Annotated in this window: 43 protein-coding genes (1 of these 43 cut by a window edge); 20 read left to right on the top strand and 23 right to left on the bottom strand. The window is 61.6% G+C overall.

Annotated elements, in window-relative coordinates; all coding sequences use genetic code 11:
- Positions 1 to 1,621 carry the 5' portion of a type II secretion system ATPase GspE gene (gene gspE / locus QCBJ_RS02035; protein WP_015884872.1) on the bottom strand. The gene continues 110 nt to the left of window position 1, outside the view, so 1,621 of the gene's 1,731 nt are visible here — the first part of the coding sequence; it begins with the start codon at positions 1,619 to 1,621; its stop codon lies off the left edge, out of view.
- A gap of 155 nt (positions 1,622 to 1,776) precedes the next feature.
- Positions 1,777 to 2,001, bottom strand: coding sequence for a hypothetical protein (locus QCBJ_RS02030; RefSeq protein WP_102060024.1), 225 nt, complete (start codon positions 1,999 to 2,001; stop codon positions 1,777 to 1,779).
- A 507-nt stretch (positions 2,002 to 2,508) separates the two neighbouring features.
- On the opposite strand from QCBJ_RS02030, the gene QCBJ_RS02025 reads away from it, so the two are divergent.
- A complete protein-coding gene (locus QCBJ_RS02025; RefSeq protein WP_102060023.1) occupies positions 2,509 to 5,259 on the top strand; it encodes a glycoside hydrolase family 3 protein in 2,751 nt (916 codons plus the stop codon).
- A gap of 71 nt (positions 5,260 to 5,330) precedes the next feature.
- Here the strand turns inward: QCBJ_RS02025 and QCBJ_RS02020 are convergent, their stop codons facing one another.
- A complete protein-coding gene (locus QCBJ_RS02020; protein ID WP_093541253.1) occupies positions 5,331 to 5,951 on the bottom strand; it encodes a TetR/AcrR family transcriptional regulator in 621 nt (206 codons plus the stop codon).
- 62 nt (positions 5,952 to 6,013) lie between these two features.
- Entirely contained in the window at positions 6,014 to 7,054 is a 1,041-nt protein-coding gene (locus tag QCBJ_RS02015) for a LacI family DNA-binding transcriptional regulator (protein ID WP_102060022.1), read from the bottom strand.
- 210 nt (positions 7,055 to 7,264) lie between these two features.
- Between QCBJ_RS02015 and QCBJ_RS02010 the strand changes: the two genes are divergently transcribed.
- The 3 genes from QCBJ_RS02010 to QCBJ_RS02000 are packed head-to-tail and all read left to right on the top strand — an operon-like array spanning position 7,265 to position 11,708.
- Positions 7,265 to 9,457, top strand: a complete 2,193-nt coding sequence (locus tag QCBJ_RS02010; protein WP_102060021.1) for a TonB-dependent receptor — start codon at positions 7,265 to 7,267, stop codon at positions 9,455 to 9,457.
- Positions 9,458 to 9,459: 2 nt separating this feature from the next.
- On the top strand, positions 9,460 to 10,791 hold the full coding sequence (locus QCBJ_RS02005; RefSeq protein ID WP_102060020.1) for an LLM class flavin-dependent oxidoreductase: 1,332 nt from the start codon (positions 9,460 to 9,462) through the stop codon (positions 10,789 to 10,791).
- Positions 10,788 to 11,708 carry a sulfonate ABC transporter substrate-binding protein gene (locus QCBJ_RS02000; protein WP_102060019.1) on the top strand — a complete coding sequence of 307 codons (921 nt, stop codon included), beginning with the start codon at positions 10,788 to 10,790 and terminating at the stop codon, positions 11,706 to 11,708. Before QCBJ_RS02005 ends, QCBJ_RS02000 begins: the two co-directional genes overlap by 4 nt.
- 434 nt (positions 11,709 to 12,142) lie before the next feature.
- On the opposite strand, the gene fecE is transcribed toward QCBJ_RS02000, so the two are convergent.
- From fecE to QCBJ_RS01970, 6 genes are all read right to left on the bottom strand, one after another.
- On the bottom strand, positions 12,143 to 12,934 hold the full coding sequence (fecE, locus tag QCBJ_RS01995; RefSeq protein WP_046035362.1) for a Fe(3+) dicitrate ABC transporter ATP-binding protein FecE: 792 nt from the start codon (positions 12,932 to 12,934) through the stop codon (positions 12,143 to 12,145).
- Between the two features lie 4 nt (positions 12,935 to 12,938).
- The gene (locus QCBJ_RS01990) at positions 12,939 to 13,907 is read right to left on the bottom strand and encodes an iron chelate uptake ABC transporter family permease subunit (RefSeq protein ID WP_015884881.1); all 969 of its coding nucleotides are present in this window, start codon (positions 13,905 to 13,907) and stop codon (positions 12,939 to 12,941) included.
- Complete coding sequence (fecC, locus tag QCBJ_RS01985) at positions 13,904 to 14,893, bottom strand: iron-dicitrate ABC transporter permease FecC (protein ID WP_177410640.1); 990 nt, start codon at positions 14,891 to 14,893, stop codon at positions 13,904 to 13,906. The genes QCBJ_RS01990 and fecC overlap by 4 nt, the downstream gene beginning before the upstream one ends.
- Before the next feature lie 2 nt (positions 14,894 to 14,895).
- Positions 14,896 to 15,816, bottom strand: coding sequence for a Fe(3+) dicitrate ABC transporter substrate-binding protein FecB (locus tag QCBJ_RS01980; RefSeq protein ID WP_102060018.1), 921 nt, complete (start codon positions 15,814 to 15,816; stop codon positions 14,896 to 14,898).
- Between the two features lie 488 nt (positions 15,817 to 16,304).
- Entirely contained in the window at positions 16,305 to 18,710 is a 2,406-nt protein-coding gene (locus tag QCBJ_RS01975; protein ID WP_102060017.1) for a TonB-dependent receptor, read from the bottom strand.
- Positions 18,711 to 18,801: 91 nt separating this feature from the next.
- Positions 18,802 to 19,284, bottom strand: coding sequence for an Lrp/AsnC family transcriptional regulator (locus QCBJ_RS01970; protein ID WP_102060016.1), 483 nt, complete (start codon positions 19,282 to 19,284; stop codon positions 18,802 to 18,804).
- Between the two features lie 121 nt (positions 19,285 to 19,405).
- On the opposite strand from QCBJ_RS01970, the gene QCBJ_RS01965 reads away from it, so the two are divergent.
- Positions 19,406 to 20,806 carry an L-lactate permease gene (locus tag QCBJ_RS01965; protein ID WP_102060015.1) on the top strand — a complete coding sequence of 467 codons (1,401 nt, stop codon included), beginning with the start codon at positions 19,406 to 19,408 and terminating at the stop codon, positions 20,804 to 20,806.
- A gap of 6 nt (positions 20,807 to 20,812) precedes the next feature.
- Here QCBJ_RS01965 and QCBJ_RS01960 read toward each other — a convergent pair whose 3' ends face one another.
- The 8 genes from QCBJ_RS01960 to QCBJ_RS01925 form a co-directional block, all read right to left on the bottom strand.
- Complete coding sequence (locus QCBJ_RS01960; protein ID WP_102060014.1) at positions 20,813 to 22,423, bottom strand: gamma-glutamyltransferase family protein; 1,611 nt, start codon at positions 22,421 to 22,423, stop codon at positions 20,813 to 20,815.
- Positions 22,424 to 22,460: 37 nt separating this feature from the next.
- On the bottom strand, positions 22,461 to 23,240 hold the full coding sequence (locus tag QCBJ_RS01955; protein ID WP_015884888.1) for an amino acid ABC transporter ATP-binding protein: 780 nt from the start codon (positions 23,238 to 23,240) through the stop codon (positions 22,461 to 22,463).
- A 2-nt stretch (positions 23,241 to 23,242) separates the two neighbouring features.
- Positions 23,243 to 24,019 (bottom strand): amino acid ABC transporter permease, encoded by a 777-nt coding sequence (locus tag QCBJ_RS01950; protein WP_102060013.1) that lies wholly within the window; start codon positions 24,017 to 24,019, stop codon positions 23,243 to 23,245.
- Positions 24,020 to 24,031: 12 nt separating this feature from the next.
- Entirely contained in the window at positions 24,032 to 24,838 is an 807-nt protein-coding gene (locus tag QCBJ_RS01945; protein WP_102060012.1) for an ABC transporter substrate-binding protein, read from the bottom strand.
- Between the two features lie 64 nt (positions 24,839 to 24,902).
- On the bottom strand, positions 24,903 to 25,571 hold the full coding sequence (locus tag QCBJ_RS01940; protein WP_015884891.1) for a GntR family transcriptional regulator: 669 nt from the start codon (positions 25,569 to 25,571) through the stop codon (positions 24,903 to 24,905).
- A gap of 279 nt (positions 25,572 to 25,850) precedes the next feature.
- Positions 25,851 to 26,291 (bottom strand): hypothetical protein, encoded by a 441-nt coding sequence (locus QCBJ_RS01935; RefSeq protein ID WP_043205621.1) that lies wholly within the window; start codon positions 26,289 to 26,291, stop codon positions 25,851 to 25,853.
- A 57-nt stretch (positions 26,292 to 26,348) separates the two neighbouring features.
- Positions 26,349 to 27,632, bottom strand: coding sequence for an ATP-binding protein (locus QCBJ_RS01930; RefSeq protein ID WP_046035356.1), 1,284 nt, complete (start codon positions 27,630 to 27,632; stop codon positions 26,349 to 26,351).
- On the bottom strand, positions 27,629 to 28,312 hold the full coding sequence (locus tag QCBJ_RS01925) for a response regulator transcription factor (RefSeq protein ID WP_043205622.1): 684 nt from the start codon (positions 28,310 to 28,312) through the stop codon (positions 27,629 to 27,631). The genes QCBJ_RS01930 and QCBJ_RS01925 overlap by 4 nt, the downstream gene beginning before the upstream one ends.
- A gap of 188 nt (positions 28,313 to 28,500) precedes the next feature.
- On the opposite strand from QCBJ_RS01925, the gene bamA reads away from it, so the two are divergent.
- The 10 genes from bamA to QCBJ_RS01875 all read left to right on the top strand — a co-directional run bounded on the left by bamA (position 28,501) and on the right by QCBJ_RS01875 (position 41,860).
- The gene (gene bamA / locus QCBJ_RS01920) at positions 28,501 to 30,867 is read left to right on the top strand and encodes an outer membrane protein assembly factor BamA (RefSeq protein WP_015884895.1); all 2,367 of its coding nucleotides are present in this window, start codon (positions 28,501 to 28,503) and stop codon (positions 30,865 to 30,867) included.
- Between the two features lie 260 nt (positions 30,868 to 31,127).
- Positions 31,128 to 32,120 carry a transporter gene (locus QCBJ_RS01915; protein ID WP_043205623.1) on the top strand — a complete coding sequence of 331 codons (993 nt, stop codon included), beginning with the start codon at positions 31,128 to 31,130 and terminating at the stop codon, positions 32,118 to 32,120.
- Between the two features lie 15 nt (positions 32,121 to 32,135).
- Positions 32,136 to 33,317 (top strand): MFS transporter, encoded by a 1,182-nt coding sequence (locus QCBJ_RS01910; RefSeq protein WP_043205625.1) that lies wholly within the window; start codon positions 32,136 to 32,138, stop codon positions 33,315 to 33,317.
- A gap of 35 nt (positions 33,318 to 33,352) precedes the next feature.
- Positions 33,353 to 34,798, top strand: a complete 1,446-nt coding sequence (locus QCBJ_RS01905; protein WP_046035354.1) for a carotenoid oxygenase family protein — start codon at positions 33,353 to 33,355, stop codon at positions 34,796 to 34,798.
- A gap of 226 nt (positions 34,799 to 35,024) precedes the next feature.
- A complete protein-coding gene (locus QCBJ_RS01900; RefSeq protein ID WP_102060011.1) occupies positions 35,025 to 35,876 on the top strand; it encodes a fumarylacetoacetate hydrolase family protein in 852 nt (283 codons plus the stop codon).
- A gap of 3 nt (positions 35,877 to 35,879) precedes the next feature.
- Complete coding sequence (locus QCBJ_RS01895) at positions 35,880 to 36,701, top strand: IclR family transcriptional regulator (RefSeq protein WP_015884900.1); 822 nt, start codon at positions 35,880 to 35,882, stop codon at positions 36,699 to 36,701.
- Between the two features lie 21 nt (positions 36,702 to 36,722).
- The gene (locus tag QCBJ_RS01890; protein ID WP_102060010.1) at positions 36,723 to 38,369 is read left to right on the top strand and encodes a bifunctional 3-(3-hydroxy-phenyl)propionate/3-hydroxycinnamic acid hydroxylase; all 1,647 of its coding nucleotides are present in this window, start codon (positions 36,723 to 36,725) and stop codon (positions 38,367 to 38,369) included.
- Positions 38,370 to 38,391: 22 nt separating this feature from the next.
- A complete protein-coding gene (locus tag QCBJ_RS01885) occupies positions 38,392 to 39,240 on the top strand; it encodes a VOC family protein (protein ID WP_043205627.1) in 849 nt (282 codons plus the stop codon).
- Between the two features lie 70 nt (positions 39,241 to 39,310).
- A complete protein-coding gene (locus QCBJ_RS01880; RefSeq protein WP_046035350.1) occupies positions 39,311 to 40,789 on the top strand; it encodes an aldehyde dehydrogenase family protein in 1,479 nt (492 codons plus the stop codon).
- A gap of 72 nt (positions 40,790 to 40,861) precedes the next feature.
- Positions 40,862 to 41,860: a helix-turn-helix domain-containing protein gene (locus QCBJ_RS01875; RefSeq protein WP_046035349.1), complete on the top strand. Its 999-nt coding sequence runs from the start codon at positions 40,862 to 40,864 to the stop codon at positions 41,858 to 41,860.
- 149 nt (positions 41,861 to 42,009) lie between these two features.
- Here QCBJ_RS01875 and QCBJ_RS01870 read toward each other — a convergent pair whose 3' ends face one another.
- Positions 42,010 to 42,492 (bottom strand): Lrp/AsnC family transcriptional regulator, encoded by a 483-nt coding sequence (locus tag QCBJ_RS01870; RefSeq protein WP_064053347.1) that lies wholly within the window; start codon positions 42,490 to 42,492, stop codon positions 42,010 to 42,012.
- A 185-nt stretch (positions 42,493 to 42,677) separates the two neighbouring features.
- Here QCBJ_RS01870 and QCBJ_RS01865 point away from each other — a divergent pair, with 185 nt between their 5' ends.
- Both QCBJ_RS01865 and QCBJ_RS01860 read left to right on the top strand, forming a co-directional pair.
- Positions 42,678 to 43,718, top strand: coding sequence for a zinc-dependent alcohol dehydrogenase family protein (locus tag QCBJ_RS01865; protein ID WP_043205628.1), 1,041 nt, complete (start codon positions 42,678 to 42,680; stop codon positions 43,716 to 43,718).
- Between the two features lie 265 nt (positions 43,719 to 43,983).
- Complete coding sequence (locus tag QCBJ_RS01860; protein WP_256581442.1) at positions 43,984 to 45,516, top strand: diguanylate cyclase; 1,533 nt, start codon at positions 43,984 to 43,986, stop codon at positions 45,514 to 45,516.
- 99 nt (positions 45,517 to 45,615) lie between these two features.
- Here the strand turns inward: QCBJ_RS01860 and QCBJ_RS01855 are convergent, their stop codons facing one another.
- The 4 genes from QCBJ_RS01855 to QCBJ_RS01840 all read right to left on the bottom strand — a co-directional run bounded on the left by QCBJ_RS01855 (position 45,616) and on the right by QCBJ_RS01840 (position 52,115).
- Positions 45,616 to 46,317 (bottom strand): VacJ family lipoprotein, encoded by a 702-nt coding sequence (locus QCBJ_RS01855; protein ID WP_102060008.1) that lies wholly within the window; start codon positions 46,315 to 46,317, stop codon positions 45,616 to 45,618.
- Between the two features lie 85 nt (positions 46,318 to 46,402).
- Positions 46,403 to 47,797 carry an efflux transporter outer membrane subunit gene (locus tag QCBJ_RS01850; protein ID WP_102060007.1) on the bottom strand — a complete coding sequence of 465 codons (1,395 nt, stop codon included), beginning with the start codon at positions 47,795 to 47,797 and terminating at the stop codon, positions 46,403 to 46,405.
- A complete protein-coding gene (locus QCBJ_RS01845) occupies positions 47,794 to 50,928 on the bottom strand; it encodes an efflux RND transporter permease subunit (protein WP_015884910.1) in 3,135 nt (1,044 codons plus the stop codon). The genes QCBJ_RS01850 and QCBJ_RS01845 overlap by 4 nt, the downstream gene beginning before the upstream one ends.
- A 2-nt stretch (positions 50,929 to 50,930) precedes the next feature.
- On the bottom strand, positions 50,931 to 52,115 hold the full coding sequence (locus QCBJ_RS01840; RefSeq protein WP_102060006.1) for an efflux RND transporter periplasmic adaptor subunit: 1,185 nt from the start codon (positions 52,113 to 52,115) through the stop codon (positions 50,931 to 50,933).
- 144 nt (positions 52,116 to 52,259) lie between these two features.
- Here QCBJ_RS01840 and baeS point away from each other — a divergent pair, with 144 nt between their 5' ends.
- The 3 genes from baeS to QCBJ_RS01815 all read left to right on the top strand — a co-directional run bounded on the left by baeS (position 52,260) and on the right by QCBJ_RS01815 (position 57,603).
- A complete protein-coding gene (gene baeS / locus QCBJ_RS01835; RefSeq protein WP_102060005.1) occupies positions 52,260 to 53,645 on the top strand; it encodes a sensor histidine kinase efflux regulator BaeS in 1,386 nt (461 codons plus the stop codon).
- Between the two features lie 3 nt (positions 53,646 to 53,648).
- Positions 53,649 to 54,332 carry a response regulator gene (locus QCBJ_RS01830; protein ID WP_015884913.1) on the top strand — a complete coding sequence of 228 codons (684 nt, stop codon included), beginning with the start codon at positions 53,649 to 53,651 and terminating at the stop codon, positions 54,330 to 54,332.
- Positions 54,333 to 55,977: 1,645 nt separating this feature from the next.
- The gene (locus tag QCBJ_RS01815; protein WP_043206296.1) at positions 55,978 to 57,603 is read left to right on the top strand and encodes a methyl-accepting chemotaxis protein; all 1,626 of its coding nucleotides are present in this window, start codon (positions 55,978 to 55,980) and stop codon (positions 57,601 to 57,603) included.
- Positions 57,604 to 57,671 lie beyond the last annotated feature (68 nt).

The following is a 57,671-nucleotide window of genomic DNA, read 5'->3' as shown; positions in this document are numbered from 1 at the left end:
CGGCCTGTTCGAGGGTGGCGGCGTCGGCCTGGCGCATCAGCAGGCTGCGCAGTTCGTCGTTCATCACCAGCAGTTCGGTGATCGCGCTGCGGCCGTGGTAGCCACCGCCCGGCGCATCGGCGCGCGGGCGATAAAGCAGGATCGGGCGCTGCTCGGTAAACCGATCCAGGCCATGTTCGGCGATCAACTCGGCGGGGGCTTCGAAGGCTTCGCGGGTGGCCGGGTCGAGGCGCCGCACCAGGCGTTGGGCGAGGATGCCATTGACGGTCGAGGCGATCAGGTAGCTTTCCACGCCCATGTCCAGCAGACGGGTGATACTCGCCGCCGCGCTGTTGGTGTGCAGGGTCGAGAGCACCAGGTGGCCGGTGAGGGAAGACTGGATGGCGATACGGCAGGTTTCCAGGTCGCGGATTTCACCGATCATGATCACGTCCGGGTCCTGGCGCACGATGGAGCGCAGCGCGCCGGCAAAGTCCAGGCCGATGGCCGGCTTGACCTGGATCTGGTTGATGCCTTCGAGCTGGTATTCCACCGGGTCTTCGACGGTGATGATCTTGCGCTCAGCGGTGTTGAGCCGCGACAGCGCAGTGTAGAGCGTGGTGGTCTTGCCCGAGCCGGTGGGCCCGGTGACGAGCAGGATGCCGTGGGGCCGTTCAAGCACTTCCAGGAAAGTTTCCAGGCGCTGGCCGTCGAACCCCAGGCTCTGGAAATCGAACTGCACGGTCTGGCGGTCGAGCAAACGCATGACCACTGACTCGCCAAAACTGGTGGGCACCGTGGACACCCGCAAGTCCAGCTCCTTGCCCTGGATGCGCAGCATGATGCGCCCGTCCTGGGGCAGGCGCCGCTCGGCGATGTCCAGGCGCGCCATGATCTTCACCCGCGAAATCACCGCCGCCGACGAACTGGACGGCGGCGCTTCGGCCTCGTGCAGCACGCCGTCGATGCGGTAGCGCACCTTGAGCTGGTTTTCGAACGGTTCGATATGAATGTCCGACGCGCGATGTTCCACCGCACGCTGCAGGATCAGGTTGACCAGGCGAATCACTGGCGCTTCGGAGGCCATGTCCTTGAGGTGTTCGATGTCTTCCAGCGCACCGCCCTGCTCGTCGAGATTTTCGATCAGCGTGCCCATGGCCGAACGGCCCTGGCCGTAGTAGCGCTCGATCAGGGTTTCGACTTCATTGCGCGGGCCCACGGCCAGCCACACCGGCACGCCGCAAGCATAGGCCAGGGCCTGGAACGGGTACACCAGCGATGGGTTGGCGGCCAGCACGCGCAGGCCGCCCTGGCTCCAGCCCACGGGCACCACTTGGTAGTGACGCATGAAGCGCTCGGTCAGTGAGGGCAAGGGGTCCAGCAAGGGTGGCGCGGCATCGGCCAGCAGCAGCGGCGCGCCGAGCAGGTCGGCCCAGGCGCGGGCCAGTTCGACTTCGGAGACCAGTCCCAGGCGGGTCAGCAGACCGAGCAATTCGGGGTCATCCGACTCTTGGGACAGGCGTCGGGCGCGCTCCAGGTCAACGGTTTTCAAGCCAGCGTGCTGCATCAGCCACGCGCAGACCTGTTCGGTGTGCGGGATGTGCAATTGGCAGGCATCGAGGGGCGTTGAGGCGCTGGGCATGGGTAACTATCTGAGGGGCGATGTTCTAAAGGGCTATGGGAAACCCTTGTGGGAGGGGGCTTGCTCCCGATAGGGGTGGACCAGCTGCCGCATGCGCCGGCTGATACACCGCTATCGGGGGCAAGCCCCCTCCCACAGGGGACCGCGTTTCCCCGTTAGTTCGAGGTCTTCGGCGCGGCCTGGCTGCTGTTCAGCGGCCGCCCGCCTTTGGTGGTTTCGGTCTTCTGCTTCTTGGCAGCCTTGGCATCGTGGCTCTGGGTCAGCACGGTGGAATCAGCGGCGCCTGACTTGGCATCCGCGTCGGTGGCATCAGCCGCCATCGCCGCGCCACTTAGCGCAACGGCCAGCGCAAAACCAGCACCCAAAAGGGAAATCTTCATCAACTTTCTCCAGATCAAAAACAGCAGATAGCCCAAGTGGCGCCTTGAACTCAATCAAGACCCTACACCAAAGCGTTGTGTATGACAGCTTGTGTAAACATGGCACTTTAGAACTACCGAGCAATGCCACTAGTTCGCCATGCACGATGATTTTTCTTAAACCAATCGACTGGTAGGTTTAGCCTTAGTTCCTGAGCGTAAGAAATTATTTCTTATTTCACGCAAAAATTAGCTTTCGTTTGACTTATAACCGCAAGAATTGCCTTAATTATGCCGTTTTCGCGGTTCAAAATGCCATCTCGTGATATCGCTTAGACACTACTTACAATAACAACTCATATAATTATTACACTTATAAAACTGCGGATTTCGCCAAATAGTTGCAATTAGCCATCGGTTAAAAATTGCGCTCACGGGCAACTATTGCCCAGAAAAAAGTGACGAGCGTGCATTGCAACACGCACTTCTCGGCGCGCCATGTTTACTGAACAGTTGTCGGAGAGACCCATGAATAAACGCAAAATGATCGGTGCGCAGTCGGCATTCGCCCTGCTGGCACTGGCCGTGTCCCAGGTGCACGCGGCCACGAGCCCGGCCCTGGATGAAGGCCGGGTAAGCCGTGCAGAAAAGGCCGCGGATAAGACCCTGGCGAAGATGACCATGGAAGAAAAACTCGCCTACATCGGCGGCACCGGTGGCTGGGACGTCAAGCCACTGACTCAGTACGGCATCCCGCAGATTCACGGCGCCGATGGCGGCGTGGGCGTGCGTTACACCAGCGAGGGCAACGCGCAGGGCGTGGTGTACCCGTCCGGGCCGAACCTGGCCGCCAGCTGGAACCCGCGCCGCGCCATCGACCTCGGCCGTGCCCTGGGCTATGACACCGCCAGCGGTGGTTATCAGTTCGTCACCGGGCCAGGCGTGAACCTGTACCGCATGCCGTACAGCGGCCGTGCGTTCGAGTATTTGTCCGGCGAAGACCCGTTCCTCGGCGCCAGCCTCGCGCCGGCGGTAATCAACGGTATTCAATCGCGCGGTGTGTGGGCCAACGCCAAGCATTTCGCTGCCAACGACCAGGAAAGCAACCGCTTCCACCTCGATGAAATCATCAGCGAACGCGTCCTGCGCGAGATGACCCTGCCGCCGTTCGAGTCCGCGTCGAAGAACAGCAAAGTCGCAATGATGATGTGCGCGTTCCAGAAGGTGAACGGCGAGTTCGCCTGCCAGAACAAACACCTGATGCGCGACATCCTCAAGACCGAATGGGGCTACCCAGGCTTCGTGCAGAGCGACTACAACGCGGTGGTCAACGGGTTGCTGGCGGCGCAGGCCGGTACCGACCTGGACATGATGGGCTACCAGATGAACAGCACCATCCTCAAGCCTTACCTGGACAGCGGCGAGCTGAGCAGCGCGACCATCGATGACAAGGTGCGGCGCATCCTCAAGCAGATCTACCTGTACAAATTCGACAGCAAGGCGCCGTTGACCAGCCACAACATGAACAGCGCCACCAGCAACCGTGTGGCCCTGAACGCCGCCCGTGAAGGCATCGTGCTGCTGAAGAACCAGAACAGCCTGCTGCCACTGGACGCGAAGAAGGTCAAGCGCATCGCCGTGGTCGGCACCCTGGCCAAGTACGCGCCGCCTACCGGTTTCGGTAGCGCCAACGTGATGGCCGCCAACTACATCAGTGAGCTGAGCGGTCTGCAGCAACTGGCGCCGGGCGCCAAGGTTGAGTTTATCGACGGGCTGTCCCTGGACCCGGCCACTTCGACCTGGACCCATGCCGACAGCAATGGCAACAGCGCCAAAGGCTTGAAGACCGAGTTCTTCAACAACACCAACTGGTCCGGTGACCCGGCGGCCAGCCGTACCGACACACATGTCGACCTCGACTGGTCCACCGACAGCCTGCCGGTGAACGGCGATACCGCCGCCACCTCGATCCGCTACAGCGGCCAGATCACCCCGACCGTCAGCGGCGAGCAGGTGTTCAAGATCCGCGCCGACGGCGCCGTGCGTCTCTACGTCAACGGTAAGAAAGTCCTCGACAACGGCGACGGCAAACCGCTGCCGAACAACAGCATTCCGCCGACCATCCCGGTGTTTGCCAAGGTCAACCTGGAAGCCGGCAAACCCGTCGATATCAAGCTGGAATACTCGCGTCGCAACGGCTACCTCTCGACCATGGGCGGCCTGGTCGGCGTACAGATGAGCTGGGCTTCGCTGGTGGCACCGCAAGACCTGGCGCAGTACGACGCGGTCCTGGTGGCAGCCGGTAACAGCAATGAATACGAAGGCGAAGGCTTCGACCACAGCTTCGACCTGCCGGAATACCAGAACCTGCTGATCCAGAGCATCGCCAAGGTCAACCCGAACACCGTGGTCACGCTGCACGGCGGTACCGGGCTGAAGATGAGCGACTGGATCGACCAGGTACCGGCCGCGCTGCATGCGTTCTACCCTGGGCAAAACGGCGGCCAGGCCCTGGCGGAGATTCTGCTGGGCAAGGTCAACCCGTCGGCCAAGCTGCCGATCAGTATCGAACGCAACATCGAAGACAACCCGATCTACGCGACCTTCCCGAAATTCGACAACCAGGAAACCCTGGCCGAGATGAGCTACAAGGACGACCTGTTCCTGGGCTATCGCGGCTACGAGAAGAAAGGCATCAAGCCGCTCTATCCGTTCGGTTATGGCTTGTCGTACACCACCTTCGGCTACAGCAACATCAGCGTGACCCCTGGGGTGGCGGTGGCGGGTGCGCCGATCAAGGTGTCGTTCGACCTGTCCAACACCGGCAAGGTCGCGGGCGCCGAAGTGGCCGAGTTGTACGTGGGCCAGAACAACCCGAAAGTCGAGCGCGCCATCAAGGAGCTCAAGGGCTACAAGAAGGTGTTCCTGAAGCCGGGCGAAAGCAAGCGCGTGACCATCGAACTCAACGATCGCTCGCTGGCCTACTACGACGTGGCGAGCAAGCAGTGGGTGGTGGATGCGGACAGCTTCAACCTGTCGGTGGGCGCGTCGTCCCAGGATATTCGCCTGAACGCCAAGCTGGTCAACCCGTTCCGCCAGGAACTGTCGACCACCACCAGCAACCCGCTGCCGCGCTCGGCACTCAACTCGACGCTGCGTGAATCGACGGTGAAGACTGGCGGCGTGCTGCATCAAAATGAAGGGGATAGCGGCACCAGCGACGGTGATGGCTATGACATGAGCGATGACAGCAGCCAGGGCAGTGCTGCCGGCAACTGATCCCGACTCAGTCTAGTGTGGGAGGGGCGGTGCGACGATTCGGCTGGCTCCCTCCCACATTTTGGGCCGCGTTATTTTTGGACTCTGATGGCCGTTTCGACCCGTGCGATGTAGCTGTCGAACCGCGCCACCAGGTCCACTTGCGCGGGAAAGCGCAACCACTGGATCTGCAGGCCATCCATCATGGCCAGGATTTCTTCCACCAGCCCGGCGATGTCCACATCGCTGCGCACCTCCCCCGCCGCCACCAGGTCGGCAAACTGCCCCTGCAAGCGCCGCTGGATGCCCGCGTAACGTTCCTGGAACCACGCCCAGGCCGGCTGGGTGTCGAGCAGACTTTCGGCATTCAAGATGGTAAACGCCCGCACGACCCCAGGCGCGGTCGCGTTCGAACGGTTGATCGCACGCAGGCTGCCAAGCAACCCGGTCAGGGTTTTTTCAGCGCGCACTTCATCGGCAATCCGCTGATTGACCTCATCGCGGCGTTGCAGCACGCCCATCAGTAATGAAATTTTGCTGGGGAAGTGGTGCAGCACACCGGCAACGGAAATACCGACGATGGCCGCCACTTTTGCCACCGAGGCGCCGCTGTAGCCCTCCAGGGAAAACACCTGCAAGGCTGCGTCCAGCAGCTCTTCACGGCGCTTTTCACCTTTTGGGGCGCGACGGGTCTTGGGGACGGGTTCGGTCATAGGGACATCCTTGTGGGCAGGCTTTCACCGTATCCAAATTGCCCCCGAGCCGCAAATAAAGCTCAGGCGCTTTCCCGTTCGATCAAGCGGCACTCCAGCAAGTTCAAGCGCTGTACCTCATCACTCACCGCCAGCACGCCCAGGCTTTCCAGCACCCGCGTCGCGGCCAGCACACCCATCTCCAGCGCAGGCGGCTTGATGGTGCTGAGGCTCGGCAGCAGCATTTCGGCAAACGGATAATCACCAAACCCGAGCACGGCGCAGTCCTGCGGGATCTTCAACCCGGCGCGCTGGCTGGCCAGCAAACCACCGGCGGCCAGGTTGTCATTGGCGAAGAAGATCGCATCGGGCGGGTTGGCGTGGCTCATCAGGGTTTCCATCGCTTGCTTGCCTGCTTCGAACGGGGCGCGGTCGGCGTCCGGGGCGAAGACCCAGGGTTGTACACCCAGTTCGGTCAGGGTCGCGGCGAAGCCGTCACGCCGCTCCAGTGCACTGAAGTCGCCCGCCGCGCTGTTCTGCACGAAGGCAATGCGTCGGTAGCCCTTACCGTGCAGGTAGTGCGCGGCACTGACACCGACGTCGTAGTGGGAAAAACCGATCTGCAGCGGCGCGCGTTCGGGCACGTAGTCCCAGGTTTCGACCACCGGGATATCCACGTCCGCGATCATCTTTTCAGTGCCTGCGCTGTGGAAGCGGCTGGTCAGCACCAGCGCTGCCGGCGACCAGCCGAGGAACGCGCGCACCGCGCTTTCTTCCTGTTCGGCGCTGAAGTAACTGGACGCCAGCAGCAATTGATAGCCATGGCGACTGAGGGTGTCGCTGAACCCCTGGATAGTATTGGCAAAGATCGGCCCCGAGATGTTCGGGATCACCATCGCCACGATCCGCCCGCGCGCCGAGGCCAAGCCGCCGGCCACCAGGTTGGGCACATACCCCAGCTCGGCGACCACCTGGGCAATGCGCTCGCGACGCTCGGACGAGACGTGCTCCGGCTGGTTGAAATAGCGCGACACGGTGATCGCCGACACCCCGGCCTGGCGGGCCACGGTGTTCAAGGTGACGCGCCCGGCGCCACGGCGCTTGCGCGGTTTATCTTCGCTCACGGGACAATCCTGCTAACAACCAAAAAGAATATAGGAATAATTTTTAAGTCTTTGACGCTCTAAACCCGAGCTACCAATAATGCCGATGTTAGCGCTAACAACGCGCGCTGTCTGCTACTCGCTCAAGCGAATGCCCACGACAGTTTTCACAGGCGCTGACGGTCGCAAGAACCGCAGCGGACCCGGGCATTCTTTTCGAGCAAACACAGCATGCACAACGTCACAAAACACACTCATTTGTTACTGCTCGCGGGTTTGACCGCCCTCCCCGTGCCCGGCGCCTTTGCCGCTGACGAGCAGGAACCCACGCTCAAATCGGTAACCGTCACCGCCACCCGCCGCGAAGAATCCCTGCAGAAAGTCCCGGTAGCGGTGTCCGTGCTCGACGGCGAACAACTGGAGCGGGACAACCGCAACGGCGTGGCGAGCATCGCCCAGCAGGTGCCGTCGCTGAACTTCCGCACCGGCGCGTCGAACAAGGACACCTCGCTCTTCGTGCGCGGCGTGGGCACCATTTCCACTTCCCCCGGCGTCGAGCCGACGGTGGCCACGGTGATCGACGGCGTGGTCTACGCCCGCCCCGGCCAGGCCACCCTCGACCTGCTGGACCTGGAGCGCATCGAAGTGCTGCGCGGCCCGCAAGGCACGTTGTTCGGCAAGAACGCCTCGGCCGGTGTGCTGAATATCACCAGCAAGGCGCCCACCGCCGAGACCCACGGCTATATCGATCAGTCGTACTACAGCGGCAATGAAAGCCGCACCCGCTTCGGCATCGGCGGCAGCCTGGTACCTGACGTGCTCAAGGGCTCGATCAGTACGTTGTTTGGAAGCTACGACGGCAACGTGAACAACCCGCACAACGGCCAGGAGGTCAACGGCTACAACCACAAAGGCATTCGCGGCAAGCTGGAGTTCACCCCCAACGATGACGTGAAGCTGACCCTGATCGCCGACTACATGCAGTCCCACGACGACGCGCCGAATGGCGTGGTCAGCAAGTCCCTGAGCCCGGCGTTCAGCAACGCCCTGAGCCCGGTGCGGGCATCCAGCGACAACCGCGACATCAACACCGATACCCGCAGCCATGTGGAAGACAGCAACAAGGGTGTATCCGCCCAGCTGGACTGGAACCTCGGCGACTACACCCTGACCTCGATCACCGCCTGGCGCGGCTGGGACAACACCCAATACCAGGACGGCGACCGCCTCGGTACCGTGACCGCTGCCTTCCCCGGCACCGCCGACAAGGGCGAACTGGACTTCAACCAGTACTCCCAGGAACTGCGCCTGGCCTCGCCCAAGGGCGAATTCCTGGAGTACGTCGGAGGCCTGTTCTACATGCACGGCAAGGACGAAGAAACCTACCAGCGCACACTGACCACCACGACACGCACCGACCGTGGCATCGCCGACTACAGCACCACCAACGACAGCTACGCGGTCTTCGGCGAAACCACACTGAACTTCACCTCGCGTTTTCGGGGTATCGCCGGCCTGCGTTACACTCACGATGACCTGAAATACGCTCACCGCCGCGCCTCCACCTCGGCCACGACGGTCAGCGGGATTCAACCGGCCACCTCCAGTTCCGGCTCGGTGGACGAAGACGGCTGGTCCGGACGCCTCGGCGTGCAGTACGACCTGACTGACAGCGTCACCAGCTACCTCACCTACTCACGCGGCTACAAAGGCCCGGCCTACAACGTGTTCTTCAACATGCAGCCGCGTGACACCGACGCGCTCAAGCCGGAGACCTCCAATACCTGGGAAGCCGGGATCAAGGCCAACGCCTGGAACAACCGCCTGACCACCAACCTGGCGGTGTTCCACAGCGACTACGACAACTACCAGGCCAACTTCTTCGACACCGTCGCCGGCCAAGTGGTGACCCGCTTGATCAACGCCGGCAGCGTCAGCACCGAAGGCGTCGAGCTGGATTACGCCTTGCAGGCCACCCAGCAACTCAAGCTCTCCGGCGCCCTGGCCTACACCCGTGCGCGCATCGACGAATTCGCCTGCCCCGCGGGTGCCGCCGCGACCTGCAACGTGAATGGCAAGCCGCTGCCCTTCAGCCCGGACTGGAAAAGCTACGTGCGCGCCGACTACACGATCCCGCTGGATAACGGCCTGGACATCGAACTGGGCACCGACTACAGCTGGCAGAGTGAAGTGCAGTACGACATCAGCCAGAATGTCGACACCCAACAAGGTGCCTATGGCATCTGGAACGCCAGCGTGGCCCTGGCCGACTACAGCAGGGGCTGGCGCGTCGCATTCCTGGCCAAGAACCTCGCGGACAAGTCCTACTCGCCGCTGCTGGCCAGCGGCGGCAATTATATCTACCGCGCCGTACCCCGTGACGATGAGCGTTACTTCGGCGTGCAACTGCGCAAGGATTTCTAAGCATGAGCCGTCAACTGAAACTCGGCGCCTTTCTCATGGCCACCGGGCACCACGTCGCCGCCTGGCGCCACCCGGACGTGCCGGCAGATGCCGGGCTGGATTTCGCCCAGTACAAACACCTGGCACGCGTGGCCGAAGCAGCGAAGTTCGATGCGCTGTTCGTGGCCGACAGCATTGCCGCGCCTACGGGTGAGGTCGCCAGCCAGATGGCGCGCTCGGACCATTTCGAACCGCTGACCTTACTGTCGGCGCTCAGCGCAGTGACCGATCACATCGGCCTGATTGCCACGGCGACCACCACTTACAACGAGCCCTACCATGTGGCACGCAAGTTCGCCTCGCTGGATCACCTGTCCGGCGGGCGCGCGGGCTGGAACCTGGTGACCTCGGATGCCGCCGCCGAAGCGCAGAATTTCGGCCGCGATGAACACCTCGGCCACGCCGAGCGCTACAGCCGCGCGCGGGAATTTCATCAGGTGGTGACGGGGTTGTGGGACAGCTGGGAAGACGACGCCTTCACGCGGGACAAGGCCAGCGGCACCTACTACGACCCGGCGAAGCTGCACGTGCTGGATCACGTCGGCGAACACTTCCGCGTCAAAGGCCCTCTGAACGTGGCACGCTCGCCCCAGGGCCAGCCGGTGATCGTGCAGGCGGGTTCGTCGGAAACCGGCCGTGAACTGGCGGCGCAAACCGCCGAGGTGGTGTTTACCGCGCAGACGTCGTTGGCGAGTGCCCAGGCGTTTTATGCCGATCTCAAGGCGCGTCTGAGCCGGTATGGGCGCGAACCGGATTCGCTGAAAATCATGCCGGGGGTGTTTGTGGTGGTCGGTCAGACCGAGGCTGAAGCCCAGGCGAAATTCGAGGCGTTCCAGGCGTTGGTTGAGCCGGAAGTCGGCGTGGCTTTGCTGGGGCGCATGCTGGGTAATTTTGACTTGTCGGGCTACCCGCTGGACGGTCCCTTGCCCGCGTTACCGCTGACCGACAGCGGGCAACGCAGCCGCCAGCAACTGCTGAGTGATTTGGCCAGCCGTGAGCAACTGACGCTCGCACAATTGGGTCGGCGGATTGCCGGTGGGCGCGGGCATTACAGCCTGATCGGCACGCCCGCACAGATTGCCGATGCGCTGCAAAACTGGTTCGAAAATGGCGCGGCCGATGGTTTCAATATCCTGGTGCCGCACCTGCCGGGCGGGCTGGAAGATGTCGCCCAGTGGGTGGTGCCCGAGCTGCAACGGCGCGGCCTGTTCCGGACTGAATACACCGGTTCCACCTTGCGTGAAAACCTCGGTTTGGCGCGCCCCGAAAACCGCTTTAAAAAGGACGACGCATGAAGATTCCGGCCCTGTTACTGGCCCTGCTGGCCGTCACTCAAACGGCCTTGGCGGCCGACCCCGCCGCACTGCGCATCGGCTACCAGAAAGGCTCTATCGCCCTGGTGCTCGCCAAGGAACATGGCCTGCTGGAAAAGCGCTTCCCGCAGACGCAAGTGAAGTGGATCGAATTCCCCGCCGGCCCACAGATGCTCGAAGCGCTGAATGTGGGTGCGCTGGATGTCGGCGCCACCGGCGACATCCCTCCCCTGTTCGCCCAGGCTGCCGGGGCCGACCTGGTCTACATCGGCGCCGAACCGCCCAAGCCCAGCGCCGAAACCATCCTGGTGCGTAACGACAGCCCGCTGCATTCGGTGGCGGACCTCAAGGGCAAGAAAGTCGCCTTCCAGAAAGGCTCCAGTTCCCACAACCTGATCCTGCGCGCCCTGAACAAAGCCGGCCTGAGCTACACGGACATCCAGCCGGTGTACCTGCCGCCGGCCGATGCGCGTGCGGCGTTCGAACAAGGCAGCGTGGATGCCTGGGCCATCTGGGAACCCTATTCGTCCCTGGCCCTGAGCCAGAGCCCCAGCCAGGTGCTGGCCAATGGTGAAGGCCTCGGTTTATCCGGGCCGGTGTATACCGCGCGGCGTGAATATGCGAAGGCCAACGGTGCGTTCATCCACGACCTTCTCGGAGCACTCACCGCCGCCGAAGCGCTCACTCGCAGCCAGCGTGAAGACAGCTTGAAAGTCCTGACCGACTTCATGGGCCTGCCCGCCGCCGTGGTTGCGCGCTATATGGACAACCGCCCGCCTTCGCCGATTTTGCCGATTGACGACAAGATCATCCAGGCGCAGCAGGCGACGGCGGACCTGTTCTACCAGAACCGGTTGTTACCCAAGGCCATCGATGTGAAGCAGGCCGTTGCTCAGTAGGCGCCGACTTGCCGGCGATGGCGGGGATCAACCAGTCCCCTAACCACGATGCGAAGCGAGCCGTTCTTGATCTTGATCTCACTTTTGATCTTAGGCGCCCCGTCAAACACGCTGGCCGGAATTCGACAGGGATTTGGGGGGGGGTAAACCGGCAGGGATGCCGGTTCAGCCGCCCCGCGCCATGGATGGCGCGTGGCGGCGGCCCCCCAAATACCTGGCGGATTACGGGCACACCGAGCCTGGGCGAGGTGCCGAGTGTTGGGGCGAAGGCCTTTTGGTTACTTTTGGGCCTTTCCAAAAGTGACCCGCCGTAAGGGCGGAACCCATAGTGGCTGTGACCTAAATAACGGATATGTACCCGGTCAGACCCAACATCCAGCTCGGCTGTCAGGCCGCCTTCGCGGGCAAGCCCCCTCCCACACTTTTTGATCGCGTCAGGCGTGATGGCGGGTGCTTTTCTCAACCACGCACATCGGCGTGCCGGACACCGGCTCATTGATGATCTGCACCTGCACCTCAAACACCCGCCGCATCAATTCGGCGCTGATCACCTCCCCCGGCGCACCGTCAGCCACCAGCTTGCCGCCGTGCATCACCGCCAGGTGGTCGGCATAACGGCACGCCTGGTTGATGTCGTGCAGCACAGTAATCACGGTCTTGCCTTCTGCCGCCAGTTCGCCCATCAGGTCGAGCAGTTCGACCTGGTGGCTGATGTCGAGGTAAGTGGTAGGTTCATCGAGCAACACCACCGGCGCGTTCTGCGCCAGCACCATCGCCAGCCAGGCGCGTTGGCGCTGGCCGCCGGACAAATCTGCCAGGGCGCGGTCGGCCAGGGTATCCAGTTCCAGGCGTTGCATGGCCTGGGTGACATGGGATTGGTCGTTGCCGCTCAGGCGCCCCCACAATGAGTTGTGCGGGCTGCGACCATACGCGACCAGTTGGCGCACGCTGACACCTTCCGGCACCGGCAATACCTGGGGCAAAAACGCGATCTGCCGCGCCAATTGGCGGGCGGACAGGCCGGCGTAGGCCTGGCCATCCAGGGTCAATTCGCCCTGGGTCGGCGTGAGGATGCGCGCGAACGCCTTGAGCAAGGTGGATTTGCCGCAGCCATTGGGGCCGATCAATGCAGTGACCTTTCCGGCGGGCGGCGCGAAGGACAACCCCTGCACGATGCGCGTGGCACCGTAGCCGATATCAAGCTGTTGCGCGTGAAGAATACTCATGTCATCAGCCCTTGAACCGTGCCAGCAACCAAAGAAAATACGGCGCGCCAATCACCGCCGTGAGCACCCCGGCGGGGATTTCGCTGGGCGCTATCAACGTACGCCCCAGGGTGTCGGCCAGCACCAGCAGCAGCGCACCGATCAGCATCGCCGCCGGCAGCAGGTACTGGTGATGCCCGCCTACCAGGCGCCGCGCCATGTGCGGTGCGACCAGGCCGATAAAGCCAATCGGCCCGATCACGCCCACGCCCAGGCTGGTCAGCAGCACCGCGCAGGCCATCGCCAGCCAGCGTGTGCGGCTCAGTGCGGTGCCGAGGCTGTGGGCGGCTTCATCGCCCAGCGCAATCAGGTTCAGCGGCTTGGCCAGGCACAGGCCCACAGGGATCAACACCAGGAACGGCAGCACCAGCGCCACGTGGTGCCAATTGCGGCTCCACAGGCTACCGGTCAACGCGAGCAAAGCGGTGTTGATATCCAGCGGGTGGGACAGGATCAGAAACTCGGTGACGCTGGACAACGTCACCGCAATCGCCACCCCGGACAGCGCAAAACGCACGCCGGAAAAACTCACCCCGGTGTTGTACAGCGCCAGCAGCAACGCGCCACCGGCACCGCCCAGGCAGGCCACCAGCGGCAGCCAGGCAATCGGCAAATGCGGCCAACTGATGATCGCCACGGTCAGCGCCAAACCGGCGCCCTGGGTCACACCGAGGATTTCCGGCGAGGCCAGCGGGTTGCGGATCACGCCCTGCACAATCGCCCCGGCCAGACCGAAGGCCGCACCGGCGAGGATCGCGATCAGGCTGCGCGGCAGGCGGTGGTTCCACACTTCGAAGTCGAGCGCGTCGTGGGCCAGCAGGCGCTCCACCACGGTGCCCGGCGCGAGCCACTGGGTGCCGGCGCTGAGGCTGACCAACGTCGCCAGCAGCAATAGGCCGAGCAGCAGCCAGAGGCGCGAACGTGGGCGGATCATAGGGCGCGCCTGGCAAGAAAGAGGAAGAACGGTGCGCCGATCAGCGCGGTGACCACACCGGCCGGGGTCTCCACCGGAAACGCCACGGCGCGGCTGAGCAGGTCGGCCCCCAGCACAATCACAGCGCCTAATGCCGCGCTCAGCGGGATCAGCCAGCGGTAGTCATTGCCGAGGAACTGGCGAAGGATATTCGGTGCGATCAGCCCGACAAAGCCGATCGGCCCCACCGCGCAGACGCTCGCGCCCACCAGCAGCAAACTGGCAACAAACACCTGCAGGCGCAGGCTGGCAATGCCCACGCCCAGCGAGCGTGCGGCGTCTTCGCCGAGGTTGATCAGGTTCAGGCGCGGCGCACACCAGAGGGCCCACACGCCGCCGATCAAGGTGCACGGCCAGAGCAATTGCACTTGCGCGGCGCCGACATTCGCCAGGGAACCGGCCAGCCAGTTGAGCACGCTTTGCGCCTGGGCTTCGACCAGGATCACCGTAAGCCGGGTCAAGGCCGCGCACAGCGCCGCCACGGCTACGCCGGCCAATACCAAACGCCCCTGGGCGGTGGTCGGCGACCAGGCGCCACCCAGGCTGAACACCGTGACCCAGGCCAGCGCGCCGCCCAGGCAAGTCATCAACAACGCACCGCCGGCGAAGGGCAGCGCGACCAACCCGGTGGAAAACAACGCCAACCCCAACGCCGCCCCCGCCGTCACGCCAAACAGGGACGGCGAAGCCAGGCGGTTACGCGTAATGCCTTGCATCAACGCGCCGGCCAAGCCCAGGCAGGCACCGACCAACGCCGCGCACACCGCACGGGGCACGCGCAATTGGGCGACGATGTAGGCCATATTGCCGCCCACGCTGCCTTGATGGACCAGGCCATTCCACGCATCCGTCGACGTCAGCGTGAACGGTGACCAGCTGTACAGCGAAAACCAGAACAACCCGGCGCCCAACAGCAGGATGCCCACGGCGGCGAAACTGCGTTGCACGGTTATTGGCTCAATACGGCTTTGCCGCCTTTAAGGATCGCCAACGTGTCTTCGGCGATCTGCTCCGACGCCAGTACGCCACGGTTGCGCGCCCAGCTGTCGCCATCCACTTCGGCGACATGCTGGTTACGCACGGCGCCGAGCACTTGCCACAGCGGCTGCTTGCTCCAGCTGTCAACGATGCTCGGGCGACGGTAATGGCCGACCAGCAACCAGCCCGGGTCGAGGGCAAGCAGTTGCTCCAGGCTGACGAACTCGGTGGGCGCGGCGTTGGCACGTACCGACGGGACTTTCAGGCCAATGGCTTGCAGCACGCTGCCGGCGTAGGAGTCCGGGCCGTGTACGGAGAAGCTGTCTTCCCGCGCCACACCGAACAGCACGCTGGCGCCGGCGGGGATCTGTTGGGCGATGTTGTTCAGGTTTTCACGGTTTTGCGCGATGCGCGCGGTCATCTGCGGGCTTTTGCCCAGGGCCTTGCCGATCAGCTCGGCGGACTTGAGGCTGCCTTCATAATCCTCGCCACGCGACGGCAGCAACAGGGTCGGTGCAATGCTCGACAGGTCGTTGTACAGCGCCTGATGGCGGTTGAGGTCGGCGACGATCAGGTCCGGCTTGAGACGCGCGATTTCCTCGATGCTCGGCTGCGAGCGCAGGCCCACGGACGTCCACTGGCCGATGGCCTGGCGCACACGGGGCAACACACGGTTGGCGTCGCCATCGTCGGCGGCGCCGACGGGGGTCACGTCAACCGCGGCGAGGCTGTCGAGAAACGAGAACTCCAACACCACCACGCGCTTGGGTGCGTCCGGCAGATGCACGGCGTGCTGGCCGTCGTTGAGGTCGATGGGGGCGGCGCTCAGCAGGCTTGAAGAGAACGCCAGGACGCAGGCGGCAAGGGTGGGGATGGAGCGCAGCAATCGCATGACAAGAACCTCGGCGTTAAAACACCCCGGCTAGACAGGCTGGGGAAAACGGCGGGTACTATTCCATATCAGCGCGGCGTGATCAAAAAACATTCTCATTTATACCCGCTCTACCCTGTGGACGCGGGGTTGTTGGGGTGAGTGGCCTGCGTGGTGAACGGGCTTGTTGTGGTGACTGGGCTGTTGTGGTGAGCGGGCTTGTTGTGGTGAGCGGGCTTGCCCCGCGCTGGGTGGCGAAGCCGCCCCAAAACCTGGCGCCGCGTTCTACCTGACACGAAGTGGTGTTCTTGTTGGGGCTGCTGCGCAGCCCAGCGCGGGGCAAGCCCGCTCACCACAACAGCTTGCTCACCCCAGCAACCCTGCTCACCTCAACAAGCTTGCTCACCCCAGCAACCCTGCTCACCACAACAGCCTGCTCACCTCAACAAGCCTGCTCACCCCAGCAACCACCTTGACCACAGAAGCCAGTCCGCGCAGCAACCCTCATGCTAGAAGTCGACGGTGGCCGAGAGCAGGTAGGTACGCGGCGTCGACAAGGTCAACCCCGGCTCGCTGTCATCCGAGGCGCCGGCCGAACTCCAGTAGCGTTTATCGGCGACGTTCTCCACGTTCGCCCGCAGGGTGATGTGTTTGTCGTCCACCTTGAACGCATAGCGCGCGCCTACGTCGATACGGTTCCAGGCGTCGATTTCCTTGTCGTTGGACTGATCCAGGTACTGCGAGCTGGAGTAGAGGCCACGGCTGGTCAGGGTCAGCCCTTCCAAGGTCGGTACGTCCCACTCGGCGCCCAGGTTGACGTTGTACTTGGGCGTCGCCGGTGCACGGTTGCCGTCATAGGTACCGTTGGTGGTTTTCTGCAGTTCGCTGTCGATGTACATCACGCCGCCGAGCAGGCGCACGCCCTTGAGCGGTTCGCCGAACACACTCAGCTCCGCCCCGGTGTTCTGGCGCTTGCCGTTGGGGCCGAACAGGTTCGTGGTGCTATTGGTTTCATAGGCAGGCTGCTTGATACGGAACATCGCAGCGGTGACGGCGAAGGCACCGGCGTCGTATTTGGCACCCACTTCCACCTGGCGGCTGACAAATGGCGGGAAGATTTCATCGTCATTATTCGACGTCGACGGCGCGACCTTGCCCTGGCTCAGGCCTTCCATGTAGTTGGCATACAACGACAGCTTGTCGGTGGCCTTGAACAGCAAGCCGCCGGACGGCGAAACTTTCTCTTCATCGTAGCCGGTGAGGCCTTTGACCCCATTGTTCCAGTCATCCACCTTGACTCGCTGCCAGCGCGCGCCGAGGGTCAGCAACAGGCGGTCGTCGAAGAAGCCCAGGGTGTCGGACAGTGCTACGCCGCTGAATTTGTTTTCGGTGTAGACCTTCGCATCCTGGCGCGTTGCCGTGGAGGGCGTCAGCGTTTGCACCGGGTTATAGAGATTGCTGCGCCCGTTCGCATAGCGTGCGCCGCCGTTTTCAAAGTCCATATAGAAGTAGCTGGCGGCCAGGTTGACCTCATGACTCACCGACCCGGTCTGGAACCAGTTACGCACGCCGGCGGTGTAGGTGCGCACGTTTTCATCGCGGGTGAAATCCCGTGGCGACACCACGAAATCACCGGCCGCGTTGGTCACCGACACCGCATGGCGCAGGAAGTCGTGGTTACTTTTGCGCGCGCCCACACCGCCGTAGAGCATCACGTTATCGCTGAGGTCGTACTCAGCGTTGACGGTGCCGAAGGTGTCGTTGGTGCTGGCCTTGCTCCAGGACTGCGCATAGTTGCGGCGCACATCGTTGGCACTGGGGACCGGCGCCGCGGCCGCGACCTGCACACGCTCCTGCGGGGCATCGGTGTCACGCTCGGTGTGGCCGATATCGGTGGAAAGGCGCAGGCGCTCGCCACGAAAATCCAGGCCCAGCACGGCCATTTCACGGTCGACGCTCTGGTGATCCCATTCGGTGTCGCCGGACTGTTTAACGCCGTTGAAGCGGATGCCGAACTTGTTGTCTTCGCCAAAGCGCCGCCCTATATCCACCGCACCGCCCGCCTGACTATCAGAGGCCCAGTTGCCGGTAAACGAGTTGATGTCTTTGTCGGTGGCGCGCTTGGGCACCACGTTGATCCCGCCGCCCACGCTGCCGCGCGGCGAGATGCCATTGATCAGTTGGGTGGGGCCTTTGAAGATGTCGACACGGTCGGCCATTTCCATATCGATGGTGTAGGTCGGCAACACGCCATAGAGCCCGTTGTAAGCCACATCACTGTTGAACAGGCTGAAGCCGCGAATGGTGAACTGCTCATAGCGCCCGCCCGCCGGGTTGGTGGCGCGTACCGACGGGTCGCTGGCGATCAGGTCGCCAAGGGTGCGCGCTTGCTGGTTCTTCACCGCGTCCTGGGTGTAGGTGGTCATGCTGAACGGGGTTTCCATGAAATCCCGCGTGCCCAGCAGGCCCTGTGAGCCACGCCGCGCCACCTGGCCACCGGCGTAGGTGTCGCCGTCGTACAGGCCGGTGGTGCCGAGAATCGAGGTCGGCGCCAGTTCCAGGCTGCTGCCATCCGGTGCCGGTACCAGCATGTAGGCCTGCTCACCCATGGCTTGCAGTTGCAGCCCTGAGCCTTGCAGCAAGCGGGCAAAGCCCTCCTCCACGCCGAACTCGCCGGACAAACCGCTGCTGCTGCGACCGCTGACCAGGGCCGGGTCCACCGACAGGTTAACCCCCGACAACCCGGCAAAACGCGTCAGTGCCGCACTCAGGCTGCCGGCAGGCACTTGGTAGCTGCGGCGGCTGGCGGTGTCTTCGGCGTAGCTGACGGCGGCGAATAACGGGCTGGCACTGAGGCTCAGCATCAGGCTCAGTTTCAGCAACGGGCGCAAGCGCAAGGGTCGGACTGCGGGCATTGGAGGAAGCTCTCGATAATGTTCACTTACCTGGAATGACAGGCGAAGTGAAAAAAAGGGACAGCTGCCGCCAAACTTTTTCAAAAAAACTTCAACTGATCGGTACTTCCAATCCCACCTTGACCCGATCCAACGCCACCAGCGTCTTGAACCACTTCACGTTGGGGTTCTCGGCAAACAAACGCGCGGCGAGTGCCTGGTACTCCTGCATGCTGGCGACATTGAGCACCAGCACGAAATCCACCTCGCCGGTGACGTAGTAGCACTGCTGCACCTGGGGCACGGAGAAACTGGCTTTGGTTGCCGTCAGCGCGTCGATGCTGGTGCGCTCGACGGAGACCTCGGCCAGGATGGTGATCGGTTTGCCGGCCTTGACCGGATCGATCACCGCCACGTTCGCGCTGATCACTCCGCCCTCCTCCATGCGCTTGATACGGCGTTGCACGGCGGCGGTGGAGAGGTTGACCTTCTCGGCCAGGGCGCGCAGGGGCAAGCCATTGTCACGTTGCACAAGCGCCAGGATCGACCAGTCGAAACCGTCCAGGTCCAGCAGGGAAGCAGCAGGTTTGGCCATCGGGGGCGCGCGCTCGTCAGGGTGAGAAATTTTATCGAAAACAGCCTCGAATCAGAGACCAATGACGACCGGGACCTCAATACTATCGCAACTCCTCTGGCATGCAGAAAGGGAGTGTCTCATGGCGTTGTTGATCCACCTGTCACCGGTGTTGCTGGTGATGTCGATGCTGATGGTGTTGCGTCGCCCACCAGTTCAGGCAGCGATTGCCGGTGCCGCACTGGTGGCGGTGTTATGGCTGTTCGAGGGGTTGCTGCCGAGTGCCGCGATGGCGGCCTTCAAGGACACGGCGGTGTTGTTCGCCAGCACCGCGTTGGTGATTGTGCCGGGGCTGGCGTTCGTGATTCTGATCGAGCGCATGGGGGTCAACCAGGCGCTGAGCGAATGGGTACAGGCATTGGGCTTGAAGCGCGCCGAGTTGGTGGTGTTCATCGTGCTGGGGCTGGCGCCGTTACTGGAGGCAATGACTGGATTCGGCGTTTCATTGATCGCCACGGTGCCGTTGTTGCTGAGTCTGTTCGAACGCCGCATCGCGCTGCGCGTGGCGTTGACCGGCATGGCGATCATGCCGTGGGGCACCCTGGGCCTGGCGACGGTGATCGGCGCGTCACTGGCACATGTGGATGCAGCCGCGCTGGCGTCGACCTCAGCGCTGACAAGTGCGCCGGTCTTCATCGTGCTGGCGGCCCTGGCGTCGTACTGTTGTGGGGTGGGTATCAGCCGCGCCTTGGTGGGATTGGGCCTGCTGTTTCTGGGCGTGCTCTACGCGTCGAGCCGTTGGCTGGGCCCGGAAGTGGCCGGCGTGAGCGCGGGATTGAGCGTGGCCGCTACGACCTTGCTGCTGGCGTTGCATCGACGCCAGGGCGCGACGGCGCTGGCCTGGCCGCGAAAAGCCTGGCCCTACCTGGCGCTGATCATTTGCATCGTGCTGCTCAAGGGCCTCAATGCCCTCACCCACCTGGAAGACGCCTGGGTGGTGCGCGGCCAGCACGTCGCCTGGAAACCGCTGGCGTCTCCCGGCATTGCTTTGTTGCTCGTGCTGGTGTGGGTGCACAGGCGGGGCGGCGGGGCCTTGCTCGGCACGCTCGGCACACGTGCACGGCGGCCATTGCTGACGATTTTATTCTTCCTGGCCATGTCGCAGATGATGGTCAAGGCCGGCTTTCTCGACGGCCTTGTCCAGGTGCTGATTGGGCTGCCGGATAGCGCCGCAGCGCCGTTGGTGGCGTTACTCGGCGGGTTGTCGGGCTACATGACCGGCTCCAACGTCGGCGGCAACGCGATCTTCATGCCGGCCGTGGCGCTACTGCCCGAGTCGTCACGCGGGCTGTTGGCGGCCGTGCAAAACAGCGCGGCCGGGCATGCCGCGCTGGGTTCGCTGTCGATCGTGATGCTGGTGCTCGGGCTGGCCAAGACCAGCGCCGAGGAAGAAGGCCAGTTGGTGCGCTTCGGCTTCGCCCTGGCCTGCGTGAACACCGCGCTGGTAGCGCTGGCGGGCTGGGTGTTGCTTAGCGTGTACTGACGCGCCTTACCATACCGCAATATGCGAATCCGCCCTTGGCTCGGTGCCGCCGCACAGCACCCCGCTGACCGGGTCGCGCAGGATGATCTGCCCGCGCCCGTAGTCGGTGAGGTCGCTGGCGATCTGCACCTGGTGCCCGCGCCGCACCAGGGCATTGGCCAGGTCGCGGGAGGCGCCCTGTTCGATGCCGACCTTCATGTCGCCCAGCCATTGCCAGCGCGGTGCGTCGAGGGCCGCTTGCGGGTTGAGGCCGAAGTCCACCAGGTTCATCACCATCTGCACATGGCCCTGGGGCTGCATATAGCCGCCCATTACGCCGAACGGGCCGAGGGCCTGGCCGTCCTGGGTGAGGAAGCCGGGGATGATGGTGTGGAAGGTTTTCTTGCCCGGCGCCAGGCAGTTGGCGTGGGTCGGGTCGAGGCTGAATTCCTGCCCCCGGTTCTGCAGCGCGATGCCACTGTCGGGCAGCACCACGCCGGAGCCGAAACCGTGGTAGTTGCTCTGGATGAACGAGACCATATTGCCTTCGGCGTCGGCCGTGGCCAGGTACACCGTGCCGCTGGCGTGAGGGTCGCCGGGCTTGGGTGGCAGGGCCTGTTCGCCGATGTGCGCACGGCGACGGGTGCTGTAGTCATCGCTGAGCAAATCGGCGACGGCCACGCGCATGTGCAACGGGTCGGTGATGTAGTGCAGGCCGTCGCTGTAGGCGAGCTTCATCGCCTCCAACTGGCGATGCCAGGTTTGCTGGCTGTCGCGGTGATCGAAGCTGAAGCCTTCGAGGATTTTCAGCGCCATCAGCGCCACCAGGCCCTGGCCGCTGGGCGGGATTTCCCAGACGTCCACACCTCGGTAGTTGATGTGGATCGGCTCGACCCATTGGGCGCGGTAATCCTTGAGGTCGCTGGCGCGCAGGTAGCCGCCGCTCGCCTTGGAATGGGCGTCGAGGCGCTCGGCCAGCGCGCCGCGATACAGGCTTTCGCAGCGGGTGGCGGCGAGTTCTTCCAGGGTGCGGGCCTGGGCCGGGTTGCGGAAAATCTCCCCGGCCCGTGGCGCGCGACCATCAATCAAGAAGGTGTCGAACCAGGCCTCCAGCACCGCGTCACGATGGGGGCTGAATTCGTTCAAGGAGATCTGCCATTGATGGGCAACCACCGGCGACAACGGGAAACCGTCGCGCGCCAGGCTGATGGCCGGTTGCAACAACTCGGCAAACGGCAACTTACCGAAGCGTTGCGACAGCTCGGCCCAGGCCGAGGGGCAGCCGGGCACGGTGACGGGGGTCCAGCCGTACAGCGGCATCTGGTCATGCCCGGCGGCCTTGACCGCGTCGATACTCAAGGCCGTCGGCGCATGGCCGTTGCCGTTCAAACCGTGCAGCCGGCCCTTGCACCAGACCAGCGCAAACGCGTCGCCGCCGAGGCCGCAGCCGGTGGGCTCCACCACCGTCAGCGCAGCCGCCGTGGCAATGGCGGCGTCGATGGCGTTGCCGCCCTTTTGCATGATTTCGATCCCGGCCTGGGCGGCCAGGGGTTGGGACGCGGCAACCATGCCGCGCCGGGCAAACACACTTTGGCGTTGCGAGGGATAGGGGTACTCGTGAGCGGAGAATTTCAACATGGCAAAGGCTCTTCAACACAAGGGTTTATTAGCGGGCTCATAACACGCGGCTGAGAAACGCCCGGGTACGGGGGTGGCTGGGGTGGCTGAAGATCTGTTCCGGCGGCCCTTGCTCGATCAGTTCGCCCTGATCGAGCACCACCACGCGGTCAGCGACTTCGCGGGCGAACCCCATTTCGTGGGTCACCACCACCATCGTCATACCCTCCTCGGCCAGTTCCTTCATCACTTGCAGGACCTCGCCAACGGTTTCCGGGTCGAGGGCGCTGGTGGGTTCGTCGAACAACATGGCTTGGGGCTTCATCGCCAGGGCGCGGGCAATCGCCACCCGTTGCTGCTGGCCGCCGGAGAGCATCGAGGGGTAATGACTGGCCTTGTCCGCCAGGCCGACCCGCGCCAACAGTCCACGGGCTTGCTCCAACGCTTCGGCACGGGGGGTGCCGAGCACCTGGATCGGTGCTTCGATGATGTTTTCCAACGCGGTCATGTGCGGGAACAGGTTGAAACGCTGGAACACCATGCCGATGTCGCGGCGCTGGCGGGCGATGTTGCGCTCCGAATCGCGCACCAGGCTGCCGTCGCTGCGCTCGCGATAGCCCATGGCACGGCCGTTGACGCGGATGCGCCCGCCCTGGATGTCTTCGAGCAAGTTAATGCAGCGGATAAAGGTGGTCTTGCCCGAGCCCGAGGCGCCGATCAGCACCACCACTTCACCGCGCCGCACTTGCAGGGAGATGCCCTTGAGGATCTGCAGCGTGCCGAACGATTTGTGGATATCCAGCGCCTCGATGATCAGTTCTTCACTTTGGTGCGCCATGGTTAACGTCCCCTCAGCAGTTTCAGGGTGCTGCGCCCGAACATGCGGCTGGCTGCCGGTGGTGGCGCAGAAGGCCGGTCAGACTGGCTGAACCGCGTTTCGAGCCAACGTTGGAAAAAGCCCCACAAGGTGGTCAGCGTCAGGAAGTAGAGGGCGACCACCAGGTACAACTCGAACACACGGAAGGTCGCCGAGGTGATCATCTGGGTACTGAGCAGCAACTCCTGTACCCCAATCACGCTGACCAGGGTGGTGTTCTTGAGCATCACGTTGAACTCGTTGCCCAGCGGCGGCACGATCACCCGGAACGCCTGGGGCAGCACGATGCGCCGCATCAGCTTGGCGAACCCCATGCCCAGGGAACGGCCGGCTTCGTACTGGCCCTTGTCCACCGCGCCGATGCCGGCCCGGATGATCTCGGCCATGTAGGCACCTTCATTCAGGCCCAGGGCGATAATCGCCGCCTGGATATTGCCGGGGACGATCAGGCCGAACAGTTCGATGTCCTCGAAGCGGAAAATCCCGCCGGCCGCCAGCGCGGTGTACAGGAACACGATCTGCACCAACAACGGTGTGCCGCGCATCAGCCATACATAAAAACGCACCGGCAGGTGCAGCAACGGGTTCTTCGACAGGCGCAACAGCGCCGCCGCCAGCCCCAGCACGCAGCCCAGCAGCATCGCCAGCACACTGATCAGGCAAGTCAGCCACAGCCCGGTGAGGTACACCCCGCTGGGCTGCAACAGGTATTGCCAGAACACATCCCAATTGAAGTTCATCAGCGTGGCGCCTCAGTCGAGTGTGTCGCTGCTGACATGCCATTTGTTCAGCAATTGCGCGTAGCTGCCATCGCTGCGCATGTCGCTGATCACCTGTTGCACGGCGGCCGTCAGTTGCGGGTCGTCCTTGCGTATGCCCAACCCGGTGAGGATTCGGCTGAACGCCGACACGCCCTCCTGGAACAGGTCCGGGGCCATTGCCGCGTAGTAGCCGGCGGTTTCCACGGTGGTGCCGTAGGCGTCGACCTGACTGATGCGCAGGGCCTGGAAGGCGTCGGTGTCGGTGTTGTACACCACCAGTTTCATCGGCGGCTTGCCGGCCTTGGCCAGGCTGTCGTTCTGGGTGTCCAGCAAGGTCTTGATGGTGGAGCCGTTGAGTACCGCGACCTTGTGCCCGGACAGGTCGTCCAATGCCTTGATGCCCTTGGGATTGCCCTTGGGTACCACCACCGACTGGCTGGAATACATGTAGTTGACGATGTCGATCACCTGGCGCCGCTCGGGCTTGTCGAACAGCTGGTCGACGATCATGTCGCACTGCTGGGCGAGCAACGCCGGCACCAGGCCGGAGAACGGAATCACCCGCCACTGCACCTGTTTGTCGCCCAGGCGCTTGGCGATCTCCAGGCCCAGGTCGACGGTGAGTCCCCGCGGTTTCTGCGCTTCATCGAAGGACACCAGGGGCGGTGAATCCATCCCCGAGCAGTAGGTGAGTTTGTCGACACTCTTCAGGCGCTCCGGTACCTGGGGCGCAGCGAAGGCCCATTGGCTACAGAGGCCGAGGGAGACAGCCACCAGCAAGGCGCGGCGTTTATGCATGACCAGACACTCCAGTTCGTTGAATAACGGGGGCAGGAATCAACGTCAAAACACGACAGCTTTCTTATTGTTCGTTTTGCAGGAATTGGATCAGCGCCGGCACCGTACCCTCGATGTGTTCACGCACCACGGCTTCGGCGCGCGCGGCATCACCGGCACGAATCGCGTCGAGGATCACCGCGTGCTCCTCGCGGGCACTGAGGGGTTTTTCGCCGTGTTGCAGCCACAGGCGCATGGGGGCCTCGACCAGCGAGTACAGCGCGCAAATCTGCTTCATCAGGCGCGGGCGGCCGCTGAGGCTACACAGGTATTCGTGGAAGGCGCGGTGGCGGCTGACCCACGCGGCGCCTTCATCGCGGTAGTCGTCCATCGCGTCGAGCATGCGCTCGAGGGCCGCCAGTTGGCGCTCGCCGATACGCCCCACCGCAACGCGCACCGCCAAGCCCTCAAGGGCGCTGCGCATCTCGAACACCTCGTGCAGCTCGTCAATATCCAGCCCGCTGACAATGGCGCCACGGTTGGGCCGCAGGGTCACCAGGCCTTGGGCATCCAGGCGGCGGAAGGCTTCGCGCACGGGCATGCGGCTCATGCCGATCTCACCGGCGATGTCTTCGGCGATCAGCCGATCACCCTTGCGGTAGCGGCCGCTACAAATGGCATCCAACAGGAAGTTGTAGGCCTCCTCCTCCGCCGTGAGGGGCTGACGTTCAACATAAGCGGGGGCAAATTGCATCGACGGCACCTTTTGAATTTTTGTATCCAATTATCCATGAATACAAAAAAGCAGAATACGTGCCACATTACGCAAAGATCGGCCAAGTGATTGATTTAGATGGAACAGCGCGGAAGTGACGACAGCGGGCTCGCAATGACGCCGTAGGCGTGTGCTACCAAACAGCTCAGAAACTGCCCCGTGGGTGGGCGCACGTAACAGGTGGCGGGCCACGCCGGGGCACCTATCGAAACACCGCCCTTGGCCCGCAGATCCGGAGTCAAGGCAAACCAGCCATTTTCAACCCGGTTCGGCCGAGTAGATGACGGTTTGCGCACTGCTTTCAGCGACGGGGGGGCGTGTGAAGTAGGTGTCACCTTCGTCGGTGAGGATCTCGTAGTCGACTTTGCGGGTGTTGCTTGCGTGCTTGATGATTTTCAGCACGCGTTGGAATTTCACGCTCTGCGTGCCGTTCTGGTTGGGCCCGGTCAGCACGCTGACGCTTTGGAACCAGCCGCTGTGCTGCTTGTTGCCCAGCAGCGCACAGGTCATGGCCTCGAACCGCTCAAGCCGCGTAAACCCCCACAGCGTCTGCTCCTCGACCGCCGCGCCAGGGGTGGCGGCACCGGTAAACACGAAGAGATTGATCGCTGGGTTGTCTTCGCAAAAAAAATCATACGGGACCAGGCCGTCGACCATCTTCCTGCCGGGCACAAAGCCCTTTTTATGCACCTGAAACATTGCCACCTCCGCTCGATCACTGGCGAGCAGTCTAATGAGGGGCGACGTACAGGGCGGTCAAGCCAGTGTAATGTCGTGTAAAGATCGCGCGCTGTGGAGGTTGATCTCCACGGTCAGCCCGCCCCCTGACTCGTTGCGCGCCTCGATATGGCCGCCATGCATCTGCACCGCCCTCGCGGCAATGGCCAGGCCCAGGCCAAAGCCGACAGTGGCATCGCCCACACCGCGTTCGAACGGCTGGAAGATCGTGCGCAGTCGGCCGGGCGCCACCCCTGGCCCATGGTCGCTGATACGCACGCTCAAGCGATTAGCTTCGCGATTGACCTGCGCCGACACCTGCACGGTCGTTCCCGGACGGGTATAGCGTACGGCGTTGCGAATCACGTTTTCAAAACAGCGGTACAGCAACTCGCCGCTGACACAGGCGATAAACGGCGGGCAAGCCTGCAAGTGAACGCGACAGTCCTTGATACCCGCTTCGAATTGCGCATCGTCGACAATCATCGTCAGCAATTCAACGATATCCACGGGTTCGCGCTCGATGCTTTCAGGGCGGCCCTGCAGGCGGGCCAGGGTCAGCAACGCCTCGATCAGCGTGTCCATGCGTTCGGACTCGCGCTCGATGCGCTCGAGCATTTCCAGGCGTGCGGCGTCCTGGCGCAACAGGCCGATGGCCGCTTGCATGCGCGTCAACGGTGAGCGCAGTTCATGGGAGATGTCGTGCAGCAGATGGTGCTGGGCTTGCACCAACACCTTCAACTGGTTGGCCATGCGGTCGCAGTCTTCGGCCAGGTCGACGATTTCATCGCGGCGCTTGCCCATGGAGGGCTTGACCCGGGTTTCGAAGCGCCCCTGGGCCACATCGCTCATCGCCCGGCGCAGGTGCGCCAACGGCCAGGCCAGGTAGTACGCCATGTACCCGCTGAACAGCGCACTCATCAACGTGCCGATGATCAGCGGGACCTGTTGCCAGGGCCTGCCGCCGTCATCACCGGGGGCGTGGCTTGAGCGCAGTGAAAGCGCCAGGCCTTCCTTGCTGGTCACCGCGCGTTCAAAGGCCGGCGCCGCAACCGCAGACCCCGCCAGTAACTGGCCGGTGCGGTCATAGATGCCGATGACCTCGTCTGGCGGACGCTCCCATACCGCCAGGAACTGGCCAGCGGCGTCGACACCAAATTGCTCCAGCAGCTTTTGCTCACTCGCGAGGATGGCGCCCACATGTGGGTCTCCCGGGCGGAAGCGGCTCAGTTCCAGCACACCGACCCCCACCAGGAACGTCAAGGTGGTTGCCAGCCAGAACGCCAGGAACAGTTTCCAGAACAGCAGGCTGGGCTTGGTCATTCGGCAATCAACAGGTAGCCGAGGCCACGCACGCTCTGGATCCAGGCCTTGGCGTCCGGGCGCGGCCCCAGCTTTTGCCGGATGCTGCTGATATGCACGTCGATACGCCGGTCATAGCGGGTCAGCGGGCAACCCAGGGCATTGAGCGACAGATCCTTTTTGCTCACCACTTGGCCGGCGCTGCGGGCCAGTTCTTCGAGCAGGCTGAACTCGGTGCTGGTCACGCCCAGTTCCGCACCGTTCCACAAGGCCTGGCGCTTGCCGGGCCATAACACCAGCGAGCCGGTCTTGATCACCTCGGTGGTTGGCTGGCCCACCGCCTGCACCCTGCGCATGATGGCTCGCAGGCGCGCCACCAACTCGCCTGGGGAGCTGGGTTTGGGCACGTAGTCATCAGCACCGAGTTCCAGGCCGGTGATGCGGTCGATGTTGTCGCCACGGGCGGTGAGCAACACCACCGGGACTTGGCTGACGGCACGGATACGCCGCAGTACCTCGATGCCCGAACGCTGGGGCAGCATCACATCCAGCACCACGATGCTGTAGCGACCCGACAGCGCCTCAGCCTCACCCGCCTCGCCCGTATGCACGGCCGTGGCCGCGAACCCTTCGCACTCCAGGTACTGGCGCAGCATTTCAGTCAATTCCTGGTCGTCGTCGACTAACAGTACGGAGATCATGACGGGCTCGTCCGAGGGGTGGGCGCGCATTATCAGCCTTGCAGCCGGGATTCGGGCCAACCTTTACCTAACTTGACATTCAGTTAACCGCACCAAACGCCGTGCACTCTTATGCTGGCTCTTCACCGGTCGGCGAGTGAACCAAGCGCGCCGGCGCTGCTTGTCGATGTGTTCTGGAAAAGATCTTGATGAATTTTTCGCGCCTGCTCTGCTCGGTTGCGCTGCTGCTCAATGCCTCACTGGCACTCGCCCAAGGCTTCAAAATCTCGGATATTCGAATCAATGGCCTGCAACGGGTCTCGGCGGGCAGCGTGTTCGGTGCATTGCCGCTGAACGTCGGCGACGAAGCCGATGACCGGCGCCTGGTGGATTCCACCCGGGCGTTGTTCAAGACCGGTTACTTCCAGGACATCCAGTTGAGCCGCGAAGGCGACGTGCTGATTATCAATGTAGTCGAGCGCCCTTCGGTTGCCAGTATCGAGTTCGAGGGCAACAAGGCGATCGCCACCGATGACCTGATGAAAGGCATGAAGCAATCAGGCCTGGCCGAAGGCGAGATATTCCAGCGCGCCACCCTGGAGGGCGTACGCAATGAACTGCAGCGCCAGTACGTGGCCCAGGGTCGCTATTCGGCATCGGTCGACACCGAGGTCGTGCCCCAACCGCGCAACCGCGTGGGCCTGAAGATCAAGATCGACGAAGGCGAAGTGGCATCGATCCAGCACATCAATGTGGTCGGCAATACGGTATTCGCCGACGACGCCTTGCTCGACTCATTCACGCTCAAGACCAGCAACTGGCTGTCCTTTTTCCGGAACGACGATAAATACGCGCGGGAGAAACTCTCCGGCGACCTTGAACGCCTGCGCTCCTTTTACCTGGACCGCGGCTACATCAACATGGATATCACCTCGACGCAGGTCTCCATGACCCCGGACAAAAAGCACGTGTACATCACCGTGAATATCCAGGAAGGCCAGAAATACACGGTGCGCGACGTCAAGTTGAGTGGCGAGCTGAAAGTCCCGCAGGACCAAGTCCAGGCGTTGCTACTGGTGCAAAAGGGCCAAGTGTTTTCGCGCAAATTGATGACCACCACTTCGGACCTGATCACCCGCCGCCTGGGCAACGACGGTTACACGTTCGCCAACGTCAACGGCACGCCGCAGGTGCATGAAGCGGACCACACGGTCGACATCACCTTCAGCGTCGAGCCTGGCAAGCGGGCTTACGTCAACCGCATCAACTTCCGGGGCAATACCAAGACCGACGATCAGGTGCTGCGTCGCGAAATGCGCCAGATGGAGGGCGGCTGGGCCTCGACCTACCTGATCGACCAGTCCAAGGTACGCCTGGAGCGCCTGGGGTACTTCAAGGAAGTGAACGTCGAGACGCCAGCGGTGACCGGGCTGGATGACCAGCTGGATGTGAATTACGCCGTAGAAGAACAAGCGTCCGGCTCGATCACGGCCAGCGTCGGCTTCGCCCAGAGTTCGGGGCTGATCCTCGGCGGGTCGATTACCCAGAACAACTTCCTCGGCACAGGCAACTCCGCCAGCCTGGGGCTGACCCGGTCGTCCTACCAGAGCAAGTACAACATCGGTTTCACCGATCCCTACTTCACCCGTGATGGCGTGAGCCTGGGTTACAACGCGTTCTACAACAAGACCGACTACAACAAATACTACGATGACGGCGTGTCCTATTACGCCATCAACAGTTATGGCCTGGGGGCCAGCCTCGGCTACCCGATCAATGAGACGTCGCGCCTGAGTGTCGGCCTGACCGCCCAACACGACAGTATCGAACCGGGCACCTACAGCGCCGACGAGATCTACGACTTCATCGAGCGCGAAGGCAAACAGTTCACCAACTTCAAAGCCAACCTGGGCTGGTCGGAATCGACCTTGAACAAAGGCGTGCTGGCAACGCGTGGGCACTCGCAAAACCTCAACCTGACGGTGACGGTGCCCGGCAGCGACCTGAGTTTCTACAAGCTCGACTACACGGGACAAACCTTCCTGCCGGTCAGCAACAACACCACCCTGCGCTTGCATACCAAGCTCGGTTACGGCAACGGCTACGGTTCCACCGACGGCTTACCCTTCTATGAAAGCTATACGGCCGGTGGCGAAGGCACGGTGCGCGGTTTTGAAAGCGGCACGCTCGGCCCACGCAGCACCCCGGCGACCGGGACTTATGCCAGCGCCGGCCAGGCCTACTATTCGGACCGGGATACGGAGGCGCTGGGCGGCAATATCCTGATTACCGGCGGCGCGGAGTACTTGTTCCCAGTGCCGTTCATCAAGGACAACAAATCCGTGCGCACGTCGCTGTTCTGGGATGTGGGCTCGGTGTATTCGGACAAGTGCTACCTGAGCACTACCCAAGGCTGCGGCGGTGTGGACCTGAGCCAGATGGCCAGTTCGGTGGGGGTGGGAGTGACCTGGTACAGCCCGCTGGGGCCATTGAGCGTCAACCTGGCTTATCCGATTCGCACACCTGAGAATGCCGACAAGCAGGTCTTCCAGTTTTCCATGGGGCAGACGTTTTAACAGGGCCTGATCGATTTTTTCCACAGTGAGTGGCGACGCACAGTAGGTGTGTGTGCCGCGTCATCTACTGGGACGTTGAACAGACCACGTTCACGGCATCGCGCCTCTCAACCCGTTGAGAGGGCAAATCAACCGGCGTGACATGACGCTCTCAGTCAACTCTGACCGCTGTGTACAAGTAACAGCAACGCTCGGGAATTAAAGTTGAAGTGCCAGGGGAAGCAACCCCAGCTCACAACTCCAATAATAGAGCGACGTCAATGAGACTGACACCATCCTTGCCAGCGTGCCTGGCCCTCAGTTGCGTATCACTTGCCGCCTTTGCTGCCGAGGGCCCTCCACCGCCCTCCGTCAGCCAACCCAGCGGCATCAACCTGGGCGGCACCAGCTTCTACGACGGGTTCGCCGGCCCACCGGGGCTGACGCATCAGACCTATTTGAAGTTCAGTACGTCCAGCAGCATTCGTGACAATGGCGGCAAGGACAACGGCAACTTCGATAACCCGAAGATCAATGTCATTACCCTGATCAACCAGTTCAGCTATTACTCACCGGACACCATCGGCGGCGGCGCGCACCTGGGCTGGAGCCTGTTGGTACCGGTGGTTTCCCTGGACGGCGACTTCGGCGACAACGGCGTCAAACTCAAGGACAACGGGGTCGGCCTGGGTGACGTCACTGTCGGCCCGCAGATCCAGTTCGATCCGCTCGTCAACGCCGAAGGCCGACCGGTGTTCGTGCAACGCGTGGCCTTCGATACGATCCTGCCCACAGGCAAGTACGACAAACACAAGGACTTGAACCCCGGCTCCCATTACTTTTCCTTCAACCCCTACTGGGCCGCGACCTTGATGCCGGCACCACGCTGGGAAGTGAGCTGGCGCCTGAATTACCTGTACAACTTCAAGAACGACGATCCCGCGAGCAGCTCGGCACAGTTCTTTGAAGGGCGCCCCGTGCGCGACACCCAATCAGGGCAGTCGGCCTGGGCCAACTTCACCGCCTCCTACGAGGTGTACCCGAAGGTCTCGGTCGGGATCAACGGGTATTACTTCCGGCAGATTTCCGATGACCAGGTCAACGGCGACCGCCTGAGCAACTCTCGCGAGAAAGTCCTTGGCATTGGCCCCGGCCTGTTCTGGAAGATCACTGAGGACAAGGCGTTCTGGCTCAATACCTATAAAGAAACCGGGGTAGAGAACCGCAGCAAGACCGATTACGCCGTGCAAGTTCGCTACGTCCATAAGTTCTGACTGAGGTGATGTGTGATGAATGCGCTCGACTCCATCGACAGCAAGCAATCACTGGGCGCTATTTGCCTGATGATGGTCATTTCCCTGGGAACGCTGCAGATCCAGCCGATTCTGGGCGGCGCGCTGATTGATCAACTGGGGGTGCCGCTCAATGCCATCGGCGTGATCTTCGCCGCCGAACTGATCGCAATGGCCATCGCCTGCGGCGTATGTGCCCTGCTCATGGCCCGTGTCGACCGCCGCCGCTTTGCACGGGTAGCCTTGTTGATACTGGCCGTCGGCAACCTGGCCAGCACCCAGCTTCACAGCCAGACGTGGCTGGTGATCTTGCGGATCATCTGCGGCGCCAGCGGTGGCGCGGTCATGGCGGTGGTGTATGCGACCGCGGCACTGCGCCGGTCCAAAGATGCAACGTTTGCAGTGATCAATATCGGCAACTTGTTATGGGGCATGCTGCTGGTCACCTCAATGCCTCTGCTGCTGCAGGTATTTGGCGTGCGCGGTGCCTTTGGCCTGCTGGCCATCACCAGCCTGCTTGCCGCATTGGGTTGCGGGAGAATCCCCCGGTATTACCCGGACGCCCAACGCATCGCCCATGGCGCCGCCCGACCGTTCGGGCTGACCTCGCTGCTGCTGATCGCGCTGTTTGCGCTGCTGTTCTTCGGGCATTCCGCCCTGTGGGTGTACCAGGAACGAATCGGTAAAAGCCTGGGCCTGGAACCTCAACAGATCGGGGCTATCCTCGGTGGCAGCATCTTGGCGGGCGCCCTGGGTGCGGGCCTCTCCGGTCTGATCGGACGGCGGCTTGGCCTACTGTTCCCGCAACTGTTGAGCTTCGGTGCTGCATTAGTGGCAACCCTGATCATGGTGTACGGCGACAGTACCGTTGCATTTGCCACCACGGCGTGCCTGATCCATATGGTGTGGTTCTTCAGCTTGCCGTACCTGCTTTCCATGGCCGCCGAACTGGATCCCTCCGGTCGCCTGGCAGGCCTGGGCAACGCCGCGATATTCATCGGGCAAGGGCTTGGCCCCTTTGGCGCCGCGCTGGTCGTCGGCGAGGGGCATTTCCGGGCGGTCGGCTGGCTGGCCGCCTGCGCTTATGGGCTGGCCTTGATTATCTCGTGCCTGGTGGTGGCCCGCTTCCGTCGCGGCGTCAAGCCTCGCGGGCAGGCCCTGTCAGCCCAATCCGCCTGAACGACGTCAACCCAACCGATCAATGAGATAACCCGATGAATACGCCATTCCCCCACACCCCGGAGTTTACCGGGGCGCTGTATGCCCCCAGTCGCGTTGAGGGCGACGTGTATGACCTTGAGATCGAAGGCACCCTTCCCGAGGCGATCCGGGGTGCCTTTTACCAGGTGTCACCCGACCCGCAGTACCCGCCCATGCTCGGCAGCGATATTTTCTTCAATGGCGATGCCTTGGTCAGCGGCTTTTATTTTGCCGACGGCAAGGTTTCGCTGCGCCGCCGCTATGTGCTGACCGATCGCCTGGTCGCCCAGCGTCGCGAAGGGCGTTCGCTCAATGGTGTGTACCGCAATGTCTACACCAACGACCCGCTGGCAGCCAAAAACAACACCACCGCCAACACGTCTGTGATCCCGCACAACAACGTCCTGCTGGCTCTCAAGGAGGACGCCATGCCCTGGGCGCTGGACCCGCTGACCTTGGAGACCCTCGGCGAGTGGAATTTCGACGGGCAGATCGACGCCGCGACGTTCACTGCCCACCCCAAGCTCGACCCCGTCACGGGAAACCTGCTGGCCTTCAGTTACGAAGCCAAAGGCGACGGCACACCCGACATGGCCTATTTCGAGATATCGCCGGAGGGGAAGCTGCTGCATGAAATCTGGTTCCAGGCGCCCTACGCCGCGATGGTCCACGACTTCGCGGTCACGGAAAGGTATGTGGTGTTCCCACTGATCCCGTTGACGGTGGACGTCGAGCGCATGAAAAAAGGCGGCCAGCATTTTCAGTGGCAGCCCGAATTGCCCCAGCTATTTGCCGTGGTGCCCCGTGACGGCCATGCGCGCGACGTACGTTGGTTCAAAGGGCCCAAGGACGGCTTCCAGGGCCATACCCTGAATGCGTTCGACGAAGACGGCAAAATCTATGTGGACATGCCGGTCACCGGCGGCAACATCTTCTACTTCTTCCCCCAGGCGGACGGTTTCGTACCGCCGCCAGAGACCCTGGCCGCCAGCCTGATGCGCTGGATATTCGACCTGAACAGTGCGCAGGATGAACTGCAACCCCAGGCGCTGACGGACTATCCCTGCGAGTTTCCCCGCTGCGATGATCGCTACATCGGTCGCAAGTATGAACATGGGTTCCTCCTCGCCTTCGATCCAGAACGCCCGTACAACCCGTCGAACGGGCCGATGCCGTTCCAGTTTTTCAACCTGCTGGTTCACCTCAACCTCACGACCGGTGTCACCGATGCCTGGTTTCCCGGCGACAGTGGCTGTTTCCAGGAACCCATTTTCATTCCGCGCTCAGCGCACGCCGCAGAAGGCGATGGCTATGTGGTCTGCCTGCTCAACCTGATTGCCGAAGGCCGCAACGAACTGGTGGTGCTGGACGCCACCGACATGGCCGCCGGCCCTCTCGCACGCATCAAAATCCCGTTCCGCATGCGCATGTCCCTGCACGGCTGCTGGGCACCGCGCTAAATCGCGCCAGCCCACCTCTCCTCCAAGCGACACGCCCGTGGCCATCCACTTGCTGGAAGGGCGCGGGCTGCCCGGTTGCCGGGCTGAATCCGATGATCGAACAGAAAATTAGCATTTATTTCATATTGCAGGATTTATGCATAAATCCCACTTTACAGGATAAATGTGCAGGACTAGATTGACCCCATTGCCGCCATCTCCCGCTTCCTTTTCGAGAGGACATTTCATGAAACTTGCAAGCTTCAGTGTTCACGGTCGCACGACCTACGGTGTGGTCGACGGTGATCAACTGATTGACCTGGAATCGGTCAAACCCACCTTTGGCCCCGACCTCAAGCATGCCATCGCCGCCAATCGCCTGGTGGAACTGACCCCCGCCGTGCTCGCGCCACTACCCCGAGTGCCAGTGGCCGACGTCACCTTCCTGCCGGTGATCGCCAATCCCGGCAAAGTGCTGTGCATCGGCATCAACTACGCCACCCACGTGCGTGAGACCGGGCGTGACATGCCGACCTATCCGATGATTTTCACGCGCTTCGCCGACAGCCAGGTCGCGCACCTGCAGCCGATTATCCGTCCGAAGGTGTCGCACAAACTGGATTTCGAAGGCGAGCTCGCAGTGGTCATCGGCAAAACCGCAAGGCACGTCAACGCAGCAGACGCGCTGGACTACGTGGCCGGTTATGCCTGCTACAACGATGGCAGCGTGCGCGACTGGCAGAAGCACACCCTTCAGTTTGTGCCTGGCAAGAATTTCCCTCACACCGGCGGATTCGGCCCCTGGCTGGTGACCCGCGATGAAATCAGCGACCCGCACAACCTGGAACTGACCACGCGCCTGAACGGCGAAGTGATGCAACACACCCGCACCAGCGACATGATTTTCGACGTGCGCCAGTTGATCGAGTACTGCTCCACGTTTACCGAACTGGCACCCGGCGACGTGATTGTCAGCGGCACCACCGGTGGCGTCGGGGCCTTCCGCGAACCGCCGGTTTGGATGAAGCCCGGCGACAGCGTCGAAGTCGAGATATCCGGCATCGGCCTCCTGCGCAACAGCATCGCCGACGAGCAGTGAGTCATGAATCTACTGTCTGAATCAGAACGCCCGTCGGACCTGGATGCCGACAGCAAAGGTTCCAGCCTGGAACGCATGCTGCGGGTGCTGGATCTGTTCACCGAGGCCAGCCCGATCTGGGCGGTGGACGAAATGGGCGCCGCGCTGGGTTACACCCGCTCGACCATCTACCGCTACGTACGCGAACTGGCCGAGGCGAGCCTGTTGTTTCAGGTCGAAGCCGGACGCTATGCACTGGGCGCACGGATCATCACCTGGGACCGTCAGCTGCGCCTGAGCGACCCTCTGGTGCGCGCGGCACAGTCGCTGGAACAGGCTCTGCCACGCTGGAGCGAGCAACAGGTATGGCTGATCTGCCGGCTGTTCAAGGACCAGGTGGTGTGTATCCACCAGCATGGCGAGTTGTTCAGTGAGGTCAGCTACTCCCGGGGTTCGCCCAGGCCGTTGTTCCTCGGCGCGACATCGAAAGCGATCCTCGCCAACATGACCTCGCGCCAGCACCGCCAGCTGTTCCTGGAAAACCCGGATGAAGTGCGCGCCAGCCACTTGGGCCAGACCTGGGAACAGTTCCGTCGCGCGCTGCAGCAACTGCGTCGCCAGGGCTATGTCGCCAGTGCGGCGGAAATCGATCCCGGCGTCTACGGCCTGGCGGCACCGATTTTCGACAGCGACGGCAAGGTGCTGGGCAGCATCAGTTGCGTACGCCCGATCGAGGAGCGCGACAACGCCCAGGAAGCGCAACAAGGGGAACAGATGCTGGCCCTCGCGCAGACACTCTCGCAACGCATGGCGGCCCTGACTCACCGCCCCGCGCAGCCGGACTGAAACCTTTGGAAGGGAATAACAATGACAACCCTCAACAGCTTCAGCACTCAAGTCCTGATCATCGGCGCCGGCCCCACCGGACTGACCTTGGCCAACCTGCTTGGCCAGGCCCAGGTGGATACCCTGATAATCGACCGCAAAGCCGGCACCGTGACCGAGCCCCGCGCGGTCTCCATCGACGATGAATCCCTGCGCACCATGCAGGCGATCGGGCTGGACGACGCCGTGCTACGCGATGTGGTGCCCGGCTACGGCGTGCATTACTTCACCCGCGCGGGCGGGCGTTGCTTTGGCAAGGTCGAGCCCACCGGTAAGGTGTATGGGTTTCCCAAACGCAATGCCTTTCGCCAGCCGCTGTTCGAACACACGCTGAAGACCGGTCTTGAGCGCTTTGCGAGCGTGACTGCACGCTTCAATCATGAGCTGCTGGAGTTCACTCAAGACGCGCACGGCGTGCGTGCCTTGATCAAGGACGCCGATGGCCAACTGCTCGACGTCAAGGCCAACTACCTGGTCGCCTGCGACGGCGGCCGCAGCCCGGTGCGCAAGCTACTGGGGATCGAGATGGTCGGGTCGAGCTTCTCCTCGCGCTGGCTGGTGGTCGATACCGACCAGGACGACGACCCGTTCTGGCAGACCCGCGTGTACTGCGATGCCCGGCGCCCGGTGGTGGAAGTGCCCGGCCCGCACCGTACGCGGCGTTTCGAATTCATGCTCCGGCCGGACGAAACCGAGGAGCAAGTGCTCAGCCCGCAAAGCCTGCACACGCTGCTGCGTCCGTTCAAGGGCGATGCCCCGGTGTCGATCGTGCGCAAGACGGTCTACACCTTTCACGCCCGCGTGGCCGAGCGCTGGCAGGTGGGCCGCGTATTGCTCGCCGGCGATGCCGCGCACCTGACCCCGCCCTACGCTGGGCAAGGGATGAACAGTGGCGTTCGCGATGCACACAATCTGGGCTGGAAGTTGATCGGTGTACTCAACGGCAAATTGGCCGCGACCGCCTTGCAGTCCTACGAAAGCGAGCGGCGCGGGCATGCCTGGGCCTTGATCAAGTTGGCGCTGAACCTGGGCGTGGTCATGGCGCCGGCTACCGTGCTGCGTGCTCGCCTGATCAGTGCGGCATTCGCGTTGGTCGGCCTGGTGCCGTCGCTGCGCGACTATTTCCTACAGATGCGCTTCAAGCCAAAACCACGCTTTACCCAAGGCCTGGTGCTGCCCGAAGGCAAGGCCGGAAAGCTGGCCTGTGGGCAAATGTTTCCTCAGCCGCTGCTGACCGATGCCCAAGGCCACGTCCAGTTGCTGGACGCAAGCATCGGTGCCGGCTTTGCCCTGATTCAATATGGCGACCCTGCTCGCCAGCGCCTGGACGAACTGCGCCACGGTCTTTGGGATCACCTGGAGGCCAAGCGCATCCTGATCCTGCCTGCACACTTCCAGGCCCTGCCATCGCTGCCTGGCTGCACCGTACTTCAAGACCATGAGGATGCGCTCAAGGAGCTGCTCGGCGACAGCCACACGTTTGTGCTGCTGCGCCCCGATCGCTATGTCGCCGCCCTCTTCGACCGGACCACCCAGGACCAGGCTGCCGCCGCCTTGCAGGCGCTGTTCGGCATCCCCCCGACAAGCGCCTGCGCGGATCAGCCGGCCATGGCCCCCGTCTACCCCTGAACCTTCAGCCCCAGAGGTGTTTATGCAAACCTTGCAGACTTCTACCCCCGCACGCCTGTGCTACTTACACCTGGCGAGCAAAGCGCCCCACCAGCAAGTTGACTTCTATCGGCGCCTGCTGGACATGGAGGGCCTGGCGCAGGCAGACGGCAGCTGGCTGCTCCAAGGGCCGCAACGGGCCATGCTGATCTCCCCCGCAGATCACAGCGGCCTGCTCGCGGCCGCCTACGACCTAGGCAGCCAAGCGCGCTTGAGCGAACTGCGCACGCACCTGGTGGGCAAGGGTTGTAGCGTCGAAGCGCTCGACTCGCCGCTGCTGGAAGCCGGCGCCTTTCAAATCCGTGACCCCCAGGGCCGGCAGACCGTGTTTGGCGTGTCTCGTGGCGCCGTCACCACCGACCGCAAGGGCATGCCGGGTCGCCTGCAGCATGTGGTGTTCCAGACCACGGAGCTGGAAGCGATGATCGACTTCTACGTCAACACGGTAGGGTTCACGGTCTCGGACAATGTCGTCGATGAGCAGAGCGGCCAGCTCACGACCTGCTTCCTGCGTTCAGACGACGAGCACCACTCGCTGGCGTTTTTCCGCGGTTCGAAAAACGAATGGGATCATCACTGTTACGAAACCAACGAGTGGAATGACATTCGTGACTGGGGCGACCGCTTCGCCAAGGAGCGGATTACGTTGTTCTTTGGCCCGGGTCGCCACGGTCCGGGCAATAACCTGTTCTTCATGGTGGTCGATGCCGATCGCAATCGCCTGGAGTTCTCGGCGGAGCTGGAAATCACCGAAGCCAGCCGCGCGCCAGGCGTCTGGCCCCAAGAGGAATACACCCTCAACTCCTGGGGACGCGCCTGGATCCGCAGCTGAAAAGACACATTCCAAAGGGTCTGCCCTCATCTACCCTCAATCAACGCGGCTACCTGCCCAAGGTAAAACAATGACAATTCCAACCTTCGCGACCTACGCCATCAGCGGCGACCAATACATCAACGGCACCTGGCGCACAGGTCGTTCGGCACGACGCCTTGATGACCGTAACCCGTTCAACGGCGAATGCTTGCTGGAGATGCCCCTGGCCTCGGTGGCCGACCTGGAGGACGCGTACCAGGCTGCCCAGCGCGCACAGATCGACTGGGCAGCACTGCACCCGACACAGCGCGGTGCGCAGCTGGAAAAACTCGCCCAGGTCATCCAGGACCGCAGCGAAGAAATCATTGATTGGCTGATCCGTGAGTCCGGCAGTACCCGTATCAAGGCGGGGATGGAATGGCAGTTCACCCTCAACCTGGTTCGCGAGTGCGCAACGCTGCCAATGCAGGTTGAGGGGCGGATCCTGAGCAGCTACAAGCCTGGCGAACAGAGCTTCGTGTTTCGCGAGCCGCTGGGAGTGGTCGGTGTCATCAGCCCCTGGAACTTCCCGCTGTACCTGAGCATGCGCTCGGTGGTACCGGCCCTGGCGCTGGGCAATACCGTGGTGCTCAAGCCCGCCAGTGACACGGCGGTCACCGGCGGCCTGCTGATTGCCCATTTGTTCGAAGAAGCCGGGTTCCCCGCAGGTTCACTGAATGTGGTGGTCGGCGCGGGCTCGGAGATTGGCGATGCATTCGTCGAACACCCGATACCCAGCCTGATCTCCTTCACCGGCTCCACCGACGTGGGCCGCAACGTCGGACGCATCGCCACCGGTGGCAAGCACATCAAGCGCGTGGCGCTGGAACTGGGCGGCAACGCACCGCTGGTGGTCTTGGACGATGCGGACATCGAGATCGCGGCGCATGCCGCCGTGGTCGGGCGATTCCTGCATCAGGGTCAGATATGCATGAGCGTCAACCGCGTCATTGTCGATCGTTCGCTGTATGCCGACTTCGCCGCGCTGGTGGTCGAGCGCGTGCGCAACCTCAAGACCGGTGACCCGGCCAAGGCCGATACGGTGATCGGGCCGGTGGTGAACCAGAGCCAGCTCGATGGCCTGCTGGGGAAGATCGACGCTGCCGAGCGTGCCGGCCTCAAGCAACTGTGCGGCGGCCAGGCGCAGGGGCTGGTGCTGCCCGCCCATGTCTTCGGCGATGTAGGCCCCGACCAGGCATTGGCCCGCGATGAAACCTTCGGCCCGTTATTGCCATTGATGATTGCACACAATCAGGCCCACGCCCTGGAATTGGCCAACGCAAGCGAATACGGTCTATCCAGTGCCGTGTTCACCCGGGACATGGCACGCGGCCTCGGTTTTGCGCGTGGCATCGTGGCGGGCATGACCCATATCAACGACATCACCGTCGATGACCAGCCCAATGCACCGTTCGGTGGCGAGAAGAACTCCGGCCTCGGGCGGTTTAACGGGCACTATGCCCTGGATGAATTTACCCGGGCCCATTGGGTCACCTGGCAAGCCGGGAGCCATCGCTACCCGTTCTGATCGCATGTCAGAATTGGGCAAGGCGCCCTCCTTGCCCCTTCAGCCATAACAAAAAGACAGAAGGCGAAACCTATGAATAACCTAGCCTGTGTGTCCACCGAACAGGTCGTTCGCTCTGACCGGCTGATGAAGTGGAAAGAGTTCATGAGCGACCACCTGGGCCGCACGCCGGAGTATATAAAGCGCCTGGAAGCCACTCACATCGACCCGTTGCACAACGGTAACTTCCAGGGGCGGCTGGAATACGGCGACCTGGGCCAACTGCGTTTCTGCCGCATGACCGCCAGTGCCCATCGCTATTCACGCCACTTGAGCAAAGCGCTCGATGTCGTCGACACGCCGCGCATGTTGATCCTGCAAGTCGCCGGTGTCAGTCACTTCGAGCAAGGCCAGCAAAGCAGTACCGTCGCACCGGACGACATGCTCCTGGTCGATTGTGGCAAGCCCTTCAGCGTCACCAGTACCCAGGGTTGCGAACACTTTATCCTGCTGTTCCAGGGCGCCGCCGGGCAACTGACGCAGACCGGCGACATGCATTTGAGTGGCCGCAACGGGCTGGGGCGCATGCTGATGCACCTGATCAGCGACGCTTACCATCAATACCCCTTGCTCAACAGCCAGTCGGCCGGGCTAATCGGCGACAGCATCGCCGGGTTGCTGAACAATGCCTTGAAGAACAAGCAAGATGAAAAGCAACTGGACCACGACTTCCGTTTCTTCAAACAGAATCGCCTCAAGGCCTATATCGAGCGCCACCTGGCCGACCGCGACCTCAGCATCGAGCGCATCGCCAATGCCGAACAGTGCTCGGTGCGCAGCTTGCACCGGGCCTTTCAGGATGAATTGGGCTGCAGCGTCAGCGAGTATATCTGGCAGCGTCGGTTGTCCCGTTGCGCCGAGGACCTGCGTAACCGTGAACAGGCGCATCGCTCACTCACCGAGATTGCCTATGCCTGGGGCTATGGCAGCAGTTCACATTTCAGCCGGCACTTCAAATCGACATTCGGTATGTCACCACGACTGTTCCGGGAAACGGCCAGCGACAACCGCGCTCAATCGTCAGCTTTTTGAGCAAGAAGCCCCTCAATTGCGGCGCTAAGGGATCATCGCCCAGGCCATCGTCGATGCGGTCGTCCAGGCGATAAAGGCCCTGCCGAGAGCCAAGTAGGCAGTGCCCGGACCGGGCCCGGCAAACGGGCCGCCGCCCTGATTCAAGGTCCTCAGATACTCAGGAGCTCGGCCACTGGAAAACGATGGGTGGTCTTCATTTCTCGCAGTGACAGGTTCGAGCGGATACTCAATACGCCCGGGAGCTTTCTCAGCACCTTTTCAACGAATCTGCTGTAGCTGTCCAAATCGCTTGCGACGACTTGAAGTAAAAAATCCGCCTCGCCGGTTGTATTGTGACAACTGAGCACCTGCGGCGCCGACGCTATGATTTTCTCAAACTTTTCCGTGGCTTCTTCACTGTGATCACTGCAGGAGATCTGCACGAAAGCCATCACCCCCAGGCCCAGTTTCCTGCGATTCAGGATGGCTTGATACCCCTCGATCACGCCGCACTCCTCCAGGCGTTTCTGTTTACGCCAACACGATGCTTCGCTGAGGGAAAGTTGCTCCGCCAACTTGACGTTCGAGAGTCGCCCATCTCGCTGCAGTCGCTCCGAGATTGCAATATCCACCTTATCCAGACGCTCAAGCATGGTTGATCCTTTCAATTATGTGCCGGCTCACGAAGATTAATTTCATTCAGCGCCCACTATCAACTGCAATCTGAAAAGCAATTTCAAGGCATTCGCACATAATGGATCAGCACTGATTCGAGCCGCCCGGCACTGGAAACCCATCGAATACAGCGTCGTGTCTATCCCAAGCAGAGGTGACTTTCATGAAAGCAGTTGTCTATGAAGCCTTTTCCCAACCGCCGCGCCTGATGAACGTCGAAGACCCGACGCCGGAGCGTCACGGTGTGGTCGTACAGGTGCGGGGTACGGGCGTCTGCCGCAGCGACTGGCACGGTTGGAAGGGGCATGATCCGGACATCCAACTGCCGCATGTTCCCGGGCATGAGCTTGCCGGTATCGTGACGGAGGTTGGCAGGGACATCACCCGGTGGAAGGTCGGCGACCGTGTAACGGTGCCCTTTGTCGGCGGATGTGGCGCGTGTCCCGAGTGCAACAGCGGTAACCAGCAAGTCTGCACTACGCAGTTTCAACCGGGCTTCACTCATTGGGGGTCGTTTGCGGAGTACGTCGGTATACACCAGGCCGACTTGAACCTCGTCGCGCTTCCGGAGAGCATGGACTTTGCTACCGCTGCGAGCCTGGGCTGCCGCTTCGCGACTTCATTTCGCGCCGTCGTTGACCAAGGCAACGTCAGCGCCGGACAGTGGGTGGCGGTGCATGGCTGCGGAGGCGTGGGCCTGTCCGCCGTGATGATCGCCCAGGCCCTCGGCGCGAATGTCATCGCCATCGATATTTCGCCGGAAAAACTCGAACTGGCTCGCGCGCTCGGCGCCGTTGCAACCGTGAACGCACACAGCGTTGCGGACGTCACCGAAGCCGTGCTGGACATCACCCAGGGGGGCGCCCACGTATCGCTGGATGCATTGGGCCATCCCACCACGTGCTTCAACTCCATCAACAACCTGCGCCGTCGAGGCAAGCACGTCCAGGTGGGCCTGATGCTCGCCGACCACGCCACGCCGGCGATCCCCATGAGCAAGGTCATCGCGCACGAGCTTGAGATCTATGGCAGCCATGGCATGCAAGCACATCGTTATGACGCCATGATCCAGATGATCACCTCCGGAAAACTGGCGCCGGAAAAACTCGTGGGTAAAACCATCAGCCTGGAGCAGTCCATCGACGCGTTGATGAACATGGATCGCTTCGAGACCGCCGGCGTAACCGTCGTGACCGAGTTCTAGCTCATGCAGGACGCAACCGCACAACCGGCAGGGTTGGAGTAGGCGCATCGACCAGGCCAGGCGGTTCCTCACGGTGCGGATCAGCCGTTGGCGGAGAAGCAACGTGCTCGGCAAAAACCGGCTGGCCGGGTAACCCTATCACTTGCGGTGACAGTGAATATTTCATCGCCTAATCTTTAAAGATGTTGGCTGGCGTGCCGATAATCGAAAAAGCGTACCAAGTGGCTGCAGGTTGTTTTTGGCGATGAGTAAGGAACACGAAATGATGTCCTTTCGTATGAGCGCCCTCAAAGCATCCGACGTATCCCTTTGTGTTCTCGTGTGCCTGGCTGGGGTGGCCATCACGACCTTGGTACTGATACTTTTCGTCGGGTCGGAGCAGCGCACCGTCAGCGTTGCGTTCCAACTGGAGGTTGACGAGCGATTCAGTCGCCTGCAGCGACGCTTTACTTTCCAAGACTTGAAATTGGACACCGTCAGGCGTTTCTTCATCAACGCCGACGATGTCACGGAAAAGGAGTTCATGGGGTTTGTCACGCCTCTCGTCGAAGAGGGTGAAACGTACGGCTGGGTACCGAGGATTCTCGAGCAGGATCTACAAACGTTTCGCGAAAAAGCGCTACTCAATGGTACGAGTGACTTTTCGTATCATGAGATTGATCCCACGACCCAGACCGAAGCCCCCCTCACCAGCCGTCCGGAGCACATGATCTTGCTCTACTTGTGCAAGCGCAATGACGTGAAGATAACACCGGGCATGGATGTGCTCGCCAGCCCGGATCGCGAGGCCTTGTTGAGAAAGGCACGAGAAACACACCGGCTGGTCGTGTCGGCGCCGTTGAAAATGACCAGTGGCCATACCGGGTTTTTCTTTGTCGCGCCTGTTTTCAAGGAGTCCTCGGCGGCCTCACTGAACGATGATGGTTTGCAGGGGTTCATCGTCTCGACGATACGCTTGGCGTCCTTGATGGAACATGGCATTCCGTTACCCAGTCTGCAACGACTGAACGTGACCCTGTCATTGATCGACACGCCGCATCCGAACGACATCTTTTATCAGAGCTTATCGCCGGCCGCCCCTTCGGCGCTTTACGCTCAACGCGTGTTGAAAGTAGCCGACCAGCACTACTCGATGCAGTTTCGGCCAAGCTCGATATTTTTGAGCTCTAACAGTCACGCAGCGCTTGTCAGTCTGATCGTCGCGTTTGGAGCAGGATTGACGCTGCTGATGACGCTCATGGTGTACATGCTGATCACACAGCGTGCGCGCGCGCTCTCTCTGGTTGATGAGCGCACGCAAGACTTGCGCTTGTTGAACATTACCGACCACCTGACGGACGTGTATAACCGCCGGCACTTCGAAGCGTTGATGGAACGCCTGCTCGTTGAGGCTGACGCGCAACACAGCCCCTTATCGCTGATCATGTTCGACGTCGATCACTTCAAACGCATCAACGACCTCAAGGGGCATCAGTGCGGTGATAGCGTACTGAAGTCATTGTGTGTGCGACTACGTTCGGCAATACGCAAAACCGATCTTCTGTGCAGAACGGGTGGGGAGGAGTTTGCATTGATCTGCCCTGGAAGCGACCTGAACGATACGACGTTGTTGGCGGAAAAGCTTCGAGCCCTCGTCAGCGCCCTCCCCTTTGAGGAGGCCGGTCAAGTAACGTGTAGCTTCGGCGTCGCGACGTGGATTCCATCGGAATCATTTGACGCTTTCGTTCGGCGTGCGGACAGCGCCATGTACAGTGCTAAATCAAGTGGTCGTGATCAAGTCCAGCTCGCCGATATATAACCTACCGAACGCAGGGGCGCCGCCCATCCGCGCCGAGGCGTTGATGGGCGGCTGTGGCGAGCAGATCTCATGCCTGAACATGCTGCCATCACGCGCTGGTCAAAAGTCATCCTTTGCGGTTGCGCCGTTGATCTTGAACGCTCGGCTTTGCAGATAGGCACTTCGAATAAACGTGTATTTATCGCCGGTCATGAGTTTCTCGGCTGTCAGGTATTGAGCCCGTCCGTCGATCACGCCCAGGCCGTACAAGCTATTACGCGTAGGCACGTCGCCGATGTAGCGAAGCGGATTGGCGTAGGCGTCGGGAAGGATGGCTGGCGCATCGCGCAGTGTGCTTGGCCCCAGGAGCGGCAGCACCAGGTAAGGCCCGCTGTTGACCCCCCAGTAACCGAGGGTTTGACCGAAATCTTCGTCACTGCGCTGCAGCCCCATGGGGGTCGCGACGTCGATCAACCCCACCAAGCCAATCGTGCTGTTGAGCAAAAAGCGGCTTGTGTCGACGCCAGCACTGTGGAACTTCACCTGGAGGACATCGTTAGCCAGGTTTTTGACCTCCCCCAGGTTGTTGAACACATTATGAATGCTCTCCTGGACAACACCGGGCGTGATGAATTGATAGCCCTGGGCGAGGGGTTTGAGTGCATAGGTATCCAGTGCGTCATTGAATGCGAAGATCGGCCGGTTGATACCTTCCCATGGGTCCGCGTCGGAATTCGCAAGGCACAGCGGTGACATAATGATGAAACAAGCGCAGCCCAGCACCTGCACGCAACCGCTTAAAGTGAAACGAAAAGCACACATGTTGATTCCCCGTTGAATGAACTAGCCGATTTGATCCGCGCACGCCGTTCCATCGCTGCGGTGATGTGTGCGTGTGCCAGCGCCGTTAATTCCAACCGCCCCCCAGCACTTTGTATAACGTGATGCGGTTACTCTGCTCGGTCAGGCGCAGAGTGATCAGGTCCTGTTGTGCGCTGTAGAGCGAGCGTTGCGCATCCAGGGCTTCGAGGTAGCTTTGCGAGCCGCTCCGATACAAAGCATCCGAGAGTTCGAAGCTTTTACGGCTGGCGTCGGTCAGCGCCTGTTGCGCGGCGATTCGGCGATCCAGGGTGCTGCGCACCGCCAGCGCGTCGGCCACTTCGCGGAATGCGGTCTGCAGGGTTTGCTGATAGGTCTGCACCTGAATCTCACGTTCGACTTTGGCCGAATCCAGGGTTGCGCGGTTACTGCCCCCGTCAAAAATCGGCACGCTGATGCTCGGGGCGAAGGTCCAGGCGCCGCTGCCGGACTTGAACAGGCCGGCCAATGCCGAGCTGGACGAGCCGGCGTTGGCGGTCAGGGTGATGCTCGGGTAAAACGCCGCACGGGCCGCGCCAATATCGATGTTGGCGGACTTGAGCGTATGCTCGGCCGAGAGCACGTCCGGGCGTTGTTGCAACAGGCTGGAGGGCAGCCCTGCCGGAATGTCCACCAGCACTGCCGACGACTCCAGGCGCGTACCCGGCAAGAGGGCCTCGGGCAGATCACTGCCCACCAGCAGGCGCAAGGCATTACGGTCCTGCAGGATCTGGCTCTCATAGGACGCTGCATCGCCCCGTGCCGATTCGACGGTGGTCTGGGCTTGCGCCACCGACAACGCGGAGGAGCCGCCCAAGGTGTAGCTGCGCTGGGTCAGGTCGTAGGTGGCCAACTGGCTGGTCAGGGTTTCCTGGGCCAGCAGCAGCCGTTCGTTGTCGGCGGCCAAGGTCAGCCAGGCGGTGGCAACTTCCGCCACCAGACTGATTTGCGTGCTGCGCCGGGTTTCCGTCAATGCCAGGTAGTCTTCCAGCGCCTCATCGCGGAGGTTGCGAACCCGGCCGAACACGTCCAGTTCATAGCTGCTCAGCCCCAACTGAGCGCTGTAATCGTGCGTGGTGACCGCCGCGCCGGTGTTGGACAACGACCCCGGCGTACGACTATGGGTGCCGCTGACGCTCGCGTCGACAGTGGGAAACAGGTCGGCGCGCTTGATGCGGTACTGCGCCTGGGCCTTTTCCACATTCAGGCTGGCCAGGCGCAGGTCGCGGTTATTGGCCAGCGCCAAGGCTTGCAACTGCGCCAGGCGGCGGTCGGTAAAAAATTGCTGCCAATGGATATCAGCCCCCACTTGCCCTTTGGGCAGTTGGGCCGCCGGCAACCATTGCTCGGAGACGGGGGCCTCAGGGCGCTCATACTGCGGCGCCAGGTTGACGCAGCCAGCCAAGGCCATGGCGGCCAGCAGAGGCCAGTGTGACTTGATCATGCATCACCTGTCGGAGCAGATTGATTAGCGCTGCGCACGCGGCCGAAACGACGGCGGACCAGCACGAAAAACAACGGTACAAAGAAGATCCCCAGCACCGTGGCGCTGAACATGCCGCCCAGTACCCCCGTACCAATGGCCTGGCGCCCGGCTGAGCCTGCACCGGTGCTCAAGGCCAGCGGCAATACGCCGAACATGAAGGCCAGGGAGGTCATCAGGATCGGCCGCAGGCGTTGGCGCACCGCGATCAGCGTCGCGTCGACCACGCTGTTGCCCTGCTCTTGCAAGTGCTTGGCAAACTCAACGATCAGGATCGCGTTTTTCGCGGCCAGGCCCACGGTGGTCAACAGCCCGACCTGGAAATACACGTCGTTGCTCAGCCCGGCGACACGGGTCGCCAACACCGCACCGATGACCCCCAGGGGCACGACCAGGATCACCGAAAACGGCACCGACCAACTCTCGTAGAGCGCGGCCAGGCACAGGAATACAAACAACACGGAAATACCATAGAGCAGCGGCGCCTGGGACCCGGACAATCGCAGCTGATAGGACTGCCCGGTCCACTCGTAGCCGATACCCTGGGGCAATTGCCGGACGATGGCCTCCACTGCGTCCATCGCATCGCCGGAGCTGACCCCTGGCGCCGGATCGCCAACGATTTCCAGGGAGGCGTTACCGTTGTAGCGTTCCAGCAGCGGCGAGCCGTAACCCCAGGTGCTGTTGGCAAAGGACGAGAACGGCACCATTTCATTGTTACTGTTGCGCACAAACCAATGATCAAGATCCGCAGCCTGCATGCGCGAGGATGCCTGGCCCTGTACGTAGACCTTTTTCACCCGGCCCTGGTTGAGAAAGTCGTTTACATAAGTGCCGCCTAACGCCGTCGCCAAGGTGGTGTTGATATCGCTGGTACTCAGGCTCAGGGCCCCGGCCTTGCGGTCGTCAATGCTGACCTTGAGCTGCGGTGCATCGTCCAGGCCGTTGCTGCGCACGCCCAGCAAGCGAGGATCTTTCCTGGCCAGCTCAAGGAACTGTTCGCGGGCGGCCACTAACGCATCATGGCCCAGGCCACCGAGGTCCTTGAGTTGCAGGTCGAAGCCCGAGCTCTGGCCCAGGCCGCGCACGGTCGGCGGCTGCATGACGAACGCATCGGCATCGCCGATGCTGGACAGTGCCAGGGTCGCCCGCTGGGCAATGGCGGCTGCACCCTGACCAGAGCCACCGCGTTCGGACCAATCCTTGAGGCGGATAAACGCCCGTGCGGTGTTCTGGCTGTTACCGCCCATGCCCAAGCCGCTGATGCTGATCATCGCTTCGACCTCGGGCTGTTGCAGGATGTAGTCCTCGAACTGCTTGATCACCGCCTGTGTACGGCTATCCGTCGCGCCGACCGGCAACTGGATCTGCGCCAGCAGAATCCCTTGGTCCTCGTCCGGCAGAAATGAAGTGGGCAGGCTGACGTAGCCCACCGCCATGACCCCCAGCACCAGCCCATACAGCAGCAGGCTGCGCGCCCAGCGCCGCAACACCCCGCCCACCCAGCGCTCATAACCGGCGCTGGCACGCTCGAAGGTGCGGTTGAACCAACCGAAGAATCCACGCTGAGCACCATGCCCTTGGCCATTGCGGGCTTTGAGCAACGACGCGCACAGCGCGGGTGTCAGGGTCATCGCCACCAGTACTGAGAGGACCATGGCCGAGACGATGGTCACGGAGAACTGCCGATAGATGATCCCGGTGGAACCACCGAAAAACGCCATGGGGATAAATACCGCACTCAGCACCAGGGTGATCCCCACCAGTGCGCCACTGATTTCACGCATCGATTGACGGGTGGCCGCCACGGGCGAAAGCCCCTCGCCCATCAGTCGCTCCACGTTTTCCACCACCACGATGGCATCGTCCACAAGCAAGCCGATCGCCAGGACCATGGCAAACATGGTCAAGGTGTTGATCGAGTAGCCGAACAGCGCCAGCACGCCGAACGTGCCCAGCAGCACCACCGGCACGGTAATCGCCGGGATCAGCGTGGCGCGCAGGCTCTGCAGGAACAGGAACATGATCAACACCACCAGCACGATAGCCTCGCCCAAAGCCTTGACCACCTCTTCGATGGACAAGCTGACAAAGGGCGTGGTGTCGTAGGCGATCACGTTTTTCAGCTGCATTTGCGTCGGGTAGAAGGGCTCCATCTCCTTGAGCTTGGCCTTGACCGCCTTGCCGACGTTCAGTGCGTTGGCGCCGGCGGCCAATTGCACGCCCATCGCCGCCGCGGGCTTGCCATTGAGGGCGGTGCTGATGTCGTAGCTTTCACTGCCCAGTTCCAGGGTCGCGACATCGCCCAGCAGTACCACGGCACCGTCGCTGTTGGACTTGACCACTACCTCGCGAAACGCTTCGACAGTCTGCAGTTTGCTGCGGGCGCTGATCGTAGCGTTCAGTTGCTGCCCCTTGACCGCAGGCAAGCCGCCGAGCTGTCCAGCCGAGACTTCGGTGTTCTGCGCTTCCAGGGCGCTGCTGATGTCCGACGGCATCAACGCATACTTTTCCAGCAAGGCGGGGTCCAGCCAGATGCGCATGGCGTAGCCCGAGCCCAACGTCTGCACATCGCCGACGCCGTCTATCCGGCTGATAGAATCGAGCAAGGTGGTGGAAATGTAGTCACCTATCTGGGTGCCGGTGACGCTGGGGTCATCCGATGCCAGGGCGACAATCATCAAGAAGTCCGAGCCGCCCTTGGTCACGGTCAGGCCTTCGCTTTGTACCGACTGCGGCAGCCTCGACTCGGCCTGTTGCAGCTTGTTCTGCACCTGCATCTGGGCGACGTCCGGGTCGGTGCCGGCAGTAAAGGTCAAACTGATGCTGGCACTGCCTGCCGAACTGCTGGTGGCCGACATATAGGTCAGGTTATCCAGGCCTTTCATCTGCTGTTCGATGACCTGGGTCACCGAGTCTTCAACGGTCTTGGCCGAGGCCCCGGTGTAGGTGGCGGAAATCTTCACCGTGGGTGGCGCGATATCCGGGTATTGCTCCAACGGCAACTGGCTGATGGACAGACTGCCACCGAGCATGATCACGATGGCAATGACCCAAGCGAAAATCGGTCGATCAATAAAAAAGTGCGCCACGCTCAACCCTCCTTCGCGGGGGTGGGAGCTGTGGCGGCCTGAGCATTGGCGTCCTGCACTTGGACGGCGGCGCCGGCACGGACTTTTTGTCCGCCTTCGACAATCAATTGGTCACCCGCCTGCAGGCCTGCCGTGACCCACCACTGGTTCCCCACCGCCCGATCGATGGTCAGCTCACGTTGTTCGACCTTGCCGTCGACCACCAGCAACGCGGTGGTCACGCCACTGGCGCTGCGGCTCACGGCTTTTTGCGGAACCAGAATGGCCTGCTCGTTACGCGCCTGTTCAAGCACCGCGCGCACATACATGCCCGGTAGCAGCAGGTGCTCCGGGTTGGCGAACTCCGCACGCAGGGTGACCGTGCCTGTCCCCTCGTTGACACTGACACCACTGACCTTGAGCCGCCCCGGCTGGTTGTAGGCGCTGCCATCGTCCAGCTTCAGGCTGACCCGTGCCTGGCCATCGCCGTTGGACTGCAACGCGCCGCTGGCCAGGTCACGCTTTAGCTTGAGCAACTCGGTGGTCGATTGGGTCACGTCCACATAGATCGGATCGAGTTGCTGCACGGTGGTCAAAGCACTGTCCTGATTGGCCACCACCAGCGCCCCCGGGGTCACGGTGGAGGTTTCGATGCGCCCGCTGACCGGTGAGACAATACGGGTGTAAGCCAGGTTGATCCGGGCGGTCTGGACTTCGGCCTCGGCGACCTGTACGTCGGCGGCGGCTGTCAGCAAGGTCGCCTGGGCGTCCTCGTTATCTTGCTGGCTGATGGCATTGATCTTTACCAGTTCGGCGTCGCGCCTGGCGGTGGTCTGCGCCGATTTAAGCGTGGCGCGGTACTTGGCCAGGCTCGCCTGGGCCTGTGCCAGCGCGGCGGTATAGGACGCCGCATCCAATTGGTACAAGGCTTGCCCAACCTCGACATCCGCGCCTTCGACAAACAGACGCCGCTGGACGATACCGCCGACCTGCGGACGAATCTGCGCCACCATGAAGGCCTGGGTGCGCCCCGCCAGCTCAGTGGTCAGCACTTGGCTTTGGGGTTTTATGCTGATCACCGAGACTTTGGGCGTGACCGCCTCGGGAGGTGGCTCGCCGCCGGAACAGCCGCCAAGCAGGGCAAGAACGATCAAGGACAGGAAAACCGCGGCGGTTACCAGGTATTTGGCGATTATTTTCGTGGACATAGCGGCCTCTGCGACACGGAATGGCTTGAGTCAGCGCCATCCTGCAAGGCAAATGTGCAGGAAAATTGAAGATTGCCCGGCCGGGTTGAATCTTTCCTTTACCAGGGCCTAAATGGTCCCACCTATTCTTAACGGCCCACCTGCATGAAGTTGAGTATCTCCACCAAACTGTTTATTGCGGTACTGGCCGGTGTGCTGTTGGTCATCCTGAGCATGGGCCTGGCGACGAGCTGGAGTTTTGGACGAGGCTTTCTCGGGTACCTCAATGAACAGGCACTGGACCGCATGGCGCCCGTGCTGCCACGCCTGGCCAATGCTTATGCGCGTGAGGGCAATTGGGAGTTCCTGCGTAACCAGCCGGATCGCTGGTTTGAAATCATGCGGCCCGAGCTCGGCGAGGATCCGGCGAAGAACGATTTGCGCACCCCCTTGGCCTCGGACCTGACGGGGGCCCTGTTCCGGATCGCCCTGCTGGATAACCATAAAAAGCGCGTGAACGGCTATCCGGATATCGGCGCCGACGCCCTCTTACGCCCGATTGTGGTGGCCGATGAAACCGTGGGCTGGCTGGCCGTGACGCCGTTCCAGAGCGTGACCGAAGCCGGCGGCGAACGGTTCCAGCAATACCAGTTACGCACCAGCCTGGTCATGGGCGCCTTCTCGCTGCTGCTGGCGATGCTGATTGCCTGGTGGATCGCCCGCACGCTGCTGGAGCCAGTCAAGCGGGTGGCTGCGGCAACACATCGCCTGGCCAGCGGCGACTTCAGCAGCCGGGTGGCGGTGACCTCCAATGACGAAGTGGGCCAATTGGCCCGAGACTTCAACCAGCTCGCCTACACCCTGGAACGCAATGAGCAGATGCGCCGCGAATTCATGGCGGATGTGTCCCACGAACTGCGTACCCCGCTGTCGGTATTGCGCGGCGAGCTGGAGGCCATCGAGGATGGCGTACGCACCCTCGACCAAGGCTCGATGAAGTCCTTGCAGGGCGAAGTGAGCATGCTCAGCAAACTGGTGGATGACCTGTATGACCTGTCCCTGGCGGATGTCGGGGCGCTGACCTATCGCAAGCGCGCCTGCGCGCTGGAGCCGCTACTGCGCGCCAGTGTGTCGATGTTCGAGGAGCGCATGAACGCGCGCCATCTACGCATCGAACTGGATTTGCCAGCGCCGCCCGTGGAACTCTTGGCCGATGCCGGCCGCTTGCAGCAACTGTTCTCCAATCTGCTGGAAAATGCTGTGCGCTACACCGACCCGAATGGGCTCGTACGCATACGCGCCGTCCTGGATCGCGCTGACGTGTGCATCGACATCCTCGACTCTGGCCCTGGTGTCTCGACCGAGCAACTGCCGCGCCTGTTCGAGCGCTTCTATCGCGGCGAATCATCGCGCAACCGTGCCAGTGGCGGAGCCGGCCTGGGGCTCGCGATCTGCCACAGCATCGCCCTCGCCCACGGCGGCAGCCTCAGCGCGGCTCACTCCCCTCTCGGCGGCCTTTGGCTGAGCCTGCGCCTGCCCAGGAATACCTGACCCATGAGCGAAGAAAGCCCGATCCTGATCGTTGAAGACGAACCGAAACTGGCCGCATTGTTGCAGGATTACTTGGTCGCAGCGGGGTACCCGACCCTGTGCCTGGACAACGGCCTGCAGGTGGTACCGACCGTGCGCGCCCAGCCCCCTCGCCTGATTTTGCTCGACCTGATGCTGCCTGGGCGCGACGGTATGCAAGTTTGCCAGGACCTGCGCGGTTTCAGCGCCGTGCCGATCATCATGATCACCGCCCGCGTCGAAGAAGTGGACCGTCTGCTGGGCCTGGACTTGGGCGCCGACGACTACATCTGCAAGCCCTTCAGCCCCCGCGAGGTGGTTGCCAGGGTCAAGGCCATCCTGCGCCGTGGCCCCCAACTGCTGAGCAGTACCCCAGCGCGACTGCTGATCGACGAAACGCAGTACCGCGCATCACTCGACGGCGTCGCTTTAGACCTGACGCCTTTGGAGCTGCGACTGCTGAGCACTTTTGCACGTTCCGCCGGCCGGGTATTTTCCCGCGACCAACTGCTCGACAAGCTCTACTCCGACCACCGCGTGGTCACCGACCGCACGGTGGACAGTCATATCCGCAACCTGCGGCGCAAGCTGGAGCAGGCGTGTCCAGGGGAAACGCCCATCGAGTCCTTGTATGGGGTGGGCTATCGGTTTCAATTGTCCGGCGCCTGAAAACCCGCTGGGCGCCGGTCGCCGAACAAAACGACATGAGTCTATTGAGCGGCCCTAGGTAGAACGGCCCTCGTTACGATTTTGTTGTTTTTTAACGCCTTTCCCGTTCCTTCGCTCATGTTGGTGGTGAATGAACCAGGCGACCAAAAGTAGACCTGCCACACCAAAAATAGACAACAATAGCTCTATTGCGGGACCTTCGTGTGAAAACATGTTTCGTTCCTCGTCCTGAAGTATCGCGCCTCAAAAACCAGCGCCTCCGAAATTATTCGTAACAATCCATACATTTTCAGAGTAATCGCCAAAACCAGAGGTGACAACCCTAAAAGCCTCATAACCCTTGATCCAGACACGTCACTCGTCGAAAAACCGCAAACGCTCAACATAGGCTGACGTCGTAGACACCCCCTCACCGCTCCACACTGAGCAATGACGGCCAGAGACTGCGCCAGCCGTGAACCGCCGGCACTTTTTCAACTGCGGCATGTCAACTTCACATCAATGCCGAGTGATAGCTCATCATGCACAGCTGGAAGAAAATGTCGTTGACTGAGGGTTTAGAGCGGAGCCTGCCCGGGCATCAGGTAGATTGCATCCTGGTGAATGGCTGGACTGCGACCATACTGGTGCGACAGCCCGACCATGACGCTATGTTCTGCACGACAGGTATCAACCTTGCCACGCTTGCAGATGCCCCAAGCATTCAGAAGCTTGCTGATGAACTTGTGTTTGAGATCGATATGTCGAAGGGAGGGAGAGCGGGCTAGCTCTCCCCTACACATTTATTCTGCGGTACTTGCGAGAAATTCGCCCGCTCTGCGAACAAGCCTCCTCCACTCCCTCTCATTGATGAGGCCGGTGCTCTCCATATCGTCGGCCCTCCTCAGCAATTTGAAATATTTATCCTCAATATCCTGTTCGTCTACCGCATGGGCGTAAATATCTGCCCAGGCTTTTACCGCAGAACGCCGCGCTGATGGTTGCATTTGAGCACCTGATTATGTCCGCGGAAATAGAGCGGTGCCCAGCAAAAATCGTTCATCTGTGCGGCGGTCGATCCGACCAGTGGTGGCATGTAGCCATGGTTGATTCTTATTCCCTGGAGTGCCGGGACATGGAACTCTTCCCGATATCACCACGCCCCAGGCGACGAGCACCTGCAAGTGCGCCGCTTGATGATCAGCATGCGCCAGGCGGTATGCCGTCCTTGTTGAAATCTTTCAGGCGCTCGCGTTCTTTCTCAGTCGAATGCGCCGGGGTTTCTTGCTCGGGCTCGTTGTTCTTTTCTTCAGTCATCAGGATGTCCTCTGGGTGGTAATTATTTCGGCAGCTGCCGGAATCAGCAGTTCAAACCAATACCACTCCACCTTCCACACAGTGCCCGACAAGGACGGCCCGTCCAGTACGTGGCATAGCCCAAACCCCCTTGTTGAACGCCCATAGAAAGCGCCGCCTCAATTGATTAGCGCGCAATCATTTGGCGCACCTATTACCTCAATACATTTTTTTGCATTCTTCGTTTCAAGCGCAGCCCGCAAGCTGCAACTGGAAATCACTGTGCTGCATGTAAAGGCCGCCTTTGTTCGTGATCAACGAAATGACGTGGGAATGCCACGCCACTAAAACCCGGCCCTCGGAGGCCTATATGAAATTAAGATCCTTGAGTATCGCGCGAAGAGCTTTTGTCTGCTTTGGCCTAATTACATGCCTGCTCATGAGCTTGGCAGGCTTCTCTTATCTGCAAATTGATCGGCTACGCGCTGCAGAACAGGGCATCGAGCTAAACTCCCTCCCCAGTATCCAGGTCATTGACGATATCCAAATCGCCCTCCTTCACGCCCGTCTTGAAAGTATTCGCATGCTCTCAAGCACCACCCGCGATGTGCATGATTTCTCGCTGGCAAAGGTCCAAGAAGCAATACAGACACTTCAGTCGAAGACTGATTATTATCGCGCGCACCTGATGTCTGGGGAGCAAGACGAAATCCAGTTCGCAAAAGCCAACGAGGCTATGACTGCCTATATCGACGGCCTCAGAAAAGTCATTGCAATGGATTCATCCGACCATGATCAAGCGGTTATTTTTGCCAATACTGACCAAGCGCAAAGAGCCACTGTCTATCAAGAGCAACTGACACTTCTGCGCGAGCAAAATGCACGCCAGGCCGTGGCGTCTGGTGTGGACGCTACCAACGTATACAACCATAGCGTCCAAGTGTTGGTAGCGGTGCTGATCGTGGCGTTTATCTTAACCATCGTACTGGCTGTTTTGTTCACTAACAGCATCGTCAGCCCCATCAGCTCATCCCTTAAGTTGGCGGAGGATATCGCTGCGGGCGACCTTACCCATGATCTTGAAGTAACAGGTTCAGATGAAGCTTCGCGCTTGATGCATGCACTCAATCTGATGCAGAAAAACTTACGACACACCATTTTAGAAATCTCAGGAGCGTCGTCCCAACTGAGTACCGCTGCCGTTGAAATGACCTCGATTACTGAAAGTGCTGATCGCACACTTCAGCAGCAGAACAGCGAAATAGAGCAAGCCGCCACCGCAGTCACTGAAATGAGTGCCGCGGTCGAAGAGGTTGCCCGGAACGCCAACTCCACCTCTGAAGCCGCAATGCAGTCGAGCATCGCCGCAGACCTCGGCAATCAAAAAGTCACTGAAACATTAACGGCGATGCGCGGGTTGACGGGCTTGGTTGAAGTGTCATCGGATCAGGTGAAAGAACTGGCAGCCCAAGCTCAAGACATTAGCAAAGTCCTAAGTGTGATAAGGGCAATTGCTGAGCAAACCAACCTGCTTGCCTTGAATGCCGCCATTGAAGCGGCTCGTGCAGGAGAACAGGGTCGCGGTTTTGCAGTAGTCGCAGATGAAGTTCGAGCGCTGGCACACCGAACACAAACATCGACGCAAGAAATTGAACAGATGATATCCACGATTCAAACAGGCTCTTCTGCCGCGGTCGAATCAATGCAAAAGAGCACGTCCGAGGTCTATAGCACGCGAGACACTGCAGAACATGCAGGCCAGTCACTGCGCCAAATTATCGATTCGGTGCTTGAAATTAACGACCGTAATATCCAGATTGCAACCGCCTCAGAGGAACAAGCTCACGTGGCGCGGGATGTTGATCGCAGCCTGATAAGCATCCGCGACCTTGCAGTACAGAGCAGTGAAGGCACTCGCCAAACACTGACCGCGAGCAACGAACTTTCTCGCTTGGCCGTCAACTTAAACGACTTGGTTCTTAGATTCAGAACCTAGGAAATCGCTGGAACGCAATTTTAGGTGTGTGCCAGGTTCTCTCTCACGCCAATGCGACGCGCCCCGCT

This window comes from Pseudomonas sp. QC2, assembly GCF_002859085.1.
GTDB lineage: Bacteria > Pseudomonadota > Gammaproteobacteria > Pseudomonadales > Pseudomonadaceae > Aquipseudomonas > Aquipseudomonas petroselini.
Note: the sequence above shows the minus strand (reverse complement) of the source record. Positions and strands in the feature narration are given on the sequence as shown.

Excerpts from the sequence above, each read along its gene's own strand:
- QCBJ_RS01925 (WP_043205622.1), bottom strand. The coding sequence starts at position 28,312 with ATGATCTCCGTACTGTTAGTCGACGACGACCAGGAATTGACTGAAATG.
- QCBJ_RS01905 (WP_046035354.1), top strand. The coding sequence starts at position 33,353 with ATGAATACGCCATTCCCCCACACCCCGGAGTTTACCGGGGCGCTGTAT.
- QCBJ_RS01895 (WP_015884900.1), top strand. The coding sequence starts at position 35,880 with ATGAATCTACTGTCTGAATCAGAACGCCCGTCGGACCTGGATGCCGAC.
- QCBJ_RS01815 (WP_043206296.1), top strand. The coding sequence starts at position 55,978 with ATGAAATTAAGATCCTTGAGTATCGCGCGAAGAGCTTTTGTCTGCTTT.
- QCBJ_RS02005 (WP_102060020.1), top strand. The coding sequence starts at position 9,460 with ATGAGCCGTCAACTGAAACTCGGCGCCTTTCTCATGGCCACCGGGCAC.
- QCBJ_RS01930 (WP_046035356.1), bottom strand. The coding sequence starts at position 27,632 with ATGACCAAGCCCAGCCTGCTGTTCTGGAAACTGTTCCTGGCGTTCTGG.
- QCBJ_RS01890 (WP_102060010.1), top strand. The coding sequence starts at position 36,723 with ATGACAACCCTCAACAGCTTCAGCACTCAAGTCCTGATCATCGGCGCC.
- QCBJ_RS01885 (WP_043205627.1), top strand. The coding sequence starts at position 38,392 with ATGCAAACCTTGCAGACTTCTACCCCCGCACGCCTGTGCTACTTACAC.
- QCBJ_RS01865 (WP_043205628.1), top strand. The coding sequence starts at position 42,678 with ATGAAAGCAGTTGTCTATGAAGCCTTTTCCCAACCGCCGCGCCTGATG.
- QCBJ_RS01880 (WP_046035350.1), top strand. The coding sequence starts at position 39,311 with ATGACAATTCCAACCTTCGCGACCTACGCCATCAGCGGCGACCAATAC.
- QCBJ_RS01875 (WP_046035349.1), top strand. The coding sequence starts at position 40,862 with ATGAATAACCTAGCCTGTGTGTCCACCGAACAGGTCGTTCGCTCTGAC.
- QCBJ_RS02020 (WP_093541253.1), bottom strand. The coding sequence starts at position 5,951 with ATGACCGAACCCGTCCCCAAGACCCGTCGCGCCCCAAAAGGTGAAAAG.
- QCBJ_RS01980 (WP_102060018.1), bottom strand. The coding sequence starts at position 15,816 with ATGCGATTGCTGCGCTCCATCCCCACCCTTGCCGCCTGCGTCCTGGCG.
- QCBJ_RS01840 (WP_102060006.1), bottom strand. The coding sequence starts at position 52,115 with ATGTCCACGAAAATAATCGCCAAATACCTGGTAACCGCCGCGGTTTTC.
- QCBJ_RS01950 (WP_102060013.1), bottom strand. The coding sequence starts at position 24,019 with ATGAACTTCAATTGGGATGTGTTCTGGCAATACCTGTTGCAGCCCAGC.
- QCBJ_RS02010 (WP_102060021.1), top strand. The coding sequence starts at position 7,265 with ATGCACAACGTCACAAAACACACTCATTTGTTACTGCTCGCGGGTTTG.
- QCBJ_RS01975 (WP_102060017.1), bottom strand. The coding sequence starts at position 18,710 with ATGCCCGCAGTCCGACCCTTGCGCTTGCGCCCGTTGCTGAAACTGAGC.
- QCBJ_RS01940 (WP_015884891.1), bottom strand. The coding sequence starts at position 25,571 with ATGCAATTTGCCCCCGCTTATGTTGAACGTCAGCCCCTCACGGCGGAG.
- QCBJ_RS01850 (WP_102060007.1), bottom strand. The coding sequence starts at position 47,797 with ATGATCAAGTCACACTGGCCTCTGCTGGCCGCCATGGCCTTGGCTGGC.
- QCBJ_RS02000 (WP_102060019.1), top strand. The coding sequence starts at position 10,788 with ATGAAGATTCCGGCCCTGTTACTGGCCCTGCTGGCCGTCACTCAAACG.
- QCBJ_RS01990 (WP_015884881.1), bottom strand. The coding sequence starts at position 13,907 with ATGATCCGCCCACGTTCGCGCCTCTGGCTGCTGCTCGGCCTATTGCTG.
- QCBJ_RS02025 (WP_102060023.1), top strand. The coding sequence starts at position 2,509 with ATGAATAAACGCAAAATGATCGGTGCGCAGTCGGCATTCGCCCTGCTG.
- QCBJ_RS01915 (WP_043205623.1), top strand. The coding sequence starts at position 31,128 with ATGAGACTGACACCATCCTTGCCAGCGTGCCTGGCCCTCAGTTGCGTA.
- QCBJ_RS01900 (WP_102060011.1), top strand. The coding sequence starts at position 35,025 with ATGAAACTTGCAAGCTTCAGTGTTCACGGTCGCACGACCTACGGTGTG.
- QCBJ_RS01860 (WP_256581442.1), top strand. The coding sequence starts at position 43,984 with ATGTCCTTTCGTATGAGCGCCCTCAAAGCATCCGACGTATCCCTTTGT.
- QCBJ_RS01910 (WP_043205625.1), top strand. The coding sequence starts at position 32,136 with ATGAATGCGCTCGACTCCATCGACAGCAAGCAATCACTGGGCGCTATT.
- QCBJ_RS01870 (WP_064053347.1), bottom strand. The coding sequence starts at position 42,492 with ATGCTTGAGCGTCTGGATAAGGTGGATATTGCAATCTCGGAGCGACTG.
- QCBJ_RS01945 (WP_102060012.1), bottom strand. The coding sequence starts at position 24,838 with ATGCATAAACGCCGCGCCTTGCTGGTGGCTGTCTCCCTCGGCCTCTGT.
- QCBJ_RS01955 (WP_015884888.1), bottom strand. The coding sequence starts at position 23,240 with ATGGCGCACCAAAGTGAAGAACTGATCATCGAGGCGCTGGATATCCAC.
- bamA (WP_015884895.1), top strand. The coding sequence starts at position 28,501 with ATGAATTTTTCGCGCCTGCTCTGCTCGGTTGCGCTGCTGCTCAATGCC.
- QCBJ_RS01960 (WP_102060014.1), bottom strand. The coding sequence starts at position 22,423 with ATGTTGAAATTCTCCGCTCACGAGTACCCCTATCCCTCGCAACGCCAA.
- baeS (WP_102060005.1), top strand. The coding sequence starts at position 52,260 with ATGAAGTTGAGTATCTCCACCAAACTGTTTATTGCGGTACTGGCCGGT.
- QCBJ_RS01830 (WP_015884913.1), top strand. The coding sequence starts at position 53,649 with ATGAGCGAAGAAAGCCCGATCCTGATCGTTGAAGACGAACCGAAACTG.
- fecE (WP_046035362.1), bottom strand. The coding sequence starts at position 12,934 with ATGAGTATTCTTCACGCGCAACAGCTTGATATCGGCTACGGTGCCACG.
- QCBJ_RS01855 (WP_102060008.1), bottom strand. The coding sequence starts at position 46,317 with ATGTGTGCTTTTCGTTTCACTTTAAGCGGTTGCGTGCAGGTGCTGGGC.
- QCBJ_RS02030 (WP_102060024.1), bottom strand. The coding sequence starts at position 2,001 with ATGAAGATTTCCCTTTTGGGTGCTGGTTTTGCGCTGGCCGTTGCGCTA.
- QCBJ_RS01965 (WP_102060015.1), top strand. The coding sequence starts at position 19,406 with ATGGCGTTGTTGATCCACCTGTCACCGGTGTTGCTGGTGATGTCGATG.
- QCBJ_RS01935 (WP_043205621.1), bottom strand. The coding sequence starts at position 26,291 with ATGTTTCAGGTGCATAAAAAGGGCTTTGTGCCCGGCAGGAAGATGGTC.
- QCBJ_RS01970 (WP_102060016.1), bottom strand. The coding sequence starts at position 19,284 with ATGGCCAAACCTGCTGCTTCCCTGCTGGACCTGGACGGTTTCGACTGG.